This is a genomic window from Actinomadura sp. 7K507, assembly GCF_004348425.1.
Taxonomy (GTDB): Bacteria; Actinomycetota; Actinomycetes; order Streptosporangiales; family Streptosporangiaceae; genus Spirillospora.
In genome coordinates, this window is sequence record NZ_SMKK01000047.1 from 1 (window position 1) to 45,472 (window position 45,472).

Genomic DNA, 45,472 nt, shown 5'->3' on the forward strand with positions numbered 1-45,472 from the left:
CTACCACGGTGACACGTGACCGCGCCGTCGAGGCGGCCACTTGCCTGATGAGGCCACCGCCCCGCCAGGCCGGTACCGGCCATCGGGGCCGATGCCGCGCCTCCCGGCGGACAGTCCATGGGTTTGAGCCCGGCGGCCCCTCTGGGCGGCTGGACGGCGGGGCCGCGCTCCTACGGTCCGGTGCCGTGGCGGTGAAGGAACGAGAGAAGCGGCGCCACGCACGGCCGGGACCGCCGCCTCGTGCTGCACGCGCCCACCCGTCCTTGTGGTGTTGCAGCAAATGGCAACTTCGTTCGCCGGCATCAGCGCCGCATCAGGCGGGCGCTTGGGTGACGATAGAGCTCATGACCGAGATCGTCCCCAAGACCCCGGCCGAGATGAGGCCCTTGGACCCCGCGCTTAGCCCCGAGGTCGTGGCCTGGGTTAGTGAGCTGCGCGTGATCTGGGCCGCCACAGGGCTGTCGATCACCCGGTTCGCGGCTCTGTACCCCATCGACAAGGGGAGTGTCTCTCGCTATCTCAACGGCCAGCGCGTACCGCGCGATCACTGGTTTCTGGAAAAGCTGCTGGCTGTCCAGGCGGAGAACGGCAGGACGGTCTCTCCGGATGTGCGTGAGCATCTGACTGATCTGCAATTGCGTGCTCTGGAGACCGCTCATCCGCGGGAATACGTGGTTCGGCTGGTCAGCGACCGGCTGGAGCTCGCGGTCATCGGTCAGCGTGAGGCCGAGCGTTACGCCCGAGACCTGGAGGAACAACTGGCCGATCGAGTCCGCAAGATCGAGCTGCTCGCTGACGACAACAGGCGGCTGCGGACCGCCTGGGACGCCGACCGCGCCGCTACGCAGGCCGAGAAGGAACGTCTCGAACGGGAGATCGCCGAACTCACCGCCTACCTGAAGCAGGCGCGCCGGCGCGGCGTCGACGCTGAACGACGCTGTCGCGAACTCGAAGAACTTCTGAACCAGTTGGAACCCACCGTCCAGGAAGGCGAGCATGAGCCGAAGCCGGACCCTGCCGTGTGGGGCGGCGTGCCGCCGCGCAACCGGCTCTTCACTGGAAGAGACCGACTTCTGGAAGAGCTCCGCTCCAACCTGGCCCGCGAGGCCGCCCCTGCTCCTCAGGTGATCCACGGAATGTTCGGGGAGGGCAAGACTCAGCTCGCGGTGGAGTACGCCCATCGGTATCGCTCCGACTACGACGTCGTCTGGTGGATCCCCGCGGACCAGCCCGTGCTCGTGCGCTCTGCGCTCGCGTCGTTGACCCCGCATCTGGGGCTGTCGTCGGACGCGGTCAGCGGTGTCGCGGAGTCCGCTGACGAGGCCGTGGCCGCCCTGCGCAAGGGTGAACCGCACAGCCGATGGCTGCTGGTCTTCGACCACGCCGACCAACCCGAGGACCTCCGCGACCTGATTCCCCAGGGCCCCGGCCATGTTCTGATCACTTCGCGTAACTGCAGGTGGCAAGCCTACGCCAACACCGTGTCAGTCGGCGTCTTCACCCGTGACGAGAGCGTGGACTTCCTCACCCGACGGGTGCCGCACGGTCTCACGGTGAAGGAGGCCGGCCGGCTCGCGGAGCAAATGGGCGATCTTCCTCTCGCCTTGGAGCAGGCAGGCGCTCTCCACACCGAGACAGGCATCGCGGTTCCCGAGTACCTGCAACTTCTCGCGCAACGCACCAGCAAATTGCTGGCCGAAGGCAGGCCGTCCGAGTATCTGGTGCCCATGACGGCCGCCTATGCGCTGTCGGTCGACAAGCTTGAGGAGAGATTGCCCGAGTCCATGATCCTTCTGCGTCTGTGCGCTTTCTTCGGCCCGGAACCGATACCGCTCGGCGCCCTCAGCAAGCCGGTTCCCGGACTGGAGCCTCAGGTGGCGGACCTGATCGCGGACCCCTTCCGCCTCCTTCGGGTCGTCGCTGAGTTGGGCCGCTTCGGCCTTGCCCGGCTCGACCTCGCGGCCCGGACGATCCAGATTCATCGACTGATCCAGGCCCTGGTTCGCGACGAACTGGACGAGGGGGAACACGAGCGGCTCCAGAACCAGGCCAACCTGCTGCTGGCCGAATACACGTCGACCGACTCGGACGAGCGGCCGAGCAGAACTTCGCCTCACTAGAACGACCAGGGCCGACCGATGGCTGCCTCCGGGTGTTGCCGCTTGATGCAACCCCGTCCCTCACGCCCGTTGCAGCGTGGCGCAACCCCACTCCGAAGTGGCTTGCTGGGGGCATCCCTCCACGGGCATCCCTCGCCGCCCGACACGAGGAGGGCGCGGCCCTGGATGGAAAGGACGCTGTAGATGCCTCAGCCCACGCACAACCCCCATCAGGTTCCCGAATCGTCGCCCGAGAGCGGAGGCGGACGCGGCCCCGGTGTGTTCGTCCCTCAGCATGTGATCGTCACGGGGATCTGCTTCCTGACCGGAGTGGTGGCGGGGATCGTGGTCTGGCTCGTGCCGGACGTGTGGCTGCCGGTGAGCGCCGGAATCGCGGTGACCGGGCTGGCGCTGGGCCTGTACGGGCTCTGGCGCAGCCGTCACCGTCATTGACGCGCTGAGCACGAGCGGGTCCGTTGCGCCCCCAATCGTTGCCTGCCTTGATGTGTGGATGTGAAGCCGGGCCGGGTACGGCCCGGAGCGGCTGCTGGCCCGGGGAGGGGACCATTGGCGTCCTGCGGGTCGTCTGGGGGGGAAACGCAGGCGCCGTGCGCGGCAGCCGCTCCGGGAGATCACAGGGTCTTTTCGATTTTGCGCTGGTTGGCGAGGGCCTCGCCGAGCAACACGTAGTCGTCCTCGACGATGGTCGCGTCAGAGGCCGTAATAGATTTCCCGCTGTGTGAGGGGACGGCCGAGGCGAGTGGCCACGAGGCATTCCATCGTCGGTGGCCGGCGAATGTGCCAGCTCGGGTATTGCTCCTGCAGACGTTCGCGTTCTTGATCGTTCACGGGTGGGGTCCCTGCACATCGGTCCGGCTTTTCGAGGACGAGCCTTGCAGGGGAGAGTTACTGTGAGCTACGAACCGCTCACCCCCCCGGCGAGCACCCGAACCGGTCAGGCGACACCCCCGAACAAGCGGGCCGACACCCGGGAGACACCCGATGGCATCCTCGCGTGACACCAATCCCTCCGCCTACCAGGAGATGTTCGTCAATGAGCTGCGGGCGCGGCGTGAGGCGTCCGGCCTCTCCCGGAACAAGCTCGCGGCGGCGCTGGGCTGCACCCCCCAGTGGATCGCCAAGGTCGAGACCTTCGAGAAGCCCCCGTCCGAGGGACTCGCCGACGACCTGGACACCTACTTCCAGACCGGCGGCATGTTCCGCCGTGCCTGGGAGAAGCACGTCGAAGCGCGGAAGCACGGACTCATCCCCAACGCCGTCCGGCCGCTTGTTGACGCGGAGAAGGAGGCCAACCAGATCAATATCTATGAGCCGCTGCTGGTGACAGGGCTGGTGGCAGACGGAGGAGTATGCGCGCCACGTGTTCAGCTCTGGCACTCGTGCGGACAGAACCGAAGAACTGGTATCGATCAGGATGGAACGTCAGGCGGTTCTTCGTAAGACCGATCCGCCCTGGGTGTTTCTGCTCGTCCGCGAGGCAGTGATACGGGACATTCAGCGAGATTTCCGGGTAGAGCAGTGCAAGCGTTTTCTTGACGTCATGGCGTACCCCAATGTCGCAGTCCAGATCGTCCCGGCCGATGCGCCCGTTTTTCAAGAGAGCGGGTTTCAGCTTCTTAGCTTTGATCAAGCAGCCGATGTCGCCTACGTGGATGGTGCGAGTGGTTTCGGTCAGATACTCACGGACCCGCGCGATGTCCGGAGACTTACCGTAGTCTTCGATGTGATCAGGACTGTCGCGTTACCTGCGAGGGCGTCCGAAAACCTGATCCGAACGATCATGGAGGACACGTGAGCACGCTTGACCCGTCGTCGTTGCGCTGGCGCAAGAGCGCCAAGAGTGGTTCCGAGGGCGGCACCTGTGTAGAGGTGGCCGACATGAACGACGACGTTGCGGTCAGGGACTCGAAGGACCCTGAAGGGCCGAGGTTGGCGTTCGGGCGGGCGGCGTTCGGGGTGCTGGCGCGTGACATTCGCGCCGGACGGTACGACAGGTAGGCGACGTCCGAACGCTGCCGCGTCAGTTGTCGGGGGCCAGGGCGTTGGTGATCAAGCGGTGGGTCACGGGGCTGGTGACTATGAGGGCGTGCTCGGTGACGATCACGGTGTAGCCGACGCCGGGTACGGTCTGCCGCCGGCGTTGAGTTCGGTGAGAAAGTCCGAGCCCCTGACCTGCTGGTAGCAGGAGGCGCATCGGTCTTCCCTCCAGAAGGGGCGAATCATCTTCCAGGGCCGGATGCGGACTCGTCTCTTGCACAAACCGACTGGACGGTATGTGATGCGGGGTGATCGCCTCCGGAGGAGCATCATGCGCGTACGGGCCCTCATCGCACTTGCCGCCACCGTCCTCGCCTTGGTCGTCCCGGTTGCGGGGGCCGCGCATGCCGAGCGGACGCCTGTCGACCGGACGCCGGGGGATCAGCCGCTTCCCGGGTACACGATCCAGAATCCGGCGCTTCCGCCTGCTCAGGTGGGTGGGAAGCCGTCCAGGGTGAAGCAGGGTGTGCACAACCATTCGGGCTACATCATCGAGGTGCCGCCCAAGTGGAACGGCAAGCTGGCCCTTTACGCGCACGGGTACCGGGGGCCGGGGTTCGTGCTGACGGTCGAGCCGCCGCCGTTCGGGCTGCGGCAGCGGCTCCTCGACCAGGGGTACGCGTGGGCGGCGTCGTCCTACTACCGCAACGGGTACGACGTCCGGGCGGGCGTGCTGAGCACGCGGGACCTCGCCGAGCTGTTCGCCGACGAGGTGGGGCGGCCGAAGCAGCGGCTCATCGTCGGCGTTTCGATGGGCGGTCACGTCATCGGGCGCTCGATCGAGCAGTTCCCCCGTTATTACGACGGTGCGCTGCCCATGTGCGGGGTTCTCGGTGACCACGAGCTTTTCGACTACATGCTCGATTACAATCTCGTCGCGCAGGATCTGGCGGGCGTCCGCGAATACCCGGTGACGGACGAGTACGCGACCGTGACCGTCCCCAAGATCATGGAGAACCTCGGGCTCACCGGACTTACGCCGGGCGGGCCGGACACGGCGAACGAGCGCGGGAAGCAGTTCCGGTCCATCGCCATCAACCGGACGGGCGGGCAGCGGCCAGGCGACGAGGAGTCGTTCGCGTACTGGAAGGCGTTCCCGTTCACGCTGGCGGCCCCGCCCGTCCCGGGCGCCACCCTGGCCGAGGAACCGGACCAGCTCTCCACCAACCTGTTCACCTGGTATACGCCGAACAGGCCGGTCAACGTCAACGCGAGCGTGCAGAGGGTGCGCGCCAGGAACCTTCCGGCGCGGTTGTCGAACCGGCTTTCCCAGGTACCGCGCATCAATGGACGGCCGGGAATTCCGGTGCTGAGCCTGCACGATCTCGGGGACATGTTCGTGCCGTTCTCGATGGAGCAGATCTACGCCTCCGAGGTGGCGCGGCAACACCGGTCGCGGTTCCTCGTGCAGCGGGCGATCCGTGCGGTCGAGCACTGCGAGTTCTCCGCCGCCGAGGCCGGGACGGCGTGGGACGACCTGGTCCGCTGGGTCGACAGGGGCAGGCGTCCGGCCGGTGACGTGGTGACGAAGCCGTGGGTGGTGAAGCAGCCCGACTACGGGTGCCGCTTCAGCGACCGGGCCGCCTACGACGCGGGTGCGGGCACCCGGCGGCTGTTCCCCGCCTGCCCCTGACGCCGGTCAACCGGGTCGGGCCGTGCGGGACGGCGGGGTCCGGATGAGGAACGTGCCGGTGAGGACGACGAGGCCGGACAGGGCCAGGACGAGCTGGGCCGGTGCCAGGCCGAGCGGGTCGAACCCCCACCGTCCGAGCAGGTCGGCGGCGGCCCCGGCCACCAGCGCGGCGAGCGCCAGGCCGAACCGCAGGACGGCGTGGAAGGCGGTGAGGGCCAGGTTGCGGCGGTAGCCCTCCAGGCTCTCCTGCATGTAGGTGATGCCGCCGACCAGCGCGGCCGTGGCGGACGCGCCGAACAGCACGGCGCCGAGGAACGCCCAGGCCGTGGACGCGATCAGGCCCATCGAGGCGATCACGGTCCCCTGTATGGCGGTCGCCGTCCGGATCTGCGTCATCAGGTTCCACGACCCGCGGCGGACGATCACCAGGCCCGTCAGCGCGCCGACCCCGAACAGCGCCACCAGCGTCCCGAACCCGGCGGGTCCCGCGTCCAGGACGTTCCGGACGAACACCACGCCGAGCGAGAACAGGGCCCCGAGCCCGAGCGCGACGACCGCGATACCCGGCAGGACGCCGCGCACCACGTCGAGCCGGAGCCCGTCGATGAACCGTCCCTCCCGCTTCGCCGGGTCGGCGCGCCGCTCCCCGGGGGCGGGGCCGAGGTCGGGGATGGAGCGGATCACGAAGTAGGACACGAGGTAGGTCGCCGCGTTCAGCCAGAACACCAGGACGTAGCGCCAGTGGCCCTCCCAGCCGACGCTGTTCGAGAACCACAGCACCAGCCCGAACACGCCCGCGCCCACCGGGATCATGCCGTAGGAGGTGGCCATCGTGATGCCGTTGGCGACCTCCAGCGTGCCGGTGTCGTGGTCCCGGCCGTCCCGCGTGTGCCGCTCGTCGTCCTCGACGAGGTAGGGGATCGCGGCGTCCCGGGCGGGGAGGAACACCAGGCCGACGACCTCGATGACGAACGCCCAGAAGTACACCCACCACAGCCACGGCAGGACGGGCAGCGCGAGCGCCATGCCCACGCGCACCAGGTCCGAGTTCATCATGACGCTGCGCCGCCGCCACCGGGTGACGATCCGCGCGGCCACCGGCGCGCCCAGCGCGTAGGGGAGCAGGCGCAGGACCAGCACGCCGCCGACCGCCGTCGTGGATCCGCTCAACTCCAGGACGAAGTACATCAGGGCGAGCGTGCCCATCCAGTCGCCCAGGGAGGAGACGAGCTGCCCGGCCATGAGCCGCCGGAAGTCGCGGTGGCTCAGTAGTTCTCGGAGTCCCACGTGGGGCTCACCCTCCGTGCCGCGTCCTGCAGCCGCCGCTCACGCCGGACCGCCGGTTCGGCGGGCTTCGCCGCATCGGCGGGGGAGCCGCGCAGGAGGGAGGCGAGCCGGGACGCCGCCCGGTCCCAGCTCCAGGTGTCGCACACCCAGCGGCGGCCCGCCTCGCCCATGAGGCGGGCGCCGCGCGGATCGTCCAGCAGGCCGTTCAGGGTGCGTGCGAGTTCGCGGGGGTCCGCCGCGTCGATCACGGTGCCGGTACTGCCGTCGATGACGGACTCGGGGCTGCCGCCGGACCGGCCCACCACGACCGGCAGCCCCGCCGCGGACGCCTCCAGTACCGACAGCCCGAGGCCCTCGACCTGCAGCCCGCGGCGTTCGTCCCGGCACGGCAGGACGAAGGCGTCGGCGGCGGCGTAGCAGAGCGGCAGGTCGGCGGCGGAGACCGGTCCGGTCAGCGTGACGGTGCCGGGGGCCGCCCGCGCCGCCTGGTCGGTGAGCCGGCGCCGCATCGGGCCTTCGCCGACGATGACGAGCCGGGCGTCCGGATGCCGCCGGACGACCTCGGGCCAGGCGTCCAGCAGCCGGTCGTGGCCTTTGCGGCGGACGAGGCGGGAGACGCTGACGACCACGGGCCCGTCCCCGAGCCCGTGCCGCCGGCGTATCGCGGTGCCGTCCAGCCCGGGGCGGAACCGGAGCGCGTCGACGGCCCCGGCGAGCTGGACCAGCCGCGTCCGGTCGCCGAGGGCGTCCGCGATCTCCGCGCGGCCCGGTTCGGTGAGGTAGGTGAGCGCGTCGAACGTCCTGGCGGCGGCGCGCATCGCGGCGCGGGTGGGCGCGGCCTGGAACCAGCCGAGTTCCTGGCCGTGCGTGGAGGCGATCAGCCGTTTCACCCCGGCCGCCTTCACCAGCGGCGCGTACATGGCGAACGGCGCGGCGGCGGGGATCCAGCCGGCGTGGACGCGGTGCTCGGCGACGAGCCGGCGCAGCCCGCGGAACAGCAGGTAGCCGTGCCGGCGCACGACGGGGAAGTCCAGCCCGGCGTCGAACTCGGCGGCCCCGGGCCACGCGGCCGCGACGACGAGCAGCCGGTCGGCGGGAAGCCTGCGCACCAGTTCCCAGGTGAACGTCTGCACGCCGCCCGGCTCCGGTGGGAAGTGCCCGGTCATCACGAGAGTCCGGGGAATGTCCATTCAGACCCGTTTCCCCTGGGGACGCGGGCCATTCACCGGACGTCCGGCCACGCGCGCCCGTGGCCGGACCGTCGTCAACCGCTTGTCAAAGAAACGGTCACAGGTCGGTAGTGATGATCTTCTCGATGTTCCGTTCGGCGAGGGCGGTGATGGTGACGAACGGGTTGACGGTGGTGTTGCCGGGGACGAGCGAGCCGTCGATGGCGTAGAGGCCGGGGTAGCCGTGCAGGCGGCCGTAGTTGTCGGTGGCCTTGTTCAGGACGGCGCCGCCGAGCGGGTGGTAGGTGAGGTGGTCGCCCCAGATCTTGTAGACGCCGAACAGGTCGGTCCGGTAGATCGTGCCCTCCTTCCGGTTGATCTTGTCGAAGATCGACTTGGCCATGTCGATGCTGGCCTGCTTCCAGGAGGTCTGCCAGTTCAGCTCGGCGCGTCCGGCTCCGGCGTTCCAGGAGAACTCGCCGCGGTGCGGGGTGTCGGTGATCGACAGGTAGAACGAGGCGAAGGTCTCGATCCCGGTCGGGATCGGCGCGACCTCGGCGAACGCGCCGCCGTCGTCCCAGTTGTCGATGCCGGTGGTGGGGATGGACGACTGGAGGCTGCCGGTCGCGTCCCACATGTGGTTGGCGCGGCCGCACATGACATTGCCGTTGTCGCCCCAGCCCTTGCCGACCTCGCCGTTCAGGTTGGGCAGCTTGCCGGTGGCCCGCATCTGCACCAGAAGCTTGCTGGTGCCGACGCTGCCCGCCGCGAAGAACACCCGGTCCGCGGTGACGGTCTTGGTGGCCGTCGTGGCACCGGTCGTGTCGATCTGCTCGATGACGACCGTGTAGCCGCCGCCTGACGCGGGGGACACCGACGTCACCTTGTGCAGCGAGGAGACGGAGACCCTGCCGGTGGCCTTCGCCTGGGCGAGGTAAGTCTGCTGCAAAGACTTCTTGCCGTGGTTGTTCCCGTAGAGGATCTCGGCCGCGAGCGCCGATTTCGGGACCGTTCCAGCCGCCTCCTGCTCCATGTAGTCGAAGTCGTACACGTTCGGCACGTAGGTGAAGTCGAAGTTCGAACGCTGGGCGTGCTTGCGCCCGACGCGGGAGTACTTGTACGCGGCGGTGGTGTCGAACCACGACAGGTCGATCTCGTTGACGCCGAGCGCGGCGTTGGCGCGCGGGTAGTACGTGTCGTACATCTCGGCCGCGTTCACCGACGGCAGGACGGAGCTGAACCGCGCCCGCTTCGGGGTGACCGCCATCCCGCCGTTGACCAGCGAGCCGCCGCCGACGCCGCGTCCCTGGTAGACGGTGATGCCGCTGAAGTCCTCGGCGTCCAGGATGCCGGTGCGGCGGGGGACGTTCCTGTCGATCGGGAAGCCGAGGAAGTTGCTGAGGGGCTGCTTGGTCCTGGTCCGCAGCCAGAAGGACCGTTCGTCCGGTGTGCGGGTGTTGGCGAAGATCTTTCCGTCCGAGCCGGGGGTGTCCCAGGCCTGCCCCATCTCGACCATGTGCACGTCGACGCCCGCCTGGGCGAGCCGCAGGGCCGCGACGGAGCCGCCGTAGCCGGTGCCGATGATCAGAGCCGGGACGCGCGCTCCGTTGCCGATCGGTCCCGCCGCTCGGGCTTGGCCCGGCAGGCCCAGCAGGCCCAGCCCTGCGATAGAACCTGTTCCAATCAGCAGACTGCGGCGGGAGAGCCCGCTGGATCTCTCGCTGGACATGGTGGAGTCACTCATGTGACCTCCTCGATCTCGTACGGGGATTGGAACGTGTTCTACATGGAGTCGTGAGCCACGTCACCCCGTCGCGTGAAAATAACTCATGTCCACATCCGGCTACCAAGCACTTGCTTGGCTAAAGGCCGGTCCGCCTGTTACATTCCGCGCATGATCTCCGCGATCGTCTGGGGTACGGGCAATGTCGGCCGGCTGTCGATCCGCGCCGTCGAGGCACACCCCGCGCTGAAGCTCACGGGCGTGATCGTCCACGATCCCGCCAAGGCCGGAAGGGACGCCGGGGACCTCGCCGGCCTCGGCCGCGCCCTCGGCGTGACGGCGACCACCGACATCGAGGCGGTCCTCGCCACGGGCCCCCAGGCCGTCGTGTACGCGGCGTCCGGGGACATCCGCCCCGACGACGCCCTCGCCGACATCAACGGGGCGATCCGGGCCGGGGCGGTGGTCGTCTCGCCCGCCCTGTACGCCCTCTACGACCAGCGCAACGCCCCGCCCGAGATGCGGAAGGCGGTCCTGGACGCCGTCGCCGAGGGCGGCGGCTCCCTGTTCGTGTCCGGCGTCGACCCCGGCTGGGGCAACGACGTCCTGCCGCTGCTGGTCAGCGGGGTCGCCGGCACCATCGACGTGATCCGCTGCCAGGAGATCTTCGATTACACCACCTACGACCAGCCCGACTCCGTCCGGTACCTCGTCGGCATGGGCCAGCCGATGGACTACGAGCCGCCCATGCTCGCTGCGACCGTCCCCACCATGGTGTGGGGCGGCCAGATACGGCTGATGGCCCGCGCCCTAGGCGTCGACCTCGACGAGATCCGCGAGACCGTGGACCGCCTCCCCCTGGAGGACACCGTGACCACCCCGTCCATGGGCGAGTTCGAGAAGGGCACCCAGGGCGCGGTCCGGTTCGAGGTGCAGGGCATCGTCGAGGGCGAGCCGCGCATCGTCATCGAGCACGTCACCCGCATCCACGCGTCCTGCGCCCCCGAGTGGCCTTCACCACCGGACGGCGACGGCGCGCACCGCGTCATCATCGAAGGCGAGCCCCGCATCGAGGTCACGGTCGAGGCCACCGACCAGGAAGGCAACCGCGCGGCCGGCGGGAACGCCACCGCGGTCGGACGCCTCGTGGGCGCCATCGACTGGCTGGTGGACGCCGAACCCGGCCTCTACGACGCGCTCGACATCCCCCTGCGCCCCGCAGTCGGCAAGCTCGGAGGCACCCGCCCATGAACCTCGACATCCCCGACGGCAAGGACCCGATCCAGTACGCCTGGGGCGAGATGGTCCCCGGCATCGGCCCCGCCGCCGCGCACCTCTCCCTGGCGGTCTACGAGCACACCACCCTCGGCCTCCGCGAGTTCGAGGCGGCCCGGCTCCGCATCGCGCAGATCAACGGATGCCTGTTCTGCCTCGACTGGCGCACCGACCGCGACGGCGAAAAGGTCGAGGACGACTTCGCCGACGCGGTCACCGAATGGCGCACCACCGACGCCTTCGACGACCGCACCCGCCTGGCCGCCGAATACGCCGACCGCTACGCCGTCGACCACCACAACCTGGACGACGAGTTCTGGCAGCGCATGACCGCGCACTACACCCAGCGCGAGATCGTGGAACTGAGCATGTGCATCGGCTCCTGGCTGGCCTTCGGCCGCCTCAACCACGTCCTCGGCCTCGACGCCATGTGCGTCCTCCCCAGGCCCTGACTCACTCGTCCTCGACGCGGGACAGCTTCTCAGGGTTGGCGACGGTGTAGATGCCGCGGATCCGATCGCCCTCCGGGGCAAGGTCGAGGACCATGACGGCGAACGGCGCGTCCTCGTCGAACAGCACCGCCGACGGGTCGCCGTTGACGGTCCGGTAGTGGATGGCGAAATCGTCGTGCCGGTGACGTTTCGCCGTGCCGGACAGGACCCGCGCCACCTTGTCGCGGCCGCGGATGGGACGCAGCGAAGCCGCCCTCCTGACCTTGCCGCCACCGTCCGTCCAGAGCGTCACGTCCGGTGCCAGGAGATCCAGCAGCGAATCCAGGTCACCGCCCAGCGCCGCCTGGAGGAAACGCTCGGTCACCTGCCGCTGCACCTTCGGGTCCGCCTGGTAGCGGGGACGCCGCGCGTGAACGTGCTCCCGGGCCCGGTGCGCGAGCTGCCGGATCGCGGACGGGCTCCGGTCCAGGATCGGGGCGATCTCGGTATGCGCGTAGCCGAACACCTCGTGCAGGACGAACACCGCCCGCTCCAGCGGCGTCAGTGTCTCCAGCACCACGAGCAGCGCCAGCGAGACCGCCTCCGTCCGCTCGGCGGCCTCACCGGCGTCCGGGTGGCTCACGAGCGGCTCGGGCAGCCACGTCCCCACGTACGTCTCGCGGCGCCGGCTGATGAGGGCCTGCCGCCCCAGGGCGGTGTTGACCGCGATCCGCACCAGATAGGCGCGCGGATTCTCGATCTCCTCCGCGTCCTCGGCGGCGTTCCTGGACGCCCACGACAGCCACGTGTCCTGAAGGACGTCCTCGGTGTCGGCGACGCTTCCGAGCAGGTTGTAGACGACCGAGAACAGCAGTTCCCGGTGGTCGGCGAACACCTGCGTCGCGGTGTCCTCGGCGGTGCCTTCGGGCATGGCTCGACCTCCTGTGCGCTTCCCCCCTCAGAGACGCGCCGCCACCCGAAGTGTGACATCCAGGGCCGAAGTGTGATGTGACCCTCCTTTGAGGGTCTCCGCGTCACACTCACGCGTGTCCGTCAGCTCATGGGTCGCGAACGAAAAACGACTCGGAGGTCTTCTCCCATGGCGGACTCTCAGCCGTCCTTCCTCGCGACGGGGCGCGGCAAGATCACCTTGACCCTGCTGTGCGCGATCGCGTTCCTGGACTTCATCGACGCCTCGATCGTCAACGTGGCGCTGCCCGCGATACGCGACGACCTGGACTTCTCCGTCCAGGACCTCACTTGGGTGCCGTCCGGCTACCTGCTCACCTACGGCGGCTTCATGCTGCTCGGCGGCCGTCTCGCCGACCTACTCGGCCGCCGCCGCGTCGTCGTCACCGGGACCGTGCTGTTCTCGCTGGCGTCGATCGTCGGCGGCCTCGCGACCGACTCCGGAACCCTGATCGGCGCCCGCCTCGCCCAGGGCGTCGGCGCCGCGCTCACGTTGCCGGGCACCCTGTCGATCCTGACGACGATGTTCAAGGAGGGCGGCGACCGCGCCAAGGCACTCGGCGTCTGGGGCGGCGTCGCCGGGGGCGCCTCGGCCGCCGGGGTGCTGCTCGGCGGCCTGCTGACCGAGGGCCCCGGCTGGCGGTGGGTGATGCTGGTCAACGTCCCGGTCTGCGTGATCGTGATCGCCGGTCTGTTCCTCCTGGTCGAGGGCGACCGCCGGAGCGCCCGCCTCGCCGACTTCGACATCCTCGGCACGATCCTGGTCACCGGCGGGATGCTGCTGCTCGTCTACACCCTGGTCAAGGCCCCGGACGCCGGCTGGGACACCACACGTACCGTCGGCGGACTCGCCGGTTCCCTGGCCCTCCTCCTGGCCTTCCTCGTCAACGAGCAACGCAGCCGCCACCCGCTCGTGCCGCTGTCGATCTTCCGTATCAGGGGCCTGGCCGCGGCGGACGTCACCCAGCTGGTCGCCGTCGCGGGCCTGGGCTCGATGTTCTTCTTCCTCAGCCTCTACATGGTCAACATCCTCGGCTACTCGCCGCTGGAGACGGGCTCGGCCTACCTGCCGCTCTGCTTCGGCGTCGGCATCTCCGCCGGCGTCGCGACGAGGCTGATCCCGCGCGCCGGAACGCGTCCGCTGATGGTCACGGGCCTGCTGCTCGGCGCCGCCGGGATCTACATCCTGTCCCGCATCCCCGTGGACGGCCACTACCTCACCGACCTGCTGCCCGGCCTCGTGATCACCTCGTTGGGGCTCGGCCTCGCGTTCGTGTCCGTCACCACCGCCGCCAACGCCAACGTCCCGCCCGACAAGGCCGGCCTCGCCGCCGCCCTGCTCAACGCCTCACAGCAACTGGGCGGCGCACTCGGCCTCGCGATCTTCTCCGCCGTCGCCGCGTCCCACACCGACAACCTGATCGCCGACCGGAAACCGGCACCCGAAGCGTTCACCTCGGGCTTCTCCCGCGCCCTCCTGGCCGGCGCCGTCTTTCTGGCCGCCGCCGCCATCGTCGCCCTCCGCGCCGCCAACACCCGCGGCGAGGCTCAGGAGGTCCCCGTGAACGCACCCCCGGAACCGGTCCCGGCCAAGTAGGACGCATCGCCGGCCCCCGGCCGCTCACGAGTGCCGGAGGCCGTGCCGTCACGTCGGTTGACCGCCACCGGCCGACGTTCGGAAGGGCGGCCCATATCCGACAGTGGCCAGCACCAGTAGCATCCGCGCCTTAAGTGACGCCGTCGGGCAGCCCGGTGGCAGCGGGGACGGCGCGGCCGATGCTTGACAACTTGCCCGCGTCGCGCGGGGCCGGGCCAAGTCCGGGTCGGGCAACAATGGAGGGACCAGGCCGTACATTTGCGTCCTGGGCAAGGAGAGGCATCGTGCGTATCCGCTGGATGGTCGAGGAACCCGCCCACCTCGTCTTCGCCGCCAAAGCCGATTCCCTGGCGGCGACCGTATTCGACGGGACTGCGGTCATCGCCACCGCCCACCGATTCGGTGGTCCGTTGCGCCTGTGGGACGCCGCGACCGGAGAGCCCTGGCAGCACTCGTTGCCTTATGAGAGAGGGGTGACGGCACTCGACGCGGTAGGGCCCGGCCTGCTGGCGGTGACGGACTCCCGCACGCGAGTCTGGGATGTCGCTCATGGACGGGAAGTCCACGACCATCCGCCGGTCGAGCACCGTACGAGGTCCTTCGGCCCGAACTCCCGGGCCCGGCCGGTCATGAAGGGCGGCCTCCCTCTGATCGCCTACACCACCCGCGAGTCCCCGGACGCGAGGGGCGAGCGACCCGACGTCGTCCATGTCGGGGTCTGGGACCCCGGAACAGGTACGGAGCGACATCGCCACCGCGTTCGGGACAGCCGGTGGTGGTACGGCGCCAATACGGGTGTCCAGCTCGCCTCCTGGTGCGATACCGACGACCGGCTCTGGGCGGCCTTGCTGCAGCCGGGATCTATCGAGATATGCGATATGTGGAACGGTCGGCTCGTCCGCCCGGATTGGGCCGGCGAGCGGCCGGGCCGGAACCTGCTCTCGGCCATCGAGGTCATCTCCGGGCCGGACGGGCTGCCTTGGCTGGCCATCGGTGACATCAAGGGCGCCGTGTGGCTCCTCGACCCGATCGCGGGCGAAGAGCCCCGTCCCCCCTTGACCGGCCTCACCGGCCGAGTTCTCGGCATCACGTCCTACAAGACTCCGGACGGCGCGACGATGCTCGCGGCCTCGGATTACGACGGCGCGGTCCGCGTCTGGAATCTGGCCGAGGGCCGGGACCGGCCCTGGACCTGGCACAGTGGCCGAGTCACCGTCGTCACGCCCGTTCCGGACGAGGACGGCCCCGCCCTGGTCGCCACCCACGGCGGCGGTGACAACATCGTCCGTGTCCGGAGCCAGGCCACCGGCGAGCCCGTGCCCGGCCCGCCGCTCTGGCCGTCGGACTCGGAGGTGCCTCTTAGTTGGCCCTTCGAAGCCACGCTGGGGAACCACTTCGGCCAGGCCCGCAACGCCGTCGCGCCGGGCGGGCTGCTGGCCACCGTCCCTTTCCGCGGGAGCCGTCGGCGCAAGGTGGGCACCGTACGGATCTGGAACCCGCCCGGCCGTCGCCGACGACGCCGGGGCCGCGCGATGAGCCTGAGGCTGGGGACCGAGGTCGACGTGCTCATCGCCTTCACCGACAGTGCCGGGACCCCCTTGGTCGCCGCCGCCGGGAACGGGGTCCTGCGGACCTGGAGGGCCGACACCGGCCGCCCGGTGGGTCGCCGTATCGGCAAGCCCGACCCGCGTTCACGCGGCGGCCACGCCAAGGCGATGGCCGCCTACACCGCGCCGGACGGAACCCTCCGCATCGCGACGATCGGCATCGGGACGATCGGCCGGTACGACCGGGGGAAAGTCCTGCTGCGGGTGTGGAACATCGCCACCGGCGAGCTCGCGGCCGAGAGCGACCTCAGCGACATCGGCGCACTGGCCGACGTGATCCTCACCCTGCCGGGCGAGAGCCCACGGCTCGTCCTCGGCGGCGAGGACGGCGTCCTGCACATCTGGGACCCGGCCACCGCCGGCACCGTGGCCACCCACCAGATCGGGGACACGATCCACAGCCTGGCCCTCGGCCACGGCAAGACCCTCTTCGTCGCGGCTTCCAACGGCCTGTTCGCCCTCGAACTCGGAGACGGACGAGACGACGAGTAGCAGTTCGGCTCAGGGTTTCAGGCCGGTGGAGATTTCGATGGCCAGTTTCAGGGCCGCCCGGTCCAGCTCGGCGGCGCTGAGCCTGGGCTTGTACTGGGAGTAGCGCACCTTCACGACGAGGTTGCTCTTCCGGAACATCACTCGGTGCCGGGCGGGGAGGTCGCCTTAAGAGTTCGCGCGGTCGAACCGCTCCGGGGCCATGAACGCGGGCGTCCCGGTCATGGCGCCGCCGGTCGTGTGACGGGTGGGGCCGGCGCCGGCGACGTCACGGACGGCTGGCTGGCCACCACCCACCCCGACGTGACGCCCTGGCATTTCAAGGGCGTCCTGCCCGTCTGAATCCCGCCTGGCGGGTGGCGGTCACTTGACGATGACGTTGTCCTCGGGCGCGTCGGGGTCGGCCGTCCAGCCGTCGTGGCCCGCGTCGGCCTCCCAGTGCTTGCCGGCGTAGCGGACCTCGGTGAGGCCGTAGGCCTGCGCGTGCGCCATCGCCCAGGCGGCGACGGCCCAGCCTTCGCGCGTGTTGGCCGCCTTCACCGAGTTCCAGGACTCCGGGCGGGACGGCGCCCCGGCCGTGAGGGGGCCGGGGCCGCCCACCTGCAGCCCGCTGCCGAACGCGCGCCTCATCTCGCGGAGCGCCTCCGGGCGGCGGGAGCCGGTCTGCTTGTCGGGCGGGTACCAGCAGCGGGCCGTCCCGGGCTCGCGGCCGGTGAACGCCGCCGCGAGGAGCTCGCCCTCGTCCTCGTGCTGGGCGTACGCCTCGCCGTCGGCGCTGCGCTGCACCTCCTGCGCCGCGATGTGCAGGTCATGGTCGAGGTAGCCCTTCACCTGGACGAGCGCGTCGAAGAACTTGCTGGTGGTGATGACGGGGTCGCGGAGCTTGTCCGGGGTGCCCCAGCCCTGCGAGGGGCGCTGCTGGAACATGCCGACCGAGTCGCGGTCGCCGCCCGGCAGGTTGCGTATGCGCGACTCCTGGATCGCGGTCGCGTAGGCGATCACCACGGCCCGCTCGGGCAGCCGCTTGCGGAACGCGACGGCGGCGATCGTGGACGCGTTGGAGCCCTGCTCCAGGTCGAGCGGCATCTTGCCCGCGCTCGCCGTCACCTCGCATCCGGACCCGTGCAGGTAGGGGCGGGCCCGCTGGAACAGCGCGTACCCGCCCACCGCGAGCAGCACGACGATGACCGACAGACCCGCGGCCCAGCCCAGGCCGCCACGGCGGCGCCGGCCGCCGCCGCCGTCGTCGGGCTCCTTCTCGGAGCGCGCCCTCTTCGCCCAAACTGCCACGCGAAGACGGTACCGGGAGATCGTCCCCAGTAAGCTCAGGAAGCATGACCGAAACGTTCACCAGCCCGATCACCGGCGGCATCGACGAGTTGTGGGAGCGGCGCGCCGACCTCAGCCCGGACGACGCCGACGCGAAGGCCGCCATCGTGGCCGCCGTCGACCAGATCGACGCCGGCGAGGCCCGTGTCGCCCAGATAGATCCCGCGTCCGACGAGGTGATCGTCGACGAGCGGGCCAAGCGGGCGATCCTGCTGAGCTTCAAGGTCCTCGGCATGGTGCGCTCCCAGGTCGGCGACTTCCGGTACCACGACCGCATCCCGCTCAAGAGCCGCCTGGACGGCGTCCGCGTCGTCCCGGGCGCGATCGCCCGCTGGGGCGCCTACCTGGCGCCCGGCGTGGTGCTGATGCCGTCGTTCACCAACATCGGCGCCTACGTCGACTCAGGCACGATGGTCGACACGTGGGCGACCGTGGGCTCGTGCGCCCAGGTCGGCAAGAACGTCCACCTGTCCGGCGGCGTCGGCATCGGCGGCGTCCTGGAGCCGCCGAACGCCAAGCCGGTGATCATCGAGGACGAGGCGATGATCGGCAGCCGCTCGATGATCGTCGAGGGGGCGCGGGTCGGGAAGGGCGCCGTCGTCGGGTCCGGGACGAACCTGTCGGCTTCCATGCCGGTCATCGACGTGGAGACGGGCGAGGAGATCAGCCGCGGCCGCATCCCCGACTGGTGCGTCGCCGTCGGCGGCACCCGCTACAAGGAGTTCAAGGGCGGGACGTTCGGCCTCCCGGCCGTGCTCATCCTGAAGCGCCTCGAGGAGGGACAGCGGCACGACAAGGCGTCCCTGAACGACATCCTCCGCGACCACGGCGTCGGCTGAACCGGAGGCATCCGTCGGCGGCGCGGCATCTTCACGTGCCCGGAGTCGTTCGGGCATCCGCCGAAGACGGCGGTGCAGTGACCTTCAGCGGGCGCGGGGTCAGGACGGCGACCGCGGCGGCGTAGCCGGGGCCGGTCGCCAGGTCGGCCAGCCGCACGGGGGAGACGGCCGCGTCGCCGTCCCATGCGAGGACCTCGGCCGGGTCGCCCGGCGCGGAGAGGTGGATGGCGGTCATGGGGGCGGCCAGGCCGTGGCCCGTCGCCTTCAAGATCGCCTCTTTCCTGCTCCAGTACCGGTGGAAGGCGCGTTTGCGCTGCTCGGACGGCAGGGCGGCGAAGACGTCGCGTTCGGGCGCGGCCAGGACCATCGCGGCCAGGCGGTCGATGTCGCGGTCGTTCTCGCGCTCGACGTCCACGCCGACCATGGCGCCCTCGGCGACGGCGAGGACGACGCGGTCCCCGGAGTGGGAGAGCGAGAAGTCGAGGTCGTGGCCGGGAAGGCGGGGCTTGCCGTGAGCGCCGCCGCAGTGCGGGCAGTCGGTGGTGAACCTGATGCCTCCCGGGTCCAGGCCGGTGATCCCGGCGAGGGTCGTCCGCGCGAGGAACCGGCCGGTGACGAAACGGGCCTTGTCCTCCTTGCGGAGGAAGCGGTCGTAGCGGTCGCGTTCCCCGTCGTCCAGGAGGGCGCGCATCCCGGGTTCGTCGGCGGGGGCCGCCCAGTGAACGGCGCACTCCAGCACAGGCATCTCCACAACCGCGATGATAAGACTTGAGCATGGGGCTGGATCTCTTTTCGGACGTCGCGGACCTGACGGCGGAGATCGTCGACATCGAGTCGGTGAGCGGCGCGGAAGGTCCCCTCGCCGACGCGGTCGAGGAGGCGCTGCGGGCGCTCCCGCATCTGGCGGTGGAACGCGACGGCCACAACGTGGTCGCCCGCACCGGGCTCGGGCGCGCCGAACGCGTCGTCCTGGCCGGGCATCTCGACACGGTGCCGCTGAACGGCAACCTCCCGTCCCGCGTGGAGGGCGACCGCCTCTACGGCTGCGGGACGACGGACATGAAGAGCGGCGTCGCGGTCGCCCTCCGCCTCGCCGCGACCGTCACCGCGCCGGCGCGCGACATCACCTACGTCTTCTACGAATGCGAGGAGATCGAGGCGGAGCGCAACGGGCTGCGGCGGCTCGCGGTGACCCGTCCCGAGCTCCTCGCCGGCGACTTCGCGGTGCTGATGGAGCCGACCGGCGGCCTGATCGAGGGCGGCTGCCAGGGCACGATGCGCGCCGAGGTCACCGCGGCGGGGGAGCGGGCGCACAGCGCGCGGGCGTGGATGGGCTCCAACGCGATCCACGCGGCCGGGCCGATCCTGGACGTCCTCCGCGCCTACGAGCCGACCCGCCCCGTCGTGGACGGCCTGGAGTACCACGAGGGCCTGAACGCCGTGTTCATCAGCGGCGGCGTCGCGGGCAACGTCATCCCCGACGAATGCGTCGTCACCGTGAACTACCGGTTCGCGCCCGACAAGTCCCCGGCCGACGCCGAGGCGTACCTTCGGGAAATCTTCCGCGGCTTCGACGTGAAGATCACCGACAGTGCGCCGGGCGCGCGTCCCGGGCTGACGCATCCGGCCGCGGCGGCGTTCGTCGCGGCCAGCGGCGCCGATGTGCGCGCCAAGCTCGGCTGGACGGACGTCGCCCGCTTCTCCGAGCTCGGCGTCCCGGCCGTGAACTACGGCCCCGGCGAACCGACCCTCGCCCACACCAAGGGCGAGTACGTCGAGATTCCCCTGATAGCGGAGTCCGAACGACGCATGCGCACGTGGTTGGAAGGGCCTACTACCGTGGCCGCATGACTTTGAATCCGCACTCCCCCTCGCGACGGCAGGGGCCCGCGATGCTGCGGGGGAAGGCCGTCCCGAAGACCACCACCGACCAGCGGCTCCTGGAGAGCCGCGGCCCGGTCGACTGGGTGCACGCCGACCCGTGGCGCGTCCTGCGGATCCAGGCGGAGTTCGTCGAGGGGTTCGGCCTGCTGGCGGAGCTGCCGAAGGCGGTCAGCGTGTTCGGCAGCGCCCGCACCGGGCGGGACTCCGACGAGTACAAGCTCGGCGTCGAGATCGGCGCGCTCCTGCACGAGGCCGGCTACGCCGTGATCACCGGCGGCGGCCCGGGGATCATGGAGGCCGCCAACAAGGGCTGCGACGAGAACGGCGGGCTTTCGGTCGGCCTCGGGATCGAGCTGCCCTTCGAACAGGGGATGAACGACCACGTCGACATCGGGCTGGAGTTCCGCTACTTCTTCGTCCGCAAGACGATGTTCGTCAAGTACTCGCAGGCGTTCGTGGTGCTGCCCGGCGGTTTCGGGACGCTGGACGAGCTGTTCGAGGCCATCACCCTCGTCCAGACCAGGAAGATCACCCGGTTCCCGATCGTGCTGGTCGGCACCGAGTTCTGGGGCGGGCTGATCGAGTGGATCCGCTCGACCATGCTGCCGTCCGGCAAGATCTCCTCCCACGACCTCGACCTGATCCACCTCACCGACGACCCGGACGAGGCCGTCCGCATCATCGTCGAGGGCCACACCCGCGCCGAGCAGGAGATCATCGAGGCCCGCGCCCAGGCTGAGGCCAAGGAGGCCGCCTCCGAGTGACCCGCCCCCCGGAGCCCGCGGGCTCCGGGGCCAGCCGCCCTCCGACGACGACGCCGTACAGGACGTGGTCGAGGGCGACCGCGGCGCGCCATTGGAAGCCGTGCTCGTGCACGTGCCGGACGCCCAGCATGGGGGCGATGCCGGCTTCGAAGCCGAGCCAGATCGCCAGGCCGTAGAGCGGGCCGCTGAGGGGGTTGCCGCGGATCCGGCGCGGCAGCAGGCCGTAGGCCACGCCGCCCGCCGCGCCGTACGTCCAGTGGAACAGCTCGGTGAGGGCATCCTGGTTCCTCGGGGCCAGCTTCCGGAGGAACGGCAGATGTTCCTTCACGAACGCCTCGGGCGGGGTCTCCTCGTGCGGCCCGACGGCGGCGGTCACGGTCCGGACCCCGGTCATCGCCATGGCGGCCACGAGCCCGCGCGCCCCCGCCCGGACGACCGTGCCCGCGTTCCTCGCCGGCATGTCCGACCCCATGGCCACCTCCTCTTAAGCCGCCTGCCCTCTGGGCGGGGAAACATGCGCCGAGCCGGTACGCGCCGGCGTCCTCGCCGGGAGGCGTAGGGAACGCGTGAAGATCGTGGGCAGGCGCGTAGGGAAAGCGTCAAGACGCGCCAGAAGCGTCTGAACTGGGTGTTTTCTGCAGCCATGGCAGATTTGATGCTTCTCGTGCTGACGCTCGCGGTCTTCGCGGTGCTCGGCCTCGCGGTCAAGGGGGCGGAGCGGCTGTGACTCCCGAGAACGCGGTCGGGCTCGTGCTCGCCGCCGGGCTGATCGTCTTCCTTCTGGTGGCGCTTCTCCTTCCGGAGAGGTTCTGATGGGGACGACGGCAGCCGGGATCCTGTTCATCGGATCGCTGATCCTCGCCCTCGCCGCCGTGCACGTGCCGCTGGGCGACCACATGTACCGGGTCTTCACGTCCCCCAGGCACCTGAAGGCGGAGCGGGCGGTCTACAGGATCGTCGGGGTCGACGCGGACGCCGGACAGAAATGGAGCGTCTACGCCAGGAGCGTACTGGCGTTCTCGCTGGTGTCGGTCCTGGTCCTCTACGGGCTGCAGCGGCTCCAGAGCCACCTCATGCTGAGCCTGGGGTTCGAGGGCGTCCAGCCCGACATCGCGTGGAACACCGCGATCAGCTTCGTCACCAACACCAACTGGCAGGCCTACTCCGGCGAGAGCACCATGGGATACCTGGTGCAGATGGCCGGGCTCGCGGTGCAGAACTTCGTGTCCGCCGCCGTCGGCATCGCCGTCGCGATGGCGTTCGTCCGCGGCCTCGTCCGGCGCAGGACCGGGGAGCTCGGCAACTTCTGGGTGGACCTGACCCGGGCCCTGCTGCGCCTGCTCCTCCCGATCGCGGCGGTCGCCGCCGTCGTGCTGGTCGCGGGCGGCGCGATCCAGAACCTCGCCGACCCGCACACCGTCTCCACGCTGACCGGCGGGCAGCAGACGATCACCGGGGGACCGGTCGCGTCGCAGGAGGTCATCAAGGAACTCGGCACCAACGGCGGCGGGTTCTACAACGCCAACTCGGCGCACCCGTTCGAGAACCCCACGAGCTGGACGAACTGGATCGAGGTCTTCCTGATCCTGCTGATCCCGTTCGCGCTGCCCCGGACGTTCGGCCGGATGGCCGGCGACCGGAGGCAGGGCCTCGCGATCCTCGCGACGATGGCCACGCTCGCGATCCTGAGCGTCGTCGCGGTGAACGCGGCGCAGCTCACCCACCCAGGGACGGTCCCCGGGTCGGTGGGCGCCGCCGCCGAAGGCACCGAGGCGCGGTTCGGGATATCCAACTCCGCGACGTTCGCCGCGGCGACCACGCTGACCTCGACCGGGGCCGTCAACTCCTTCCACGACTCCTACACCAGCGTGGGCGGCGCGGTCCTCATGCTCAACATGATGGTCGGGGAGGTCGCGCCCGGCGGCGCCGGGTCGGGGCTGTACGGGATGCTGATCCTGGCGATCATCACGGTGTTCGCGGCCGGGCTGATGGTCGGCCGCACGCCCGAGTACCTCGGCAAGCGGATCGGCGCCCGCGAGATCAAGCTGGCGTCGCTGTACTTCCTGGTCACCCCGATGATCGTCCTGGTGGGCACCGGGATCGCGATGGCGTTCGAGACGCCGCGCGAGAGCATGCTCAACTCCGGGCCGCACGGCCTGTCCGAGGTGCTGTACGCGTTCACCTCGGCGGCGAACAACAACGGGTCGGCGTTCGCGGGACTGTCCGCCGCGACCCCGTTCTACGACGTCGCGCTCGGCCTGGCCATGGCCTTCGGCCGCTTCCTTCCGATCGTGCTCGTGCTGGCGCTGGCGGGGTCGCTGGCCCGGCAGGCGCCGGTCCCGGCGTCGGCGGGCACGCTGCCGACCCACCGCCCGCAGTTCGCGGGCCTGGTCGTCGGCGTCACCCTCGTCCTCGTCGCCCTGACGTTCCTCCCCGCGCTGGCCCTCGGGCCGCTCGCAGAAGGGATCCACTGATGTCCGTCCAGACCCAGGAGCCCCCGGCCGCGGCCGGGGAGCAGGTCCCGGACCGGGCCGGCGGCGGCCTGCTGGACGCGAGCATGCTGCTGCGCTCGCTGCCCATCGCGCTGCGCAAGCTGGATCCCCGGCTCATGTGGCGCAACCCGGTGATGCTGGTCGTCGAGATCGGCGCGGTCTGGACGAGCGTCCTCGCCGTCCTGGACCCCACGGCGTTCTCCGTCCTGATCGCGGTCTGGCTGTGGCTCACCGTGGTCTTCGCCAACCTCTCCGAGGCCGTCGCCGAAGGGCGCGGCAAGGCGCAGGCCGACACCCTCCGCAGAACCCGGACGGAGACGACGGCGCGCCGGCTGACCGGCCGCGGGCCCGGCGTGCCCGGACGGGAGGAGCCCGTCGCGGCGGCCGAGCTGCGGCGGGGCGACATCGTGGTGGTCGAGGCCGGGCAGGTCGTCCCGGGCGACGGGGACGTCATCGAGGGCATCGCCAGCGTCGACGAGTCCGCGATCACCGGCGAGTCGGCGCCGGTGATCCGCGAGTCCGGCGGCGACCGCAGCGCCGTGACCGGCGGGACGCGGGTCCTGTCGGACCGGATCGTCGTGCGGATCACGCAGCGGCCCGGCGAGTCGTTCGTCGACCGGATGATCGCCCTGGTGGAGGGCTCGTCCCGGCAGAAGACCCCGAACGAGATCGCGCTGAACATCCTGCTGGCCGCGCTGACGGTCGTCTTCCTGGTGGCGATCGCGACCATGCAGCCGCTGGCGGTCTACTCCGTGGCGAACGACCCCGGCGTCTCGGGCGGAGACGTCCTCGGCGCCCACGGGGTCACCGGGATCGTCCTGGCCGCCCTGGTGGTGTGCCTGATCCCGACGACGATCGGGGCGCTGCTGTCGGCCATCGGCATCGCGGGCATGGACCGCCTCGTCCAGCGCAACGTGCTGGCCATGTCGGGACGCGCCGTCGAGGCCGCCGGGGACGTGAGCACCCTGCTGCTGGACAAGACCGGCACGATCACGCTCGGCGTCCGGCAGGCGTCGGAGTTCGTCCCGGCCGGCGGCACGGCCCCCGAGGAACTCGCGGACGCCGCGCGGCTGTCGTCGCTGGCCGACGAGACACCGGAGGGCCGCTCGATCGTGGTGCACGCCAAGCGGGCGCACGGGCTGCGGGAACGGCACACCGGGGAACCGGCGCACGCGGAATGGGTCCCGTTCACGGCGCAGAGCAGGATGTCCGGCGTCGACGTGGACGGCCGCCGCCTCCGCAAGGGGGCCGCGGGCGCGGTCACCGCGTGGGTACGGGAGCAGGGCGGCGCGGTGCCGGCCGGGCTCGCCGACCTCGTCGACGGCATCTCCGCGTCCGGCGGGACCCCGCTCGTCGTCGCCGAGGCCCGCGACGGTCAGGCGCGCGTGCTGGGCGTCGTCCACCTGAAGGACGTGGTCAAGCCGGGCATGCGGGAGCGGTTCGACCGGATGCGCGCCATGGGCATCAGAACGATCATGGTGACCGGCGACAACCGGCTGACCGCGAAGGCCATCGCGGACGAGGCCGGGGTGGACGACTTCATCGCCGAGGCGACCCCCGAGGACAAGCTGGCCTTCATCAGGGCAGAGCAGGAGGGCGGCCGGCTCGTCGCGATGACCGGGGACGGCACCAACGACGCGCCCGCCCTCGCGCAGGCCGATGTCGGCGTCGCCATGAACACCGGCACGTCCGCCGCCAAGGAGGCGGGCAACATGGTCGACCTCGACTCCGACCCGACCAAGCTCATCCAGATCGTCGAGATCGGCAAGCAGCTGCTCATCACCCGGGGCGCGCTGACGACGTTCTCGATCGCCAACGACGTCGCCAAGTACTTCGCCATCGTCCCGGCGCTGTTCGTGGCGCTGTTCCCGGGGCTGGACGCGCTCAACGTGATGCGGCTGGCGAGCCCGCAGTCCGCGATCCTGTCGGCCGTCGTGTTCAACGCGCTGATCATCGTGGCGCTGATCCCGCTCGCGCTGCGCGGCGTCCGGTACCGGCCGGGCCCGGCGTCCCGGCTGCTGAACCGCAACCTGCTGGTCTACGGCCTCGGCGGCGTCGTCGCGCCGTTCGCCGGAATCAAGATCATCGACCTTCTCGTCCAGTTCGTCCCAGGGATCGCCTGATGCACACGCTTCCTTCCTTCCTTCGCCGGCACCTCGCGGCGCTGCGCGCGGTGCTCGTCTTCACCGCCGTCCTCGGCGTCGCCTACCCGCTGGCGATCACGGGCGTCGCCCAGTTGCCCGGACTGAAGGACCGCGCCGGCGGGTCGTACGTCAGCGCGGACGGCGAGCGGGTCGGCAGCGCGCTCATCGGCCAGTCGTTCACCGGCGCGGACGGCAAGCCGCTCAAGCAGTACTTCCAGAGCCGGCCCTCGGCGGCGGGGGACGGCTACGACCCGACCGCCACGTCCGCGAGCAACCTCGGCCCCGCGGACGTCGTCGACACCGCCGACCGGAAGAGCCTGCTCAGCACGGTCTGCGCGAACAGCAAGGCGGTCGGGGAGCTGGAAGGCGTGGACGGCGCCCGCCCGTACTGCACCGAGGGCGGGGCCGGCGCCGTCCTGTCCGTCCTCGGGCCCCGCGACGCCTCCGGCGCCGTCACCCGCCCGACCAGGGTGATCAGCGTCAACGAGCCGTGCCCGGCCGTGCCGTTCCGCGCCGAGTACGCGGGCGTCGAGGTGGAGTGCGCCGCCGGCGGCCAGGACCCGCGGGCCGGGCGGATCGTGCCGATCCGCGGGGAGTCCCCCGAAAAGCCCGCCGTCCCCGCCGACGCGGTCACGTCGAGCGGTTCCGGTCTCGACCCGCACATCTCCACGGCCTACGCCGGCCTGCAGGCCAGGCGTGTCGCGGAGATGCGCGGAATCCCGGCCGGAACCGTGCAGAAGCTGATCGACGGCGAGACCACGGGCCGGGCCCTCGGCTTCATGGGCGAGCCCGCGGTGAACGTGCTCAAGCTGAACATCGCCCTGGACAAGGCCGCCCCCTACCAGGGCTGAGAGGATTGGCACCATGGCCAGGGGGCACCTCCGCATCTACCTGGGCGCCGCCCCAGGCGTGGGGAAGACCTACGCCATGCTCGCCGAGGGGCGGCGGCGGTCGGAACGCGGCACCGACGTGGTCGTCGGCTTCGTCGAGACGCACGACCGCGCACGCACCGCCGCGCTCCTGGACCGCATGGAGGTCCTCCCGCGCGTGAGCACGACACACCGGGGCACGGAGTTCACCGAACTCGACGTGGACGCCGTCCTCCGCCGCGCCCCGGACGTGGTGCTGATCGACGAGCTGGCCCACACCAACGTCCCGGGAAGCCGGCACGGCAAGCGCTGGCGGGACGTCGAGGAGATCCTCGACGCCGGGATCGGCGTCATCTCCACGGTGAACATCCAGCATCTGGAGTCGGTCAACGACGTCGTGGAGAAGATCACCGGCGTGCCGCAGCGGGAGACCGTCCCGGACGAGGTGGTCCGCGCCGCCGGGCAGGTCGAGCTGGTCGACATGGCGCCGGAGGCGCTGCGCCGCCGGATGGCGCACGGCAACATCTACTCGCCCGAGCGGGTCGACGCCGCCCTGTCCAACTACTTCCGCGTCGGCAACCTGACGGCGCTGCGCGAGCTGGCGCTGCTGTGGCTCGCCGGCAAGGTCGACGAGCAGCTCGACCGGTACCGCGCCGACCACGGGATCGGCGGCACCTGGGAGGCGCGCGAACGGATCGTCGTGGCGCTCACCGGCGGCCCGGAGGGCGAGACGCTGCTGCGCCGCGCCACCCGGATCGCCGACCGCTCCAAGGGCGCCGACCTGCTCGCCGTCCATGTGACCCGCGGCGACGCGCTGCGCGGGACGCGGCCCCGCGACCTGGTGCGGCAGCGGGAGATCGTCGAAGGGCTGGGCGGCACGTTCCACCAGGTCGTCGGCGAGGACATCCCGCGCGCCCTGCTGGACTTCGCGGGTGCCGTGAACGCGACGCAGCTGGTCCTCGGGGCGTCCCGGCGGGGCCGGTCCGCGCAGCTGCTGCGGCCGGGGATCGGGGTGACGACGACCGCCCTGTCCGGCACGATCGACGTCCACATGGTCACCCACGACCAGGCCCGGCGCGGCGCCGGCCGCCCGGTGCCCGACCAGGGGCTGCCGGCGCGCCGCCGCGCCGCCGGGTTCCTGCTCGCCGCCTGCGGGCTGCCGCTGCTGACGTTCGTGCTGACGCAGGCGCGCCCGCCCATGTCCCTGCCCGCCGACATCCTGTTCTTCCTGGCGGCCGTCGTCGGGATCGCGCTGGTCGGCGGCATGTGGCCCGCCCTGTTCGCCGCGCTCGCCGGGTTCCTGCTGCTCGACTGGTTCTTCACCCCGCCGCTGTACGAGTTCACCATCGCCGGGCAGGAGAACATCATCGCGCTCGCGGTGTTCGTGCTGGTCGGCATCGGAGTCAGCCTGGTGGTGGACCGTGCCGCGCGGCGATCGCGGGAGGCGGCCAAGCTCGGCGCCGAGGCGGCGCTGCTGTCCGCCCTCGCCGGCAACGTCCTGCGGGGCGAGCACGCGCTGGACACGCTGCTCGGGCGGCTGCGCGAGACGTTCGGGCTGACGTCGGTGACGCTGCTGGAACGTCCCGCCCCGGCCACGCCCGGCAGCCGTGACGACCCCGCCGACTGGCGCATCGTCGCGACCGTCGGCGGCCGTCCCTGCACCTCGCCCGGCGAGGGCGACACCGAGATCCCGGCCGGCGACGGCCTCACCCTGGCGATCCGGGGCCGTCCGCTCCCGGCGGGCGACCGGCGCGTGCTGGAGGCGTTCGCCGGCCAGGCCGCCGCGGCGCTGCGCAGGCAGCGGCTGGAGGCGGAGGCGGAGCGGGCCCGGCCGCTGGAGGCGGCCGACCGGATGCGCACCGCGCTCCTCAACGCGGTCAGCCACGACCTGCGCACGCCGCTGGCCTCGGCGAAGGCCGCCGTGGACAGCCTCGGCACCACCTCGGTCGACTGGACGCCGGACGAGCGCGCCGAGCTGCTCGACACCGCCCGCGAGTCCCTTGACCGCCTCGACCGGCTGGTCGCCAACCTGCTCGACATGAGCCGCCTCCAGGCCGGTGTCATCGGCGTCGCCGCACAGCCGCTGGCACTGGACGAGATCATGCCGCTCGCCCTGGACGACGCCGGCCCCGGCGACGTCACCGTCCGGCTCGACGCGGATCTGCCGGAGGTGACCGCCGACCCGGCGCTGCTGGAACGCGTCCTGGTCAACCTGGTCGCCAACGCGCTGCGCCACAGCTCGCCCGGCGAACCCGTCCTGGTGACCGCCGGGGCCATCCACGACCGGGTCGAGCTGCGGATCGCCGACCGCGGGCCCGGTGTCCCGCCCGGCGAGCGCGAGCGGATCTTCCTGCCGTTCCAGCGGCTCGACGACCGCGACAACCACACCGGGGTCGGGCTCGGTCTGGCGCTGGCCCGCGGGCTGACCGAGGCGATGGGCGGCGAGCTCGTCGCCGAGGACACCCCGGGCGGCGGCCTCACGATGATCGTCGCACTGCCCGTCCACCGGAGGGACCCGGCGCCATGACGCGTGTCCTCGTCGTCGACGACGACCCGCAGCTGCTGCGCGCCCTGCGGATCAACCTGCGCGCCCGCGACTACGACGTGGAGGTCGCCGCCGACGGCACCACGGCGCTCCGCCGGGCCGGCGACTCGCCGCCCGACCTGGTCGTCCTGGACCTCGGCCTGCCCGACATCCCCGGCGTCGACGTCATCCACGGCCTCCGGGGCTGGACGCGGGTACCGATCATCGTCCTGTCCGGCCGGACGGGCGGCCAGGACAAGGTGGAGGCGCTGGAGGCGGGCGCCGACGACTACGTCACCAAGCCGTTCGACATCCAGGAGCTCGTCGCCCGCATCCGCGCGGTGACCCGCCGCGTCTCGGTGGCCGGCGAGGTCGCGCGGGTGGACGTCGGCGGCCGCACCGTCGACCTGGCCGGCAAGACGGTGTCCGGCGGCGTGCACCTGACCCCCACCGAGTGGCACCTGCTGGAGATCCTGCTCCGCAACCCCGGCAAGCTCATCAGCCAGCGGCAGCTCCTCACCACGGTGTGGGGCCCCGCCTACCAGCGTGAGACCCACTACCTGCGCCAGTACATGGCCCAGCTCCGCCGCAAGCTTGAAACCGACCCCGCGCACCCCCGGCACCTGGTGACCGAACCCGGGATGGGTTACCGCTTCCAGCCGTGAACCTGCGCTTCCATGTCTGTTCTCCGGACGGAGGGAAGGAGTCGTCCTGGAGGTGGAGCGTGAACGGAAACACGAAGGTCAAGGCGTGCGCGGCGGCGATGGGGCTGTTCCTGGCCGCCGGATGCAGCGGTGGCGGCGAGGACGCCGAGCGGACGGGGGCGGGCGCGCAGACTCCGGTACCCGCGACGGGGGCCGCGGCGCAGGTGCAGCAGCAGTTCGAGCAGGTCGTCGACGCGGTGCTGCCCTCGGTGGTGAAGATCGAGACGAACCAGGGCGAGGGGTCGGGGGTCGTCTACGACGGCCAGGGCCACATCGTCACCAACGCGCACGTGGTCGCCGGGGCCCGGCAGATCCGGGTCACGGCGGCCAGCGGCGGCTCGGCGCTCGACGCGGACCTCGTCGGCGCCTTCACACCCGATGACCTGGCCGTGGTCAAGGTGGACGGCGGGTCGCTGAAACCCGCCGCGTGGGGCGACTCCAGCAAGGCCGAGGTCGGGCAGATGGTCATGGCCATGGGCAACCCGCTGGGTCTGGCCGGCAGCGTGACCAACGGCATCGTGTCCGCGCTGCACCGGACGGTGTCGACGCAGGGAGAGGGCGACTCCCAGGGTTCGACGATCGCCGACGCGATCCAGACGAGCGCGCCGATCAATCCGGGCAACAGCGGCGGCGCCCTGGTCACGCTGGACGGGAAGGTCATCGGCGTCCCGACCGCCGCGGCCTCGGACCCGGGGGCCGGAGGCGCGGCGCCCGGGATCGGGTTCGCGACGCCGAGCAACACGGTCAAGCGGATCGTCCCGCAGCTCGTGCGGACGGGGGAGGTCTCCGACTCCGGGCGGGCGGCGCTCGGTGTGGTGGCGCGCACGATCGTCGACCCGCAGAGCGGGCAGCGGTCCGCGGTCGCCGTCGTGGAGGTCACCGAGGGCGGCGGCGCGGACAAGGCGGGCATCGAGGCGGGCGACCTGATCCTGTCGGTGAACGGCACCGCGACACCCGACCAGACGGCGCTGTCCTCGGTGCTCGCGAACATGAAGCCCGGCGACGTCGTGACGGTCGAGGTCCAGAAGCCCGGCGGCTCGAAGGAGCAGGTCAAGGTGACGCTCGGCCAGCTTCCGGGAGACAATTGACCCTGTGTCGGGGCGCCGCCTGTCCAGGTAGTGTACGTCTGTACAGTCTGCTGGACACGGGTACAGGCGGTGATCATGTCAGGACCTGAGGGGCCCGAAGACCTGACCGGCCGCGCCCGGATCAGGGACGCGGCACTGCTGCAGTTCGCCGAACACGGGGTGAAGGGCGCGACGATCCGCGGCATCGCGAAGGCCGCGGGTGTCTCGCCCGCCCTGGTCCAGCACCACTACGGGACCAAGGCGGCGCTGCGCCGGGCCTGCGACGAGTACGTGATCGAGACCATCCGCGAGGTCAAGCAGGAGGCGCTCGGCGGGGGAATGGCCAACCCGGGGTTCATGACGATCGCCATGGGGACGGCCCTGCCCATCCAGCGCTACCTGGCTCGGGCCATGTCCGACGGCTCCGAGGCCGCGAACATGCTGTTCGACGAGGCGGTGGAGTTCAGCGAGGAGATCCTGAGCCGCGGCGGGCCCGGGGTGTACGAGCCGCGGACCGACGATCCGCACGCGTACGCGGCCGTCATGACCGCGATGAACGTCGGTCTGATGCTCCTCAACGGACACCTGTCACGCGCGTTGGGCGCCAACGTCCTGCTGAGCGAGGGGTATCCCCGGATGGCTCTGGCGATGCTGGACATCTACGACGACAGGATCATGACGCCCGAGCTCATCGAGCAGGCGCGCACCGCCCTGAAGTCCATGATCGCCGAGAGTTCGCAGCCCCCTCGGGAAGAGGACCGGTGACCGCGGCGCTCGCCGGCCGCCGGGACGGCGGTGCAGGGCATGCCGTTCGCCGGGTCGCGCCTCGCCACGGGCCGACCCGTTAGATTGGCCTGGTGACCTCCACGACGCCCCTTGCCGTCTGCGTGTTCTGCTCCTCCAGCGGCAGGATCGACCGCCGCTACGTCGATCTCGCCACCGAGGTCGGCGCCGAGCTGGCGAGACGCGGCCACAGCCTGGTCAGCGGCGGTGCCCAGGTGTCGTGCATGGGCGCCGTCGCACGCGCCGCGCGGGCGGGCGGCGCCCGCAGCGTCGGGGTGATCCCCGAGGGGCTGGTCAGCGTCGAGATCTCCGACGAGGACAACGACGAGCTGATCGTCACCCACGACATGCGGGCCCGCAAGGGCGAGATGGACCGCCGCAGCGACGCGTTCCTCATCCTGCCCGGCGGCATCGGCACGCTGGAGGAACTGTTCGAGGTGTGGACGGCCCGGGTCCTCGCCATGCACGAGAAGCCCGTCGTCATCCTCGACCCGACCGGCGTGTACGACCCGCTGCGCGAGCTGATGGAGGGACTCACCGAGCAGGGCTTCGCCCGGCACCGCATCTGGGACGCGATCGGCTGGACGTCGAACGTCCCCGAGGCGTTCGACCTCCTGGAGCGCTCGCAGCCCCGCATCGAGTTCTCTGCGGGGGACTACGCGGAGACCCAGCTCTGACCCTGCCGCGGGCAGGTGCCGGTCAGTGCTTGCGGCCGGGCATGTTCTCGTACATCTCGGTGAGCTTCTGCCGGAAGCCGCGCGCCGCGATGCCCATCTTCTGCGGGTCCTGGACCCCGGCCTTGATGGTCTTCTTGGCCTGGTCCTTCATGATGTGCGGCGGGATCGGGGCGATCTCGCTGTCGACGACGAACTCCAGCACCACGGGGCGGTCGCCGGCCAGGGCCTCCTCCCAGGCGCTGGTGACGTTCTCCGGCTCGTCGCAGTAGATGCCCTTCAGCCCGCACAGCTCCGCGTACTTGGAGTACGGGAAGTCGGGGAGGGACTGCGAGCCCTCGAACTTGGGGTCGCCGCCCATCGCGCGCTGCTCCCAGGTGACCTGGTTGAGGTCCTGGTTGTTGAACACGGCGAAGATCAGCGGCGGGGAGCCGCCCATCCGGTCGGCGTACCGCTTGACCGTGAGCATCTCGTTCATGCCGTTCATCTGGAATGCGCCGTCGCCGACGAAGCAGATCACCGGACGGTCCGGGTAGGCGAACCGGGCGGCGATCGCGTACGGGACGCCCGGCCCCATCGTGGCGAGGGTCCCCGACAGCGACGCCTTCATCCCGTCGCGGAGCTTGATGTGGCGGGCCCACCAGTTGGTCGCCGAGCCGGAGTCGGCGGTGAGGATCGACCCGTCCGGCAGCAGCGGGGACAGCTCGTGCGCCACGGCCTGCGGGTTGATCTTCCCGCCGAAGCTCTGCCCGGCCCGCTTCTCCAAGACGGTGTTCCAGGAGCGGACGTCCTCCTCGATCCTCCCGCCAGGACCGGTCCTCCTTGCGGCGCAGGAGCGGGATCAGCTCCTTGAGCGTCTCCTTGGCGTCGCCGACGACATGGGCGTCCATCGGGTACCGGATGCCGATCATGCGGCCGTCGATGTCGATCTCGACGCCGCGGCAGCTGCCCTCGTCCGGCAGCCACTCGGCGTAGGGGAAGCTGGAGCCGATCATGAACAGGGTGTCGCAGTTCATGATCATCTCATCGCTGGCCTTGGAGCCGAGCAGGCCGATCGGCCCGGTCACGAACGGCAGGTCGTCGGGGACGACCTGGCGTCCGAGCAGCGCCTTGGCGATGCCGGCGCCGAGCAGCTCGGCCGCCTCGATGACCTCGGCCTGCGCGTTCGCGGCGCCCTGGCCGACCAGCATCGCCACCTTCTCGCCCTCGTTGAGGATGCGGGCGGCCTTGCGCAGCTCCTCGGTGTCCGGCAGCACGCGCGGCCGGCTCCACCCGACACTGGAGTACACCGAGCCGTGCTCCTTCGGCGGCGAGGGCATCGCCTCCGACTCCTGGACGTCCTCGGGAATGATGATCGTCGCGACGCTCCGCGTGGTCAGCGCCGTCTTGAAGGCGCGGTCGATCACGTGCCGCATCTGCCCGGGGTGCATGACGATCTGGCAGAACTCGGAAACGTCGGAGAACAGGTTCTCCAGGTTCACTTCCTGCTGGTAGTGCGTGCCCTGCGCGAGGCGCTTCTGCTGCCCGACGATCGCGACGACGGGCTGGTGGTCGAGCTTGGCGTCGTAGAGGCCGTTCAGCAGGTGGATCGCGCCCGGCCCGGACGTCGCCGCACAGCAGCCGACCTCGCCGGTGAACTTGGCGTGCCCGCAGGCCATGAACGCGGACATCTCCTCATGCCGGGACTGGATGAACTCCGGTTTCCCGTCGGCCCGGTCGAAGGCGCCCAGCAGCCCGTTGATGCCGTCACCCGGATACCCGAAGACCCGCTCGACGCCCCATTCGGTCAGCCGCTGGAGCACATAGTCGGACACTTCCTGCGCCATTTGGTGTCTCCTCTTATGTGATGTCGTCCCGCCCGCCATCTCGTCCCCACGGCAGCGCTGGATCCGGCACAGACACCCACTGCCCGTGACGAAGGCTCTGTAACGCCGCGGCCCGGCCGCGCGTCCCTCCCGGGTGTGGCCTGGTGATCCTCGGATAACGTCGGCTGTGCGGGGCCGTGAACCCCAGCCGACGCCCGCACGGCCGACGAAGGAGACGAATGAACGCCGACGTGCCCGACTCGCGCGAACTGGCCGGAATCGCGGAACTCGCCGCGCGCACGACCGGCGACCGGCTGCGGACGGCGTTCCGCTCCCGTCCCAAGGTCGACGTCAAGGTGGACTTCCACGACCCGGTCACCGAGCACGACCGCGCTGCGGAGGAGACCATCCGGGAGGTGCTCGCCGAGCAGACCCCCGGCAGCGTCGTCGTGGGGGAGGAGGGCGGCGTGCAGGGCGGCGGTGGTCACGGGCCCGGTGGTCACGGACAGGGCCGGGGCGGGAGCGTCCGCTGGTATGTGGATCCGATCGACGGGACGGCCAACTTCGCCGTCGGACTGCCGTTCTTCTGCACCTCCATCGCGGCCGTCGCGGACGGCGAGCTGGTGGCGGGCGTGGTGTACGACCCGATCCGCGACGACATGTTCACCGCGTCCCTGGACGGCGCGACCTGCAACGGCGAGCCGATCCGCAGCGAGGGCGCGGCGGGCGACCGGACCGCCGTGCTCGCCGCCTCCTACCCGAGCGCACGCGACCTGGCCGCCGGCGACCGGGAGGAGACGCTGCGGCGCTACGGCCTGCTCGTCGACGCGTTCGCCACCCTGCGCAGGCCCGGCAGCGCCGCGCTCACCCTCGCGCACGTCGCCGCGGGCTGGACGGACGTCGCCTACGACTCGTCCATCAACGCCTACGACATCGCGGCGGGGCTGCTGCTGGTCCGGCAGGCGGGCGGGACGTACCTGCCGCTCGGCGGGAAGCCCGGCGGGGACGACTGGGACGCCCCCGGCTACCTCGCGTGCGTCGGCGGATTCGACCTCGCCGGCTCCGCCATCGCGGAGGTCGCCGACCTCACGGCACAAGATTGTCCTGGGGTTTTCCCGCCCGTACCATGATCGTTTACCCCTGGTTCAGGGCCGGCGACCAGGCTCCCGCGTGATCCCCTCACGTGAAGGAGTGCCCATGTCCGTGACCCGTCGCGGAGTAGTCAAGGGCGGCGCGGCCGGCGCGCTGTCCATCGCCCTCGCCGGAAGCCTGGACGGAATCTTCCAGACCTCCGCGGGTGCCGACACCGGAGAGGCCTTCGGTTACGGCCCGCTGATCCCCGACCCCAAGGGGGTTCTGGACCTGCCCAAGGGCTTCTCGTACAAGATCCTGTCGACGGAGGGCGATCCCATCTCCGACGGCGTCGTCGTCCCCGGCCACCAGGACGGGATGGCCTCGTTCCCGGTCCGCGGCCGCGGACCCGGTCACGGTCACGGCCCCGGTCACGGTCACGGTCACGGTGACCGCGTCCGCGGCAGGGGAGGCCGCGGCCGTCCCGGCAACACCCTGCTGGTGCTCAACCACGAGCAGGGCACCAACGGCACCCGTGCCGTCGGGACCCCCGAACTCACCTACGACCCGGCGGTCAACGGCGGTACCACCACGCTCGAGGTCGACCGTGACGGCGACCTGCTGTCCCAGTACGTCAGCATCGCCGGGACGGCCGTGAACTGCGCCGGCGGCCGCACCCCCTGGGGCACCTGGCTGACGTGCGAGGAGACCGAGGGCATCGGCGGCGAGAGCAAGAGCCACGGCTGGGTCTTCGAGGTCGACCCGTACGGCAGGGACACCAAGCCCGAACCGCTGACCGGGCTCGGCCGCTTCGCCCACGAGGCCGTCGCCGTCGACCCGCACACCAACATCGCCTACCTGACCGAGGACGCGTCCGGCCCGTTCGGCCTGTTCTACCGGTTCCGCCCGCGCTCGCACCGGGGCCGCTACCACTCCTACATGGCGGGCGGGAAATTGGAGGCGCTGAACGTCCGGGGCGTCCCGGACCTGTCGCTGGTCACCGAGCCCGGCACCCGGCTGCGCGCCGGGTGGGTGGACGTCCCGGACCCGCTGGCCAAGCAGACGTCCGTCCGCAAGCAGTTCGAGGACGGCGACGTCACGCGAAGCCAGAAGCTCGAAGGCGCCTGGTGGGGGCACGGCAAGGCGTACTTCGTCGCCAGCTTCTCCAGGAAGTCGTCCGGCGCCGCCGGCGACCACGCGGGCCAGGTCTGGACCTACGACCCGCGCCGCAACGAGGTCGAGCTCCAGCTCATCTTCAAGCCGGGCGGCCGCTTCGACGGCCCGGACAACATCACCGTCTCCCCGTACGGCGGCGGCGTGATCCTGGCCGAGGACGGCGACGGCGAGCAGTACCTCGTCGGCACCACGCGCAGGAACGAGCCGTTCGCGATGGCCCGCAACGCCCTCAACGGCAGCGAGTTCACCGGCGTCACGTTCTCCCCGGACGGCCGCATCCTGTTCTTCAGCCGCCAGTCCGACCCGGGCGCGACGTTCGCGGTCAAGGGCCCCTGGCACCGGCTCCGCGGCTAGCCCCAACCGTCGACCTGCGGCGTGTTGCCCTTATGGAGCGCTCCATAAGGGCAACACGCCGCAACTCGACGGTCAGGCCAGACCGCGGCGCGCGACCGCAGGGGGACGAGTGCCCTGGATGGACGCGACCATGTCCAGCACCTGGCGCACACCGTCCGCCTGCGGATCCGGCACGCGGAACAGCGTCACACCGAGCCACGCGTAGACGGACGCCGCGGCGAGCAGCCCGGGATCGGGCTCCCGCGCGTCCGTCCCCAGCGTGACCATGACCACGGCGTCACCGGCGGTGAGCCGCTCGATCCGGCTCGCCGGCGGCGCCGTTCCGGCGTCCGCGACTCCGTCCGGAACCGGCGCGTCCGGTGAAAGGACCTTCCGCTCTTGCATCCCCATGCTCCCAAGCGTGGCACGATCGGGGACTGGGGAACGTCTCTCCAGATGGGTGCGAGCGGAACGGAGGGTGATCGTGGTCGTGGTTCTCGTCCTGGCCGGCGTGGCCGTGCTGGGCGCCGTCGTCGTCCTCGCCATGGGCAGGGGCGGCGAGCTGGCCGAGACCCATCCCGACTATCCGCCGCTCCCGTTCGGCGAAGACGGCCACCCCATCACCGGGTACGACGCCGCCTACCTGCGGCTGCCCCGCACCTTCTGGGGCTACCAGCCGCAGCTGACGGACGAGGCCCTGCACCGCCTCGCCGACGCCCTTTCCGAGCGTGACGCCCGCGTGGCGTCGCTCGAAAGGCAGCTCAGGAACCTCAGCTCCGGCGACGACGCCGGCCCGGTCGGCGCCATGCACGGCCTGGACGAGCCCGCCGTGAACGGCGCGCCGCCCCTGCTCCGCAAGGAGCCCCTGGCCGAGGAGCCGATCGACGACCGCCTCGCCAGGGAGGACCGCCCATGAGCCGACCGCCCGTAAGCCGACCGCCCGTAAGCACGGTCGCCGTGCACGCCGAGGCGGTTTCGGATGCCCCCGCCGAACGCGTCTTCGAGGTCCTGACCGACTGGCCGAGGCATCGCGAGTGGATGCCGTTCACCAGCGCCGAGGGCGGCGACAAGGCCGGCGACGAGATCCGGGGATGGACGGGCGTGGGACCGGTCGGGTTCCTCGACACCATGGTCATCACCGACTGGCGCGACGGCCGCCGCGTCGCGGTCCGCCACACCGGGCGGGTGGTGCGCGGCGAGGCGTGGTTCAAGGTCGTCCCCGAGGGCCTCGGCAGCCGCATCGTGTGGGCCGAGCGCGTCGACCTGCCGCTCGGGCTCCTCGGGCGCGCCGGATGGCTCGTCGCGGGCCCGGTCGTGAAGGCGTTCATGACCTTCGGCCTCCGCCGACTCGCCGCTCTGTCCCAGGCATGAGGTAGAACGAACGCGTGACCACCGCGATTCGGGGCGAGGACGGGCTGGGCCGCTGCCCATGGGGGCTGTCGGCGCCCGACTACGTCGCCTACCACGACGAGGAGTGGGGCCGTCCGGTCCGCGACGACCAGGGCCTTTACGAGCGTCTCTGCCTTGAGGCGTTCCAGTCCGGCCTGTCGTGGCTGACGATCCTGCGCAAGCGCGAGGGGTTCCGCGCCGCGTTCCGCGGGTTCGCCATGGAGAAGGTCGCCGCCTTCGGCCCCGATGACGTCGAGCGACTGATGGGCGATGCCGCGATCGTCCGCAACCGCGCCAAGATCGAGGCGGCGATCGGGAATGCCCGCGCCGCACTCGACCTCCCCGGCGGCCTCGCGGAGACCGCCTGGCGCTACGCCGACCCCGGCGCCCCCGCGCACGCGGACCTGGCGGACGTCCCCGCGTACACCGACGGCTCGAAGGCCCTGGCGAAGGAACTGAAGAAGCACGGCTTCCGCTTCGTCGGCCCCACCACCGCCTACGCCCTCATGCAGGCGTGCGGCCTGGTCGACGACCACCTCACCGGCTGCCACCGCCGCGGCGCCTACCGCTGAGGTCCTGCTCACCCCGCTCTGGCTCACTCCGCTCTGGTCTCACTCCGCTCTGGTGGCTTCGAGGATGGGGACGTCCGCCGCCCGGCGGCCCGGAAGGGCGGACGTCGCCAGCGTGACGGCCGCCGCCCCGGCGAGGACCACGACGAACAGCCACCACGGCGGGACCGGGTCGATGAACGTGCTTCCCGTCGCCAGCCTCATCATCGACACGGCGCCGACCGCGATGCCGCTACCGAGCAGGCCGCCGAGAAGCACGACCGTGGTGGCCTCCCACCGGACGACCGAGCGGATCTGCGCCGCCGTCGCGCCGACGGCACCGAGCAGCCCGAACTCGCGGGTCCGCTCGGCCACGCTCATCGAGATGGTCGTCGCCAGCCCGAACAGCGCGAGGACGAGCGACATGGCGATGAAGCCGTAGATGACGGTTCTCCCGTTCGTCGTGGAGTCGACGACCGTCTCGATGTACGCGGACCTGTCCTGCACCTCCGCGCCCGGGACGCCGGCGAGCGCGCGGGTGAGGCCGTCCTCGGTGCCGCCGCGGACGAGGACCGCCTGCGGCGCCGCGCCCGGGTCGAGCCGGTCCATGGTCGCGGGCGAGACGAGCGCCTGGTCGGCGAACAGGTGGGAGGGGTCGTGGTAAGCGCCGGCGACGGTCAGCGCGACCCGGCCGGATTCGGTCCGGACGACGATCCGCTGCCCCTTCTCGATGTCCCGCATCTTCATGATCCCGGACGTGAGCCCGATCTCCCCGGGACGGAGCGGCCGCAGGTCGCCGCCGAGATCGGCGACGGACGGCAGCGCCGCCTGGTCGGCGCCCGTCACCCGCAGCGGCAGCGGCAGCCCGGCCGGGCCCTGCGGGGGCGGTTCGACGAGTTCGGCGTCGGTGGCCGTGAGCGCCGCCGCACTGGTGACGCCGCGGGCGGCCGCGGCCCGTTCGGCCGTGTCGCGGGGCAGTGACGCCCGTTCGGCCTCGTCCGACCCCGTCGACGTGATCGCCCGCTCGGCCAGCATCACCTGCCGGCCCGCCTCGTCGTACCGCGCCTCCGCGGACAGGGCGACGAGCGAGGGGGTGCCGACCAGCACCACGCCGAGCATCAGGGACGAGGCGGCCGCCGAAACGCGGCGCGGGCTGCGGCTGATCGTGGCCCTGGCCAGCCGCCCGGCCTCCCCGCTCGCCACCGTGCCGACGCGTCCGACCAGGCCGCCGAGGGGGCCGACGAAGAACGGGGCGAGGACGGACAGCGCGATCACGTTGATCATGGAGCCGATGAGGATCAGCGCGCAGATGCTCGTGGCGCGCTGGACGCCGGGCGGCTGCCCGTCCTGGGTGCCGAAGGCCGAGCCGAGGAAGATCCAGGAGCAGCCGAACAGGGCGAGCGCGCCGAGCACCCGGGGCCACCGCCGTCCGGCGGTGCCGGAACCGGTGCTACGGAGCGCCTCCATGGGTGAGATGCGCGCGGCCTTCGACGCCGCCCGCCAGGCCGAGAGCTGGATGACGAGGATCCCGGCCGCGGCCGGGGCCACGAGCGCGATCCAGCCGTACTGGGGACCGGTGGCGGTGATGTCGAAGCCGTCCTCGGCGAGCAGGGCGGCGAGCAGGCTCGACACGGGGTAGCCGAGCAGCAGCCCGCCGATCGAGGCGACGATGCCGAGCGCGAGTGCTTCGAGCTTGATGAGCCGTTTGATCTGGCGGGGCGTGGCGCCGATGGCGCCGAGCAGCGCGAGCCGGCGGGTGCGCTGCCGGACGAGGGTGCCGAACGTGTTGGCCACGACGAACAGGCCGACGAACACCCCGATCAGCGAGAGCATGGCGATGATGCCGGACATCATGCTCGCGTCGCCCCGTACGGTGCCCGACTGCTCGGCCCGCACGTCGGCGGCCGTCCGCACGGTGACGTCGTCGCCGCTCAGCGCGCGGTTCAGGTCCTCGCTCAGCCGCGCCGCCTCGACGCCCGGCGCGGCCTTCACCCACACGCCGTGCCACGTTCCCGCCGGCAGTCCCGCCGCCTCCCGGACGGTTTCCGGCGGCGCCAGCACCAGGTTGCCGTCCGCCACGGCGTCACGGCCCTGCACGGTGACGATCCCGACGACCTTCATCTCCCGGGTCCGCTTCGGCAGCGCCACCCGCAGCGGGTCGCCGGTCTCCAGGTCCCCGCCCCGTGCCGCGTGCCGGGTGACGGCGACCTCGCCGTCGGCGGCGGGGGCGCGTCCGGACTCCAGGCGGTACGGGTTGAGCGCGGTCTCCGGCGTCCACGGCCGCAGCAGCGTCCCCGCCCAGGCGGGCGGCGGGATCGGTTCGCCGTCCGGCCCGCCGGCGGTGACCGGGAGTTGCGCGTCTCCCGCGACGGCCGCCACGCCCGGCAGCCCGGCCACCTGGTTCGGGGCCACCTTCCCTTCCCGGGTCGCCCGCGTGCTCTCCGGGTCGGTAGTCCCGCCGAGGACGAGCACGTCCGCGCGGGCGTACTCGCTGGCGTCGCTGCCCGACAGCGCCTCCTGTGCCCGGAGCGTGAACTGCAGCCCCCCGGCGATCATCCCGATCGAGAGCACGGCGGCCAGCAGCGTGGCGGCCAGCCGGCCCCAGCCGTCGGCCACGGAGCGGCGTGCGATGAGCCACATGCCCTCAGCCCTCCAACCGCCGCATCGCGGCGTGCACGCGGTCGATGGACGGAGCCTGCAGATCGTTGACGATCATTCCGTCGGCGAGGAACAGCACCCGGTCGGCGTGGGCGGCGGCGGCCGGGTCGTGCGTCACCATGATCACCGTCTGGTGGTAGGTGTCCACGGCGCTGCGCAGGAACCCGAGCACCTCGGCGCCCGATTTGGAGTCGAGGTTGCCGGTCGGTTCGTCGGCGAACAGGACTTCGGGCCGGGTCAGCAGTGCCCGTGCTACAGCGACCCGTTGCTGCTGTCCGCCCGACAGTTCGCTCGGGCGGTGCGCGAGCCGTTCGCGCAGGCCGAGCGCGTCCACGATGGTGTCGAACCACTGCCGGTCGGCGCTGCGGTTTCCGAGTCGGCCGGTGAGCCTGATGTTCTCCTCGGCCGTCAGCATCGGCAGCAGGTTGAACGACTGGAACACGAATCCGAGCCGGTCGCGGCGCAGCTTGGTCAGCCGGGTCCGCGACAGCTTCGTGATCTCCACGTCGCCGATCAGCACCGACCCGGACGACACCGTGTCCAGCCCGGCCATGCAGTGCAGGAACGTCGACTTCCCGGAGCCCGACGGCCCCATGATCGCGGTGAACCGGCCGCGCGCGAACGCCGCCGAGACACCGCGCAACGCGGACACGGCGCTGTCACCCGTCCCGTACGACTTGACCACCTCGCGTGCGACGGCGACCTGATCGTGGACGTGCTCGACCGGGGGCATGGCGGTTGTCTGCGTCATGCGTTCAAGCAAACCGCCGGGGGACCGGTCGCCGCATTGGCGCCCGCTCCCCAAGGGCGGGTGGGGCTGTCCCCAGCTTCCGCTCAGGACAGCCCCACCGGACACCCGGCTCGGCTCACTCGGCCTTCGCCGCCTCCAGGACGGGGACGGCCGCCGCGCGACGGGCGGGTAGGGCGGAGGTGGCCAGCGTGACGATGGCGGCGCCGGCGATCACCAGGGCGAACAGCCACCATGGCGGGGCCTGGCCGAAGAACGAGCTGCCCGTGCCCACACGCATCAGAGTCACGGTGCCGAGCGCGGTGCCCACGCCGAGGAGGCTCCCGAGCAGGACGACCGTGGCGGCCTCCCACCGGACGATCGACCGGACCTGCGCCGCCGTGGCGCCGACCGCGCCGAGCAGCCCGAACTCGCGGGTCCGCTCGGCGACGCTCATCGAGACGGTCGTCGCCATCCCGAACAGGGCGAGGACGAGTGACATGCCGATGAAGCCGTAGATGACACGCATGCCGCTCGTCATCGAGTCGGCGGCCGTCCCGATGTAGGCGGACCGGTCGAGCACCTCGACGCCCGGCACGTCCGCGACCGCGCGGGTCAGGCCGTCCTTCGTGCCTCCCCGGACGAGGACCGCCTGCGTGGCGGCGTCCGGGTCCAGCCGGTCCATGGTGGCCGACGACACGAGCGCCTGGTCGGCGAACAGGTGGGACGGGTCGTGGTAGGCGCCCGCGATGGTCAGCGCGACCCGGCCACCGCCGCCGCGGACGACGATCCGCTGCCCCTTCTTCAGGTCCTGCGCCTCCATGATCGTGGACGTGAGCCCGATCTCGCCGGTGCGGAGCGGCCGCAGATCACCGCCGAGGTCGAGGACGGACGGCAGCGCGGCCTGGTCGGCGCCGGACACCATCAGGTACAGCGGCGTGGGGTCGCCGTCGCCGTAGGGGCTCTTCGGGCGCGGCGAGACGAGCTTGGCGTCGGTGCCCGTGAGCGCCATCGCCCGGGACACGCCCGGCGCCGCGGCGGCCCGGTCCGCCACCTCGCGGGGCAGGGGCGCGGTCCCGGACGAGGTCAAGCCGGTCGCGGCGATCGCGTGCTCGGCCCGCATCACCTCCTCCCCGGCCTCGGCGAACCGCGCGTTCACCGACAGGACGATCAGCGCGGTCGTGCCGACCAGCGCCACGCCGAGCATCAGGGACGACGCCGCCGACGACACGCGGCGCGGGTTGCGGGTGATGGTGGCGCGGGCCAGCCGCCCGGCCTCCCCGCTCACAGCCGTCCCGACGCGTCCGACCAGGCCGCCGAGCGGGCCGACGAAGAACGGCGCGAGGATCGACAGCGCCGCCACGGTCGTCATGGCCCCCATGAGGATCATGACGGAGACGCCGATGGTGCGGTCGGTCCCCGGCGGCTCGTCGTGCCTGAGCACGAAGACCAGGCCGAAGAACATGCAGGCGAAGGCGAGCACGGCGAGCGCGCCGAGCAGCCGGGGCAGGCGCCGCCCGGTGGTGTCGGAGCTCGCGGCGCGGAGCGCCTGCATGGGCGAGATGCGCGCGGCCTTCCTGGCGGCCCGCCACGCCGCGAGCTGGGTGACGAGGACCCCGGTCACGGCCGGGACGAGCAGCGCGACCCAGCCGTACTGGACGTCGGCGGCGGAGATGTCGAAGCCGTCCTGCGCGAACAGGGTGGTGAGCAGGCTCGACACCGGGTAGCCGAGCAGCACGCCGCCGATCGAGGCGACGATGCCGAGCGCGAGCGCTTCGAGCTTGATGAGCCGTTTGATCTGGCGGGGCGTGGCGCCGATGGCGCCGAGCAGCGCGAGCCGGCGGGTGCGCTGCCGGACGAGGGTGCCGAAGGTGTTGGCCACGACGAACAGGCCGACGAACACCGAGACCGACGCGAGCATGCCGATGGCGCCGCCGATCGACGTTCCGTCCGACTGGAGGGTGGCCGAGTGGGCCCTCCGCACGTCGGCGGCCGTCCGGACGGTGACGTCCTCGCCGCGCAGCGCGCCGGTCAGGTCCTTGTTGAGCTGCGCCGCCCCGACCCCGGGTGCGGCCTTCACCCACACGCCCTGCCATGTCCCGGCGGGCAGTCCCGCCGCCCGCCGGACGGTCTCCGGCGGCGCCAGTACCAGGTCGCCTCTCGCCACGGAGCCGCGGCCGTCCACGGTGACGATCCCGACGACCTTCATCTCGCGGCTCTGCCTCGGCAGCGTCACCCGCAGCGGGTCGCCGGCCTCCAGCTTCCCCGCCCGCGCCACGTGCCGGGTGACCGCGACCTCGCCGTCGGCGGCGGGCGCGCGTCCCGACTCCAGGTGGTACGGGTTGAGGCCGGCCTGCGATGTCCACGGCCGCAGCGTCGTCCCGGCTCCGGCCGGCGGGACGATCGTCTCGCCGTCCGGACCGCTCGCGGTCACCGGGACCATCGCGTCCCCGGCGACCGCCGCCACGCCCGGCCGTCCCGCGACCTCGTCCAGCGCCACCCGCCCGTCCGGGGCCGCGTACACGTCGTCCGGGTCGGCGGTCCCGCCGAGGACGAGCACGTCCGTCTGGGCGTACTCGCTGGCGTCGCTGCCCGACACCGCCTCCTGTGCCCGCAGCGTGAACTGCAGCGACCCCGCGATCAGCCCGATCGAGAAGACCGCCGCCAGCAGGGTCGCGACGAGCCGCACCCAGCCTTCGGTGAACGAGCGGCGTGCGATGAGCCACATGCCGCTCAGCCCTCCATCTGCCGCATGGCGGCGTGGACCCGGTCGATGGACGGCGAGACCAGCTCGCGCACGAGCATCCCGTCGGCGAGGAACAGCACCCGGTCGGCGTGGGCGGCTGCCACCGGGTCGTGCGTCACCATGACCACCGTCTGGTGGTAGGTGTCCACGGCGCTGCGCAGGAACCCGAGCACCTCGGCGCCCGATTTGGAGTCGAGGTTGCCGGTCGGTTCGTCGGCGAACAGGACTTCGGGCCGGGTCAGCAGTGCCCGTGCCACGGCGACCCGTTGCTGCTGTCCGCCCGACAGTTCGCTCGGGCGGTGCGCGAGCCGTTCGCGCAGGCCGAGCGCGTCCACGATGGTGTCGAACCACTGCCGGTCGGCGCTGCGGTTTCCGAGTCGGCCGGTGAGCCTGATGTTCTCCTCGGCCGTCAGCATCGGCAGCAGGTTGAACGACTGGAACACGAATCCGAGCCGGTCGCGGCGCAGCTTGGTCAGCCGGGTCCGCGACAGCTTCGTGATCTCCACGTCGCCGATCAGCACCGACCCGGACGACACCGTGTCCAGCCCGGCCATGCAGTGCAGGAACGTCGACTTCCCGGAGCCCGACGGCCCCATGATCGCGGTGAAC

At 71.4% G+C, this 45,472-nt stretch carries 42 protein-coding genes and 1 pseudogene; 27 read left to right on the plus strand and 16 right to left on the minus strand.

Going from position 1 to position 45,472, the window contains the following annotated elements; genetic code table 11:
• The first annotated feature begins 344 nt into the window (after positions 1-344).
• From fxsT to E1285_RS13255, 5 genes are all read left to right on the plus strand, one after another.
• Positions 345-2,120: an FxSxx-COOH system tetratricopeptide repeat protein gene (gene fxsT, locus E1285_RS13235; protein ID WP_243722750.1), complete on the plus strand. Its 1,776-nt coding sequence runs from the start codon at positions 345-347 to the stop codon at positions 2,118-2,120.
• Positions 2,121-2,303: 183 nt separating this feature from the next.
• Positions 2,304-2,552: a hypothetical protein gene (locus E1285_RS13240; RefSeq protein WP_132151669.1), complete on the plus strand. Its 249-nt coding sequence runs from the start codon at positions 2,304-2,306 to the stop codon at positions 2,550-2,552.
• 549 nt (positions 2,553-3,101) lie between these two features.
• Positions 3,102-3,560, plus strand: coding sequence for a helix-turn-helix transcriptional regulator (locus E1285_RS13245; protein WP_132151671.1), 459 nt, complete (start codon positions 3,102-3,104; stop codon positions 3,558-3,560).
• Entirely contained in the window at positions 3,481-3,915 is a 435-nt protein-coding gene (locus E1285_RS13250) for a DUF5753 domain-containing protein (RefSeq protein ID WP_243722751.1), read from the plus strand. Before E1285_RS13245 ends, E1285_RS13250 begins: the two co-directional genes overlap by 80 nt.
• The gene (locus E1285_RS13255) at positions 3,912-4,118 is read left to right on the plus strand and encodes a DUF397 domain-containing protein (RefSeq protein WP_132151675.1); all 207 of its coding nucleotides are present in this window, start codon (positions 3,912-3,914) and stop codon (positions 4,116-4,118) included. The genes E1285_RS13250 and E1285_RS13255 overlap by 4 nt, the downstream gene beginning before the upstream one ends.
• Before the next feature lie 22 nt (positions 4,119-4,140).
• Here E1285_RS13255 and E1285_RS45565 read toward each other — a convergent pair whose 3' ends face one another.
• Complete coding sequence (locus tag E1285_RS45565; protein WP_165966597.1) at positions 4,141-4,314, minus strand: hypothetical protein; 174 nt, start codon at positions 4,312-4,314, stop codon at positions 4,141-4,143.
• A 114-nt stretch (positions 4,315-4,428) separates the two neighbouring features.
• On the opposite strand from E1285_RS45565, the gene E1285_RS13260 reads away from it, so the two are divergent.
• A complete protein-coding gene (locus E1285_RS13260; protein ID WP_207946570.1) occupies positions 4,429-5,790 on the plus strand; it encodes a hypothetical protein in 1,362 nt (453 codons plus the stop codon).
• Between the two features lie 6 nt (positions 5,791-5,796).
• On the opposite strand, the gene E1285_RS13265 is transcribed toward E1285_RS13260, so the two are convergent.
• The 3 genes from E1285_RS13265 to E1285_RS13275 all read right to left on the minus strand — a co-directional run bounded on the left by E1285_RS13265 (position 5,797) and on the right by E1285_RS13275 (position 9,990).
• Positions 5,797-7,077 carry an MFS transporter gene (locus E1285_RS13265; RefSeq protein ID WP_132151679.1) on the minus strand — a complete coding sequence of 427 codons (1,281 nt, stop codon included), beginning with the start codon at positions 7,075-7,077 and terminating at the stop codon, positions 5,797-5,799.
• Positions 7,056-8,243 (minus strand): glycosyltransferase family 4 protein, encoded by a 1,188-nt coding sequence (locus tag E1285_RS13270; protein ID WP_207946571.1) that lies wholly within the window; start codon positions 8,241-8,243, stop codon positions 7,056-7,058. Before E1285_RS13270 ends, E1285_RS13265 begins: the two co-directional genes overlap by 22 nt.
• A 121-nt stretch (positions 8,244-8,364) precedes the next feature.
• Positions 8,365-9,990, minus strand: coding sequence for a GMC oxidoreductase (locus E1285_RS13275; protein ID WP_132151681.1), 1,626 nt, complete (start codon positions 9,988-9,990; stop codon positions 8,365-8,367).
• Between the two features lie 150 nt (positions 9,991-10,140).
• Between E1285_RS13275 and E1285_RS13280 the strand changes: the two genes are divergently transcribed.
• Both E1285_RS13280 and E1285_RS13285 read left to right on the plus strand, forming a co-directional pair.
• The gene (locus tag E1285_RS13280; RefSeq protein ID WP_132151683.1) at positions 10,141-11,220 is read left to right on the plus strand and encodes a dihydrodipicolinate reductase; all 1,080 of its coding nucleotides are present in this window, start codon (positions 10,141-10,143) and stop codon (positions 11,218-11,220) included.
• Positions 11,217-11,696 carry a carboxymuconolactone decarboxylase family protein gene (locus E1285_RS13285; protein ID WP_132151685.1) on the plus strand — a complete coding sequence of 160 codons (480 nt, stop codon included), beginning with the start codon at positions 11,217-11,219 and terminating at the stop codon, positions 11,694-11,696. The genes E1285_RS13280 and E1285_RS13285 overlap by 4 nt, the downstream gene beginning before the upstream one ends.
• 1 nt (position 11,697) lies before the next feature.
• Here the strand turns inward: E1285_RS13285 and sigJ are convergent, their stop codons facing one another.
• The gene (gene sigJ, locus E1285_RS13290) at positions 11,698-12,606 is read right to left on the minus strand and encodes an RNA polymerase sigma factor SigJ (RefSeq protein ID WP_132151687.1); all 909 of its coding nucleotides are present in this window, start codon (positions 12,604-12,606) and stop codon (positions 11,698-11,700) included.
• 168 nt (positions 12,607-12,774) lie between these two features.
• On the opposite strand from sigJ, the gene E1285_RS13295 reads away from it, so the two are divergent.
• A complete protein-coding gene (locus E1285_RS13295; protein WP_132151689.1) occupies positions 12,775-14,241 on the plus strand; it encodes an MFS transporter in 1,467 nt (488 codons plus the stop codon).
• Between the two features lie 284 nt (positions 14,242-14,525).
• A complete protein-coding gene (locus E1285_RS13300) occupies positions 14,526-16,340 on the plus strand; it encodes a WD40 repeat domain-containing protein (RefSeq protein WP_132151691.1) in 1,815 nt (604 codons plus the stop codon).
• 9 nt (positions 16,341-16,349) lie between these two features.
• Here the strand turns inward: E1285_RS13300 and E1285_RS48155 are convergent, their stop codons facing one another.
• Positions 16,350-16,478, minus strand: a complete 129-nt coding sequence (locus E1285_RS48155) for a hypothetical protein (protein ID WP_279510061.1) — start codon at positions 16,476-16,478, stop codon at positions 16,350-16,352.
• A 222-nt stretch (positions 16,479-16,700) separates the two neighbouring features.
• Positions 16,701-17,627 (minus strand): hypothetical protein, encoded by a 927-nt coding sequence (locus E1285_RS13305; protein WP_243722752.1) that lies wholly within the window; start codon positions 17,625-17,627, stop codon positions 16,701-16,703.
• Between the two features lie 44 nt (positions 17,628-17,671).
• Here E1285_RS13305 and E1285_RS13310 point away from each other — a divergent pair, with 44 nt between their 5' ends.
• On the plus strand, positions 17,672-18,505 hold the full coding sequence (locus E1285_RS13310; protein WP_132151693.1) for a 2,3,4,5-tetrahydropyridine-2,6-dicarboxylate N-succinyltransferase: 834 nt from the start codon (positions 17,672-17,674) through the stop codon (positions 18,503-18,505).
• A gap of 31 nt (positions 18,506-18,536) precedes the next feature.
• Here the strand turns inward: E1285_RS13310 and E1285_RS13315 are convergent, their stop codons facing one another.
• On the minus strand, positions 18,537-19,250 hold the full coding sequence (locus E1285_RS13315) for a 4'-phosphopantetheinyl transferase superfamily protein (RefSeq protein ID WP_132151742.1): 714 nt from the start codon (positions 19,248-19,250) through the stop codon (positions 18,537-18,539).
• Between the two features lie 29 nt (positions 19,251-19,279).
• Here E1285_RS13315 and dapE point away from each other — a divergent pair, with 29 nt between their 5' ends.
• Together dapE and E1285_RS13325 are read left to right on the plus strand one after the other, a co-directional pair.
• Positions 19,280-20,356 carry a succinyl-diaminopimelate desuccinylase gene (gene dapE, locus E1285_RS13320; RefSeq protein WP_132151695.1) on the plus strand — a complete coding sequence of 359 codons (1,077 nt, stop codon included), beginning with the start codon at positions 19,280-19,282 and terminating at the stop codon, positions 20,354-20,356.
• A complete protein-coding gene (locus E1285_RS13325) occupies positions 20,353-21,153 on the plus strand; it encodes a TIGR00730 family Rossman fold protein (RefSeq protein WP_132151697.1) in 801 nt (266 codons plus the stop codon). Before dapE ends, E1285_RS13325 begins: the two co-directional genes overlap by 4 nt.
• Here E1285_RS13325 and E1285_RS13330 read toward each other — a convergent pair.
• Positions 21,104-21,625, minus strand: coding sequence for a hypothetical protein (locus E1285_RS13330; RefSeq protein WP_132151699.1), 522 nt, complete (start codon positions 21,623-21,625; stop codon positions 21,104-21,106). The two genes, E1285_RS13325 and E1285_RS13330, sit on opposite strands and share 50 nt — an antisense overlap.
• A 251-nt stretch (positions 21,626-21,876) precedes the next feature.
• On the opposite strand from E1285_RS13330, the gene kdpF reads away from it, so the two are divergent.
• From kdpF to E1285_RS13375, 9 genes are all read left to right on the plus strand, one after another.
• Positions 21,877-21,966, plus strand: coding sequence for a K(+)-transporting ATPase subunit F (gene kdpF / locus E1285_RS13335; RefSeq protein WP_132151701.1), 90 nt, complete (start codon positions 21,877-21,879; stop codon positions 21,964-21,966).
• Positions 21,966-23,627, plus strand: a complete 1,662-nt coding sequence (kdpA, locus tag E1285_RS13340) for a potassium-transporting ATPase subunit KdpA (RefSeq protein WP_132151703.1) — start codon at positions 21,966-21,968, stop codon at positions 23,625-23,627. Before kdpF ends, kdpA begins: the two co-directional genes overlap by 1 nt.
• 83 nt (positions 23,628-23,710) lie before the next feature.
• Complete coding sequence (gene kdpB / locus E1285_RS13345; protein WP_207946573.1) at positions 23,711-25,768, plus strand: potassium-transporting ATPase subunit KdpB; 2,058 nt, start codon at positions 23,711-23,713, stop codon at positions 25,766-25,768.
• Positions 25,768-26,640 (plus strand): potassium-transporting ATPase subunit C, encoded by an 873-nt coding sequence (locus tag E1285_RS13350; RefSeq protein WP_132151707.1) that lies wholly within the window; start codon positions 25,768-25,770, stop codon positions 26,638-26,640. Before kdpB ends, E1285_RS13350 begins: the two co-directional genes overlap by 1 nt.
• Positions 26,641-26,653: 13 nt before the next feature.
• Positions 26,654-29,185, plus strand: coding sequence for a sensor histidine kinase KdpD (locus E1285_RS13355; protein ID WP_132151709.1), 2,532 nt, complete (start codon positions 26,654-26,656; stop codon positions 29,183-29,185).
• Positions 29,182-29,847, plus strand: a complete 666-nt coding sequence (locus E1285_RS13360) for a response regulator (RefSeq protein WP_132151711.1) — start codon at positions 29,182-29,184, stop codon at positions 29,845-29,847. Before E1285_RS13355 ends, E1285_RS13360 begins: the two co-directional genes overlap by 4 nt.
• A gap of 59 nt (positions 29,848-29,906) precedes the next feature.
• Positions 29,907-30,974, plus strand: coding sequence for a trypsin-like peptidase domain-containing protein (locus E1285_RS13365; RefSeq protein WP_132151713.1), 1,068 nt, complete (start codon positions 29,907-29,909; stop codon positions 30,972-30,974).
• A gap of 75 nt (positions 30,975-31,049) precedes the next feature.
• Entirely contained in the window at positions 31,050-31,718 is a 669-nt protein-coding gene (locus tag E1285_RS13370; RefSeq protein ID WP_132151715.1) for a TetR/AcrR family transcriptional regulator, read from the plus strand.
• 92 nt (positions 31,719-31,810) lie between these two features.
• Positions 31,811-32,413 (plus strand): TIGR00730 family Rossman fold protein, encoded by a 603-nt coding sequence (locus E1285_RS13375; RefSeq protein WP_243722753.1) that lies wholly within the window; start codon positions 31,811-31,813, stop codon positions 32,411-32,413.
• Positions 32,414-32,435: 22 nt separating this feature from the next.
• Here the strand turns inward: E1285_RS13375 and E1285_RS47285 are convergent, their stop codons facing one another.
• Positions 32,436-33,176 carry a thiamine pyrophosphate-dependent enzyme gene (locus E1285_RS47285; RefSeq protein ID WP_243722754.1) on the minus strand — a complete coding sequence of 247 codons (741 nt, stop codon included), beginning with the start codon at positions 33,174-33,176 and terminating at the stop codon, positions 32,436-32,438.
• Positions 33,177-33,312: 136 nt separating this feature from the next.
• Positions 33,313-34,275 (minus strand): annotated as a pseudogene (locus tag E1285_RS47290) (thiamine pyrophosphate-binding protein); the annotation flags it as partial.
• Between the two features lie 179 nt (positions 34,276-34,454).
• Between E1285_RS47290 and E1285_RS13385 the strand changes: the two are divergent.
• Together E1285_RS13385 and E1285_RS13390 are read left to right on the plus strand one after the other, a co-directional pair.
• Positions 34,455-35,345: an inositol monophosphatase family protein gene (locus tag E1285_RS13385; RefSeq protein WP_132151717.1), complete on the plus strand. Its 891-nt coding sequence runs from the start codon at positions 34,455-34,457 to the stop codon at positions 35,343-35,345.
• Between the two features lie 67 nt (positions 35,346-35,412).
• A complete protein-coding gene (locus E1285_RS13390; protein WP_132151719.1) occupies positions 35,413-36,816 on the plus strand; it encodes an alkaline phosphatase PhoX in 1,404 nt (467 codons plus the stop codon).
• A gap of 72 nt (positions 36,817-36,888) precedes the next feature.
• On the opposite strand, the gene E1285_RS13395 is transcribed toward E1285_RS13390, so the two are convergent.
• Positions 36,889-37,206 carry a hypothetical protein gene (locus E1285_RS13395; RefSeq protein ID WP_132151721.1) on the minus strand — a complete coding sequence of 106 codons (318 nt, stop codon included), beginning with the start codon at positions 37,204-37,206 and terminating at the stop codon, positions 36,889-36,891.
• A gap of 73 nt (positions 37,207-37,279) precedes the next feature.
• Here E1285_RS13395 and E1285_RS13400 point away from each other — a divergent pair, with 73 nt between their 5' ends.
• From E1285_RS13400 to E1285_RS13410, 3 genes are read left to right on the plus strand one after another with little or no spacing between them, the layout of a single operon-like run.
• Positions 37,280-37,711 carry a hypothetical protein gene (locus E1285_RS13400; protein WP_132151723.1) on the plus strand — a complete coding sequence of 144 codons (432 nt, stop codon included), beginning with the start codon at positions 37,280-37,282 and terminating at the stop codon, positions 37,709-37,711.
• Positions 37,708-38,166 carry an SRPBCC family protein gene (locus E1285_RS13405; protein ID WP_132151725.1) on the plus strand — a complete coding sequence of 153 codons (459 nt, stop codon included), beginning with the start codon at positions 37,708-37,710 and terminating at the stop codon, positions 38,164-38,166. The genes E1285_RS13400 and E1285_RS13405 overlap by 4 nt, the downstream gene beginning before the upstream one ends.
• Positions 38,167-38,180: 14 nt before the next feature.
• Positions 38,181-38,756, plus strand: a complete 576-nt coding sequence (locus E1285_RS13410) for a DNA-3-methyladenine glycosylase I (protein WP_132151727.1) — start codon at positions 38,181-38,183, stop codon at positions 38,754-38,756.
• Between the two features lie 39 nt (positions 38,757-38,795).
• On the opposite strand, the gene E1285_RS13415 is transcribed toward E1285_RS13410, so the two are convergent.
• The 4 genes from E1285_RS13415 to E1285_RS13430 form a co-directional block, all read right to left on the minus strand.
• Positions 38,796-41,372 (minus strand): FtsX-like permease family protein, encoded by a 2,577-nt coding sequence (locus E1285_RS13415; RefSeq protein WP_132151729.1) that lies wholly within the window; start codon positions 41,370-41,372, stop codon positions 38,796-38,798.
• A 4-nt stretch (positions 41,373-41,376) separates the two neighbouring features.
• Complete coding sequence (locus E1285_RS13420; protein WP_207946572.1) at positions 41,377-42,141, minus strand: ABC transporter ATP-binding protein; 765 nt, start codon at positions 42,139-42,141, stop codon at positions 41,377-41,379.
• Positions 42,142-42,256: 115 nt separating this feature from the next.
• Positions 42,257-44,845: an ABC transporter permease gene (locus E1285_RS13425; protein ID WP_132151731.1), complete on the minus strand. Its 2,589-nt coding sequence runs from the start codon at positions 44,843-44,845 to the stop codon at positions 42,257-42,259.
• Positions 44,846-44,850: 5 nt separating this feature from the next.
• Positions 44,851-45,472, minus strand: a 622-nt coding sequence (locus E1285_RS13430; protein ID WP_132151733.1) for an ABC transporter ATP-binding protein, incomplete at its 5' end; no start/stop codon positions are given.

Coding starts and splice junctions, on each gene's coding strand:
- E1285_RS48155 (WP_279510061.1), bottom strand. CDS start 16,478: ATGTTCCGGAAGAGCAACCTCGTCGTGAAGGTGCGCTACTCCCAGTAC.
- kdpB (WP_207946573.1), top strand. CDS start 23,711: ATGCTGCTGCGCTCGCTGCCCATCGCGCTGCGCAAGCTGGATCCCCGG.
- E1285_RS13240 (WP_132151669.1), top strand. CDS start 2,304: ATGCCTCAGCCCACGCACAACCCCCATCAGGTTCCCGAATCGTCGCCC.
- E1285_RS13325 (WP_132151697.1), top strand. CDS start 20,353: ATGACTTTGAATCCGCACTCCCCCTCGCGACGGCAGGGGCCCGCGATG.
- E1285_RS13415 (WP_132151729.1), bottom strand. CDS start 41,372: ATGTGGCTCATCGCACGCCGCTCCGTGGCCGACGGCTGGGGCCGGCTG.
- E1285_RS13275 (WP_132151681.1), bottom strand. CDS start 9,990: ATGAGTGACTCCACCATGTCCAGCGAGAGATCCAGCGGGCTCTCCCGC.
- E1285_RS13405 (WP_132151725.1), top strand. CDS start 37,708: ATGAGCCGACCGCCCGTAAGCCGACCGCCCGTAAGCACGGTCGCCGTG.
- sigJ (WP_132151687.1), bottom strand. CDS start 12,606: ATGCCCGAAGGCACCGCCGAGGACACCGCGACGCAGGTGTTCGCCGAC.
- E1285_RS13285 (WP_132151685.1), top strand. CDS start 11,217: ATGAACCTCGACATCCCCGACGGCAAGGACCCGATCCAGTACGCCTGG.
- E1285_RS13360 (WP_132151711.1), top strand. CDS start 29,182: ATGACGCGTGTCCTCGTCGTCGACGACGACCCGCAGCTGCTGCGCGCC.
- E1285_RS13350 (WP_132151707.1), top strand. CDS start 25,768: ATGCACACGCTTCCTTCCTTCCTTCGCCGGCACCTCGCGGCGCTGCGC.
- E1285_RS13370 (WP_132151715.1), top strand. CDS start 31,050: ATGTCAGGACCTGAGGGGCCCGAAGACCTGACCGGCCGCGCCCGGATC.
- E1285_RS13260 (WP_207946570.1), top strand. CDS start 4,429: ATGCGCGTACGGGCCCTCATCGCACTTGCCGCCACCGTCCTCGCCTTG.
- E1285_RS13420 (WP_207946572.1), bottom strand. CDS start 42,141: ATGACGCAGACAACCGCCATGCCCCCGGTCGAGCACGTCCACGATCAG.
- E1285_RS13270 (WP_207946571.1), bottom strand. CDS start 8,243: ATGACCGGGCACTTCCCACCGGAGCCGGGCGGCGTGCAGACGTTCACC.
- E1285_RS13355 (WP_132151709.1), top strand. CDS start 26,654: ATGGCCAGGGGGCACCTCCGCATCTACCTGGGCGCCGCCCCAGGCGTG.
- E1285_RS45565 (WP_165966597.1), bottom strand. CDS start 4,314: ATGCGCCTCCTGCTACCAGCAGGTCAGGGGCTCGGACTTTCTCACCGA.
- dapE (WP_132151695.1), top strand. CDS start 19,280: ATGGGGCTGGATCTCTTTTCGGACGTCGCGGACCTGACGGCGGAGATC.
- E1285_RS13295 (WP_132151689.1), top strand. CDS start 12,775: ATGGCGGACTCTCAGCCGTCCTTCCTCGCGACGGGGCGCGGCAAGATC.
- kdpA (WP_132151703.1), top strand. CDS start 21,966: ATGGGGACGACGGCAGCCGGGATCCTGTTCATCGGATCGCTGATCCTC.
- fxsT (WP_243722750.1), top strand. CDS start 345: ATGACCGAGATCGTCCCCAAGACCCCGGCCGAGATGAGGCCCTTGGAC.
- E1285_RS13330 (WP_132151699.1), bottom strand. CDS start 21,625: ATGGGGTCGGACATGCCGGCGAGGAACGCGGGCACGGTCGTCCGGGCG.
- E1285_RS13245 (WP_132151671.1), top strand. CDS start 3,102: ATGGCATCCTCGCGTGACACCAATCCCTCCGCCTACCAGGAGATGTTC.
- E1285_RS13395 (WP_132151721.1), bottom strand. CDS start 37,206: ATGGGGATGCAAGAGCGGAAGGTCCTTTCACCGGACGCGCCGGTTCCG.
- E1285_RS13315 (WP_132151742.1), bottom strand. CDS start 19,250: ATGCCTGTGCTGGAGTGCGCCGTTCACTGGGCGGCCCCCGCCGACGAA.
- E1285_RS13385 (WP_132151717.1), top strand. CDS start 34,455: ATGAACGCCGACGTGCCCGACTCGCGCGAACTGGCCGGAATCGCGGAA.
- E1285_RS13280 (WP_132151683.1), top strand. CDS start 10,141: ATGATCTCCGCGATCGTCTGGGGTACGGGCAATGTCGGCCGGCTGTCG.
- E1285_RS13310 (WP_132151693.1), top strand. CDS start 17,672: ATGACCGAAACGTTCACCAGCCCGATCACCGGCGGCATCGACGAGTTG.
- E1285_RS13425 (WP_132151731.1), bottom strand. CDS start 44,845: ATGTGGCTCATCGCACGCCGCTCGTTCACCGAAGGCTGGGTGCGGCTC.
- E1285_RS13390 (WP_132151719.1), top strand. CDS start 35,413: ATGTCCGTGACCCGTCGCGGAGTAGTCAAGGGCGGCGCGGCCGGCGCG.